Origin of the sequence: Bacillus gaemokensis (genome assembly GCF_001590835.1) — a bacterium.
GTDB classification, from domain to species: Bacteria; Bacillota; Bacilli; order Bacillales; family Bacillaceae_G; genus Bacillus_A; species Bacillus_A gaemokensis.
In genome coordinates, this window is sequence record NZ_LTAQ01000007.1 from 22,408 (window position 1) to 70,491 (window position 48,084).

Here is a 48,084-nt window from a genome sequence, read left to right on the forward strand (position 1 = left end):
CGCTGGTGCTAATTCATAACTCTCCCGTCGTGCCATCCCTTCATACCAATAAGCCCCTTGCACTGAGCCGTTTGCTCCAATCCACCATAATTCGAAAGTATTTGGCCTTCTCGACACCACTGCAATACCTCCATTGGTAGAAGCGCTTCCCGCTGGTGCTAATTCATAACTTTCTCGTCGTGTCATTCCCTCATACCAATAAGCCCCTTGCACTGAGCCGTTTGCTCCAATCCACCATAGTTCGAAAGTGTTTGGCCCTCTCGACACCGCTGCAATACCTCCATTGGTAGAAGTGCTTCCCGCTGGTGCTAATTCATAACTCTCCCGTCGTGCCATCCCTTCATACCAATAAGCCCCTTGCACTGAGCCGTTTGCTCCAATCCACCATAATTCGAAAGTGTTTGGCATTCTCGACACCGCCGCAATACCTCCATTGGTAGAAGCACTTCCCACTGGTGCTAATTCATAACTCTCTCGTCGTGCCATTCCCTCATACCAATAAGCCCCTTGCACTGAGCCGTTTGCTCCAATCCACCATAGTTCGAAAGTGTTTGGCCTTCTCGATACCGCTGCAATACCCCCATTGGTAGAAGCGCTTCCCGCTGGTGCTAATTCATAAGTTTCTCGTCCTCCACCCTCATACCAATACGCCCCTTGCACTGAGCCGTTTGCTCCAATCCACCATAGTTCGAAAGTGTTTGGCATTCTCGTTGTGGCTGCGATCCCTCCACTGGAAGCCCTACTCGATCGGGTTCTTTCCCAAGAAATCCACCAAAAATCTACGAGCCCATGAATTTTGTAAAACAGCGTGCTTTTTGGTGCATTAATAGGTCTCCCAACAATTGGTTCATTGTATACAATCGATGATGCCCTATGAAGAAATCGATTATGAATACCAAGTTCAATAAATAATCCAAGTTCGTCAGCTGAAGCAAATGGTGGATTATTAGTCAGAATTCGCCTTTCAGCGTCTTCCCATCCAGAGTTCCATCCTGCGCTGGCTACCTTTAGCTCTGATGGAATTGACGTCCACGGTGCAACTGCATTGTGATCGGCAAATGGTTGAGAATCGTACCACTGATGAAATCTAACTAGGAAATCTCGGTGAAATTGGAGAAATTCTAAACCTGCATCACGGTTTGGAGGTAAGATCCTTCGTGTCGGAAGAGTAGGATGAGCTTCTGGCTCATGCCAAGCGTGATGTTCATGATCGAGATTTTCTGGAAAATTGGGTATTATCGGCATTTTATCATCTCCTTTTAGGAAAAAATTCACACTTAAAATAATCACCTTTTAATATGCCAAATATATGAGTGTTTATCCTTGTAAATATGAGCTTTGGTATAAATTCATTTTCTTGTTCTACTAATGCATCTTTAGCTTAAAACCAATTATTCCAAATTTTATTTATTTGTACATTCACTTACTTAAGAATATGGCCCTTTAACGGAACAACTTATTGTCACTCAACAGTTCCTTAATCGACCTTTCAATTTCAGATGTTCTTTTCCTTTTCCCTATAAATACACCCCTTTAGATAATCTAAAGGGGTAAAACGGTGCAATTTTTTTATAAACGGTATAACTTTATTCAAAACGGTACATCTTTTTTATAAACGGTACGACTTTATTTCAAATCTACACAAAGGAGCTGGATTTTCATCACAGCTCACTTATTTATTGCTTCTGTATGTGTACATGTAGGATATTGAGAACATCCAAAAAATTTGTTTCCAGTTTTATTTGAGTTTCTGACGACCAATTGATTTTTACATGCTGGGCATTTCCGTTCTGCAGGATCTATCCCCTGATATACATCTTCTGCCGAATGCTCAGGGTTAATTTTGTTAATCAATTTTTGAAGTTCTACACGATCTATCAGCTTTATATTACATGCTTCTGCTAATTCTTTGGCTTGTTTTGTATATACACTGTTCGTCACAACCCATCCTTCCTGTGCCTTGTAATAGGCTTGAGCTGCATAAATCTCCTGTACCGCACTGATGCCAACTCTATTTTTCATCCCATATCGTTTTGCTTGAATGACAATACGATTTTTCCCTTTTAATACGAGGTCTGCCCCAAAATCATGGGACTGCTTTGTAACCATCGGGGAATACCCAAGTTCTCGAAAGAGAGCCTTCAGATATACTTCAAATTGATGACCATCCATTTTATCGATATATTGAATACCCGACTTTGCCATTCGCTTCAGTATTCTTCGCTCCTGGATCTTCCGGTACACAAATTTACAAATATGAAAGAGAACATAAAGGATAAAACCGCAAATCAAAACCTGTAGTATATTTGGCATTGCTGGTAGATTAGACACTTCGCTCCACCTCTTTTATCGGATTTACTTTTTTCGATTGAGCCGTTTCTTTCGGCTGCTTTTGGGCTACTTGTTTTTTTCGTACATCGTTCCAATCTTTCTCATGTGTTGGGATCTCTTCTTTCAGATCTACGAAGCATTTCATGGTTTGAATGAAGTCTTTTCCTGCCTTATCATTATCTACTGCCATGATGACCTCTTTGATATCATGCCCTTCCTTTTTCGCATCAATTAAAGCCTGGATTACTGTCTTGGATTTTAATCCATGCATGGATACCATGCGAGCGTTTTGTATTTGGTTTTGCTTGATGCTCCAGTGGGATAACATATCAATTGGATCTTCATAGAAATAAATCTTATTTGGCTTTCCTACATCGACTGTAAAACCTGCATTAATCTTTTCATAATTCGGGACAATTTGTTTAAAGCTCCCTCTCTTATTTTCCATTTTGACTGTACCTTGACGGCTCATTCCAATTACCTTACCTTTACCGCCTTCTTCTCTCCATTTGAACACAACATTATTTCGTTTGTCCTGGGCGATGAGATCCTTCTTGATAAGCCAATTTACTAAACGAGCATCTATTTTCCGCTCATCAATCAAGTACTGTTTGATCTCCGTTTGCTTCATCACTTCTAAGTTTTTAGGGTAAATAAAAGGCTGCTTTCTCTTTTGATGGTCACCATCTGCTTTTGAACGATCAAATTCTTTGTAATCACCTTTATTGATATCTAATACAGCTTGTGGAAAAGTCATTTTATAGTACATCATCGCAAAGCTAATCGCTCCATATCCTTTCTCGTTACGACTGTTCCAGGCGTATTGGTTTCCTTTAATGATGAGACTGTCATGTTCCGTATGCCGATAATAATTACCCTCTTTCTTAAACGTTTCTCCCTTTGCTTCCAGATATGAAATCAAATCTATTTTTCTGGCTTTCATCGTATCCTCCGTACTGACATGTGCCATTACGGAATCCCTCCTTTACTCTATAAAATGAAATAAAAAAGAGGACTATTCCATTTCATAGTCCTCTTTTGCCACTTTATGAATTTGATTTTTATTTGCCAAATAAGAATTTTAGTCGCTTCTCTTGTACGCTGTACGATAAACGAGCATCGAACTTTTTACCGCTTTTATTTGATACAAACCCTTTGATCTGATCTGTCACATTCTTTTCTAACAATTTTTTCACATGATTACTGCTTAAATTTTTTCCAGAAAACGTACCAAAAATAATAAAATCGCATCCCTTTTTATATTTTTCACATAAGTAATTACTTTTCCCTACAATGACTCGACTCTTACACAATGGACATTTACCTATTGTTCGATCTTCTGTCGTTGGAAACCGGAATTTGAGACCCAAATCCTCCTCCATATATATGGCTGCCGTGAATTCCCCTTTTTCTCCTTGGAAACCGTTTATGAAATCCGTTGTTTTATACTGAATCAGCTTTTTAATTTGATTACCAGGAATTGCTTTTCCTTTCATTTTTGCTGGTAACATGAAATTACAGCCGTTTTTATGCTCGGTGCATCCATAGAATGTTTTACGGTGAAGAATCTCGCCCTTCTTGCATTTTGGACATTTACCGAATGAAAGCTCTTCTTCTGTCGGGAACTGAAACTTAATTTGCCCTTCATGTAATACTAAGTAAGCTGAAAACTCCTTCTCATTAGATTTAAATCCCTTTAGAAGATCAGTTTTCTTATCCTCAAACAACTTTTTCACCTGTACTTCAGGAATCGCTTTTTCCTTAATCTTTTTCGGTAATGAAATTTCACATTCAGGATAGTTGCTGCACCCATAAAAATTACCTTTATGAAGGATCTTTCCTTTTCTACAAGGGCATTTGCACACCTCAATTTGTTGATTCCAGGTATTTATAATGTTGTCCGATACTTTATCATCCATTGCGCCTAATTTCTCTACTGTACCCTTTACAAATGTATTCGTCTTCTCTACAAACACATCATAATTCATCTCATTCTTTTCAATCATGTAGATCATTCCTTCCATTTCAGCCGTATAAGCTGGATTTTTGATTTCATCTACCGGAAAAGCATCTATAAACGCACGACCAATATCAGTTGTTCGAATTTGATTGTTTGTAATAGCGATATAGCTTCGCTCTAAGAGCTTGGGAATAAAGGTTTCTTCTGTTGCGACTGTTCCGATCCGTTTCCCTTTCATGAGTTCTTTCAAATGTTCATCGTCTAGTTTCCGTCCCGCCGTTTCCATAAAAGTTAAAATGGAACTTTCCGTATGAAACGCTGGTTTCTTTGTCCTGGACTCCACTAGGTCATACTGAACGATTCTGAAAGAATCTCCTTCCTGTAAAACAGGGATCTGAAACGCCTCAACAGATCCTTCTTCAATATCCTCCTGAAACACACTTAAAAACCCTTTCTCTTGTAGGATCTTTTCTTTTGTGATGTATGTGTTGCCTTCTTGATCTATAAAATGGACTTCTCGTACAAGGTAGATTGCTGGTTTCATAAAGTTCCAAATAAACCGTTTTACAATCAAGTCATATAACTGTTTTTCTAATGAATTTCGGTTGGTCCCGACATATAATTTCGTTGTTGGGATAATGGCAAAGTGGCTACTCACCAGATCATCATTAAAAGTAGTGTGTTTTTTAGTAATAGAAGTGTGATCCACTTGTTGTACTAGGTTTACATAAGAGCTATTTTCTAATGCTCCCATTACTTCTTTTACTCGTTCCACTTGTTCTGTAGGTAAATGTCGGGATGAGGAACGAGGATAGGTAATAAATCCTTCTTCATATAAACTCTGAATATGTTTTTTGGCTGTCTCTGCATTCACCTTCAGTCTGGCATGAGCATCTTTATATATGTCCGTTAAGTTATATAGCAATTTAGGTTTCTTTTTTCTCGTACTCTCTTTAAATTCCGTTACGATTAGATTCGTGTCTTTTAGGCTATCCCCAAGCTTTTGTAAAGGAGCTGGATCTACAAGTTGATCTTCTGTTTTCATTACTGGTGTCAAAGCATTCTCCGTTAAAAGTTTCAAATTATAGTAGGTTTGTTCTTTATAATTTTGAATCGCAATCTCCCTCTGACGGATCTCATGTAAAATACACATTTGAACACGACCTGAAGCCAATAAGAACTGATTTCTCGCCAATTTTGACGTACAACCTCTGGTAACATTAATGCCAAGAATATAGTCCAGGTACTGCCTTGCTTTAGCTGATTGTGCAAGCCCTTCATAGTCTGCACCTGGCTCCAATCGGTTCAACGCTCCTTCTAATTCTGCGGCCTCATAAGAAGAGATAAAAAGGCGTGATTCCTGTTTATGCACGCATGCATGTTCATATATTTCACGATAGATAAGTTCGCCTTCCCTATCTGCATCACAGGCATTGACCACATGATCCACATCGGGACGGTTTAACAACTTTATCAATGTTTGAATTTGTTCTAGACTATCTGATTTCTCCTTGTATTCTGGCTTTAAAATAATAGGCAAGTGTTCAAAATTGAATTCCTTGTACCTTTCGTCTATTTCTTCAGGATGTTTTAGTTCTAATAAATGACCACGGCACCAGCTAATAATGTAATTTTCATTTTCGTAATAGCCATAATACGGCTTACTTCCCGGATGTTTTTGTGAGTTTCTGAATCTAGGTGATTTTAATAATTCAACCGCTACCTTCGGTTTTTCCGCAATAAATAATGTCTTTCCCATAAATAACCCTCCTATTAATCTACAATTTGATTTTGACGCTTCCATTTCTTAGTTCTCAGCTTTTTAATGATTCGCTGACTGAATAGCAATAAAACATTCAAAAAGACCGCTATGAGGAACATACAACTTGCGAAAAGCCATACATTCATGACATGACCCTCCATTTCAATTCCTTTTGCAAAAATACATACAATGTTTTTTGTTGCGACAACATTTCACGCACAGTTTGAATTTCATTTTTAGATAATGAAATAAAAATCAGTTCTTTTGAATCTTCCCTTTCAGCCCAAACACCTTTGTAATCAATATCTACAATCTCCGCAATACTTCCCATTCTCTTTCACTCCTTTCGCTCTAAAAACAAGAAAGAGGGCGTTACAAATCGCCCTCTTTCTACTTTCTATTCATAAAAAAATCATTTTTCGTTTCCTCAATTGAGTAACAAAAAATGATTCTTTATCGTTCCATTTCCATTTCTTTTTTATTCGATTTTTTTGTAATTTTTGGCTTCTCCTCTTTCCCTACTGAAACAGGTTCCAGCTTTTTATCAGTTTCTTGCTTACTATTCTTCTCAATTAATGGCGGCTTGATCTTATCCATATCTAGTTCACTTGAAGTCGTCGATTGATGAAACGTAATCCCTTCTTTCCCTAATTTCTCATCTACCTGACTTTCTAATTTCATGACATGTTCCTGGCTTACTAACTCATTATCAATTGAGACATACTTTGTTGTATAATACCGTTCTTCCGCCTTTACACGAGTTACGATGCTATCAATATCTTCTGGTGATTCTTCATGTTGTAATCGTCTGTACGCTTCATATTTCATACTTAAATCTTTATCTAATGGAGATGGTTCCTTTTCCATTTGTTTTTCACTTAATTTATCATTCCTAAGCTTTTCATCAACCCTATTTTCTAAATTCACAACATGTTCTTGGCTTACTAACTCATTATCAATAGATACATCTTTTAATGTACTATACTTTCCTTCAGCCATTACACGAGCTACTACGCTATTAACCTCACCTGGATTTTCTTCATATTGTGACCGTCTGTACGTTTCGTATTTTTCGCTTAAATCTTTATCTAATTCTAGAGAGAAAATTGATTCATACCCGTCTTTCCTTGCTTCTTTATAAAACTCTAATTCTTTCTCACTAAAGATTGGTTTGTCTTGTTTCTTTTCCTTATCAACTAAAGTTCGATAGCGCTCATTTCTTACAATTTCATGTAAGTTCATATTTGCATCTTTCTGGTGTACGACGAAAGATTGATTTCCCTTCTTATCCCAAATAGATTCTTGGACTTTTTCGTATAATTTTTCACTCAGTATGATATCTAACCGAGTATTACCTCTATCCCCATTTTTACGCATCAGAGGCGCATATAACTGGCGGCTTGATGGTTCAAGTTGCAACACTGGCACATGGTATATATCTTTCGCATCAGAATCCATCATATGCATCATTCCTACTGTTTTATCTTTCGCATTTGGCAATGCTTCAATTGTCACAAGCGGTGTTATTTCCTTACCGTTTTCTTTATTTTCCATATTTTCCACCTCTTTTTTATTTGTTTGTTCCTTCTCTTTTTCTAATTTGTTTTCAATGGTTTCAATAAACTCAATGGAGGTTTCATGTACCTCTTTTAGTAATTTGGTTTTATCTTTCATTTCTTTTCCTTTTGTCCAGTTCGCTAAGTATCCGAGCGAATACTCACTTGTATCAATTCCAAAATAAGAAGAAACCGTATAAGCTGTCATTTCCGCTTGAAATTCTTTTTCCGGTGCCGTGTAATTCATATGTGTTTCCACTGTATGAAGTTTGGCATGGGCAAATTCATGCAGTAACGTTTTTACATTTTGCAATTCACTGTTTCTTGGATTTAAGGCAACCTCTTTTGTTAAGGTGTAGCTCACCCCCTTTGCGACTCCAAGCTCTTCTTTCGGCTCAATAATTTTCACACCGTTTTTATCCGCAATGGCTTCCATTCCTTTATACAAACTCTTATAATCTTGCACGCTTCCTTCTAGCCAACGATTCGGAAAAATACGAGGTAGATCTTCCGCTTTTACATTCGTTTGTGAGGCATCGAATACATGACCGACAGAAAAATATAAGCGACCTGGTTTCACCTCTACACTTTTAGAATCAATTTGTTTTTTCTCTTCTTCACTTGCCTTTGTAACGGTTTTCCATGTGCCTTCTTTGTCTTTAAATTTTGCTGTTGTTCGGTTAGGAACAAGGATCTGAATTCCTTTCTCCCCCTTATTAACTGAGAAACCTTTTTCTTTCCAAAAAGAAAAGGAACCAACTGCCCTGGCTCCCTCGAATTGACTCTGTATTAATGCAATATTAGATGGTGAATAGTGATAAAACTTAGCCATAAATGATAAATATTCTTTTAGATCTTCTGGTGAACGAAAATACCCTTCTATGCTTTTTTCCATCTTTTTTGTTAGAGTTTGCACCGCTTCTTTTTTCTCTTCTGGTGATTTTGTTTTATACTTTTTCTTATATTTTTGACTCATAATCTTTTTCTACTCCTTCACTTGCTTGCTGCAATTCCTCCATTTCTTCCTCATTCCATCTCTCGTTTGTATCGAAGAAAAGTTCATGTGTTTTTACGTTAATGGGAACCAACATATTTTCTTGATTCATCACATGTATTGCGAGTTCTTCCTCTTGCTCTCTTGTAATCTGAACGGTTAATTCTTCATCCCTTACAAGTAAGATTAGTTCACCTTCTCCAACTGCTTTTATAACCCCTAATGCCATATCTTCATGAAATAACAACATCATAATAACCTCCTATTTTTTTATAAAAAAGAGCAATGTAATTTACGTTACATTGCTCTTTGATGCCTCATGATCTAAACGTTTTTGCCTTAAGTGATTAATTCGTTCTTCCACAGCTTTTTTTGCCATTGTTACACCACCTACTTCCATCTTATCAGTAGTAATAATGCTTTCTAAATCTAAGTCGTTTGCCATAAAGTAACCATTCATTAATTCAATTAAAACTTGTGTATTTCTATCCGCACTATTTGCACCAAGACGAATTTTTGTTAGCTCACTTTTTAATATGTCATGAAGATTTTTTGAAACAACTTCAGTAACATAATTGAGTGACCATTCCATACTTTTGGCTGCTTGATGTTCCTTACAAATTCTTGCCATCGCTTCCCCTGTATATCGTATTCCCTGTTCCTCCATGTAGTCTTTTATATAATCCTCTGTTTCTTGACTCATTGTTACTTGCCTTCTAATTGTACTCATTTAATATCCCCTTTCATTTTGATACTGGATTTCTTTTTGCATGCGCTCATAGTACTTTTGGTTCTTCCAACTGTCATATTCACTTTTAAAAGCACGTTCCATTTTTTTCATGGAATACTGAATAGATACATTCTGTTGAAATTTTTGATATGGCTTTGATTTTTTCATATGCTGAATTCTTTTTTGTTCTTTATCATATGCCTTCATTTCTTGTAAAAAGGCATTCCCCATTCTTTTGTATAGGTCATTGATTTTATTCGCCTTATAATTTTCATACAGCTTCTTGTCATACTTTCCTTCCCCATATGCTTCTTTAAAAACTTGCACTTCCTTATCAAGTTTTTGAAGAAACCGGTCGTAATCTTTTTTATGATGATGTTGAATGTATCTACTACTTAATTCATCTATTTGAGGCTTTAATTGCTGAATTGTATTGTAACTATATTGCCACTGCCTTTTATCATCTGGTAACTGTTTATAGATTTGGAGAAACAATGGTTTCAAGTGACTGTTGCGCCAATTAAAAACAGAATCCTCTTTTTTACTTCCTACCATATTGTTTCGAATGAGATCATTTATTTGTTTCTGTTCCAACTTCCGATCTAACAAATTATTAACAACTTTCCCTTTCATGGCATCCAATGTTTTTGGTTTTCTTTTTCCACGTTCTCTTGTTGGATATGGCTCAACAGTTGCCACATGAATATGAACGTTATCCGTATTAAAATGTATAGCCGCTGACCAAATAGAACTTTTTTCTAACCCCTCTCTTTTTTGCATTTCCTTCATCGCAAGTCGTGTCACATCCTTTAGTTTTTTTTCATCTAATGTTTTTGTCTTTGCATCATAAATACCTTGTTCCTCAAGCCAAGGATTATGAAATGAAATGACATCTTGCCACATGATACTTTCATTTTCATGAGCGGTTTTAAACATTTCCTTTAAGGCTTTTTTCTCACTTTCTGTTAAACGGTTTGAGTGTTCGGTGAACAGTGCTGATGTTTTTTCTGGATTCCCCATATATTCTTGATACAATTCAAACATTTTTGGATTGAGCTTCACTTCACTTTTCGCTTCTTCTCGATCTACATATTCGATATAGTCCTGAAATGCATCAGAATTCGGTAAAACAAATCTCGTTTTTAAAACAACACCTGGTGTTACAGAAGATGGAATAGAAACTGTATTACTCATTTTCATCACCCTGCATCATCATTTGAATAAACTCATTCATTTTGTGCATTTCGTTATAACACTCTTTCATGACATAAATGTTCTTTTCAATTAGATTTTCTAATTCCATTTCTCTTTTATTTTGTTGCTGAAAAAATGCTAGCATTTCAATTTGGTTTTTCAAAAATTTCTGCCTTGATATTCCTTTTCTCTTTGCAATTTCATCTATTTTTTTCACGGCAATTGGATCTACTTCTCTAATTCTAATTTCCACTTTTCCCTCTCCTTTCTGCAAATTCGGGTAGAGCACTAAAAATTGTGAGAAGAGCATAAGGGGTTTTTGTTCCCACCTAGGGTGTGAAGCTAGGCGGAGCCTAGCAAAACGATGGGAACAAGAAAATCCTCTAGGTGAGTACTCACTGATGACACGAAATTAACAACTGAGTACTCAGTGAGGATACAAAAACGACTACCTAAGTACTCAAAGAGTATTCAAATTCTACTGGTGAGTACTCAGTGGTGACATGACTTTTTTCATTTTTTATGAATTTCTTTTGCCTTTTCCTCTAATTTTTTGATCTTATCTCTTGCGGTTTTTTGTTCCGATTTAAACAGTTCCACGTTCTTTTCTGAGAATTTAATTTTGGATTCTAAAGCTGAGATTTTAGATTGGGTTTCCATCTTTTCCGCTTCTGTTTGGTACTTCATTTCCTCTTTCATCTCTTTTACTTTTTGGTCAACTGTCTTCGCATTTTCTTCTTCCATCTTGATTGCTTTTCCGTAGTTTTCAATCTTTGTTTCCCAATCTTTTTTATCTCTTTCGATGAAATCTAATTCATAATACTGCTTATCTTTTGCTAACAACTCATCATCCGTTTTTGTTTTTCTTTGATCGGTATAAATGGTATGAACAAGTTTATTTGGACTTTTCGCATTTGTATTTTCCTCTTCAAATTCAGAAGCATCTTGTGTAAATTTCCGAATATCCATTTGTTCCTTTTCACTGTTTTTATTGTAAATATCTAAGGCTAACGCTCCCCAATTTGGAGATAAATTTTGTACTTCCAGTACATAATTCCCATTCTCTTCATACAACACTTTGACAGGTAATTTTGCACCTGGATTTGTTTTTTCTTGCGCTTTAAATGTAAAACCTGTTTCTTCATATCCTTCTAATTTGAATCGAATTTCGATGAAATTTTTATGCGGATTGTATTCTCTCTTTTCTACAATCAACTTCCCCATACCAGACAATTTAATTACTTTATTGGTTTCGGTATGAAATAACTTTTCATTGTTGGGCATGTAAATTTCAGATGTCAGGAAAGCAAAAAAAACAAGAAATATAAAGCTGATAATTGCCATATACACCCACGACTTATTTCTTCTTAAATTGATTCTTTCACTCTTTTTACTAATTGCTCCAAGCACGCTCCCACCTCACCTTTTTGAGTTATAATACTTTCATATTGAGTTCTTCTACACTCGTTACTCGCCATGAATCCTTTTCTTTTTTTAAGATCATACGCAACACATTTTTCACTTTCTCTTCTCGATTCTGAGATGAATCTGTTGTCACGTTTATGAATTCAGCTAACACATGTACTTCTGGTTGATCGGGTTCATTTTCTTGTAAATAAAACTTCATTTCAGTTGGTTTTGTTTTATAAGTATCACCTAATTCGTATTTATCCGTAGGATAAAATTGTTGTAAAAGCTCCTCACCCATAATGGATTTTGCTTTTTCTTTTCGCTCATTGTAGCCTTCTTTTTCCCGATGAAAAGATAATTGAATAAATGTTTCGGCGGTTGATAAATACGCTCTTCTTTGCTGTTCTTGTGCGGAAGGAAGCACCTGATCCAATCGTTTTTTTAACTCTTCATTCTGTTTTGTTAACAGTTCATTTGAAAGTTTGAATTGTTTTTCTTTCCCATCACTCATTGATTTTTTACTAAGATAGATATTAAAAACCGTCACACCTGCTACTAAAATAGCAAGCACAATAAACAACACTTTCCGTTTATCTTTCATATCAATTCCCCCTTTACTTCGCAATTTTGTTTAGCTGTTCAATCGCATTCCAGTATGATTGTATTTCTGTTTTAGCCCCTTCTTCTGAAGGGAAATTTGCTATCACCCATAAATAAGTTTTCCCTTCATAGTAAAATGTTTTGTGTTCTATAAAATGTGATATCTCGTTTTCTTTCAATTCTCGATGTAAAAGAAAATTTGAATCATCAACATTTTGGATCAAATAATTTGATGGTTTAATAACTACATTTTTAAATTCCTCAATCGGTGCTTCTATCAATTTCATTTTAATTTCCCCTTTACTTTTTCATTTTTTTAGAACCTTCTTACATGCCCTGAAAATACTTTTTTCCAGTATGGATTATTTAAATCTTCAATGAACACACCTTTATTTGTTTGGCAACCAATGAAGGTATTTTTATCAATGACAATCCCAACATGCCCATCACCTTTATACGTATCAAAGAAAATGACATCTCCAGCTTTCATATCATTTGGAGAGATCTTTGTACCGATTTTATTTAATGTTTCTGTACTCGTACTTCCCAAATCTCCGACATTCATTCCTACTTGTTCGAACGCCCACCGGACAAAACTACTACAATCAAAAATGCCTCTAGCAATATCAGATTGTGTTCGACCACCACCAAAAACATAGGTAGAACGACCAATCCATTGACGACCAACATCCGCAACTTTTGACCCACTTGAACCGCCACTTCCTGACCCACCAGATACTACAGAACCCGGCTGATAGTACTTCAAAACGGCGTCAACGTACATAAAATCGCCATAGCAAGCCTGGAATGGAACTGCTTCTGGTCTTAGGCAATGATACATTCCTGTGTGCTTCAATTTTTGATACATTTGTTGTGAAAATTTAATTGCTAGTTCCTTTGTATACTTACCTCCATTTGCAAAAATAAAATCAAAAAAACCAGTGCCATAATTGTAGGCTTGAAGTGATGTTTTAATATGATCCATATCTCCTGGACTTGTTACACCAGCTCTTTCTATCGCATGTTTAAATTCTTGTACACCAGCCCAAATGGAGTAATCGGGATCTGTAATACAGTTCGGTGATTTACAATATTTTGTGTTATACGCTCCTTCAGAACTTTGCATCGGATCATTGCCACGCCCTCCGCTTTCTTGCATCATTTGTGCTAACATCAAGGCAACAAAAGGTTCTACACCAAACTCTTTCGCATACTTCCGAACCGTAGGTTCCCACTTCAAAACTTCAGGGGAAACATTCATAACTTGCCCTTCACCTGTATACGTAATATCACCTGTATCTGTGCCACTATCACTTCCCATTGCTGCAATAAAAATACTAACAACTCCAAGTAAAAGAAAAGAAAAAAGACTCATCACGATTAACCCTAAAGTGATGAGCCATTTCTTTGGTATTACTTTTAAAACAAGATGCATTTCATTAAGCACCTCCACCAAATAACATTAATTCTTCCTCTGTTACTTCTACATGAAAGTGAATATTTTTTACCGCCCCAATACTTAAAATGACATCCCCAGTTGGTAAATGTGGAATAGCTGCAATCTCACTTTCACTTAGCTGTCCAGCGAATACTTTTCGTAACATATCTAAACTATTATTATCTTGCTGCATAATAAATTTGTACTGTGTTAACTCAAATAACACTTTAATTTCATCCACCATTTCTTGAGATGATCCATCCGGTACAAAATCTCGTATACTATGACTTGCATATAAAAGACCTGCAAAATATTTTCGATCTTCCCGGCTAAACTTGATTAAAAATCGTAATGCATGAGCACTTTCTTTTTTTGTATTAACTATATGATGTGCCTCATCGATAATAATGAAATATCGTACAACATCTTCGAAAGCAATTTGCTTCTTGTTAAAAGCTTTTAGTTGAGGTGCACCATTTGAAATCATTTCATCCCAAAGGAGATTTAATACATTAAAAATTTGTGCTTGAAACACTTCTGGTTTAAAACTTGAAATATTCCGTAAAGAAAAAGATACAACCTGTTCTTTTTTAAAGTCTTCAATCGTAGAATGACCATCAAATAACTGTGCGTATGCCTCAACTAGATTCATTATATTTAATTCAATAAGTTCTAAGCGTTTTTTTCTACTCTCACCTAAATTCGCATGATGTTTCTTTGTTGCAAAGTCTTCATACAATTCATCACGAACAAAATTTAAGTAATTAGTAAATATCGGATATTCATGAGGTTTTTTCATTGTAATTCCATTTTCAGCCCCCTTTTTCTCATCCCATAGTTTCATACGAATATATAGTTTTCGAATTAAGTTTTCATATTCTTTAATCTCATCATCCTTTGCTTCTGGCGCGATAAACCGATAGAAAGTTGTAAGTTTTGATAAATGTTGAATGAAACTGACTTCTTCACTTTCCGCTGTCTTATATACCTGAAGTGGATTAATTTGTCCTTGCGAACCATCTAATGCAATTGTTTTTCCACCTAACTCATCTACCGTATCTGTAAACTCTTCCACAACATCAAAAATGCGAATAAAATGTCCCTTACTTGCATTATCAACAGCTTTCTTTTTCAGTAAAGTTGATTTTCCAGCCCCTGGCTTTCCAATCATTACTCCATTGTAACTTTTCCTTTGATTATCTTTGTGGAAAATATCGAAAATGACATTCCCTTTTGTTTTTGTTGTTCCATAATACGTACCGTATGGATCATGTAAGTAAGAAAAATGAAAAGGACAGCCACCAGCTAAACTAACAGCCGGAATTTCTTTCCCTTTTCTCCGGTTTACATAATTTTTTTGTACATCAAAGCTCGTTACAAGTGCATCCCATTCATACTCTTGTTCATTTAAAAAAACAGCTCCCCTGAAGTTGTATGACTCTAATGTTTCCATGATTTCTTTCACCTGTTTTTCTAACTCATCTATCGTTCTAGAGGATACATAAATACGAATGTGAATACGTTTCATGACTTCGCCTTGTTTTAAATCTGTATAAAGAGCTTCCAGCTCTAAAAACTCGTTTTTCGCATCAATCCGATCTATATTATCTTTCGCTGTATCATGCCGAACACTTTGTTCACTCATGGATTTATTAATAGAGTCCACAACCTCTTTCCGGTCATCACTCATTACATCCAACGTTGTAATGACGTTTGGCATGTTCATAATCTGTTCTAACCAAAAATCGTTTACTTCAGTTGGATACTCATAAATGTGAAGGCATGTTGCACAGCCATCACCAGTCTGAATAAAATTATCTTTAAAACTTATGCCCCCTTGGGGCTGGATTTTAGCCAACAAATACGGATTGTAACCTTTTTTCTTTTTCAGTTCTTTTTGTTTTTCTTTCTCTGATTTTTTCTTTTTGAGTCTAAACATATTACCATCCTCCTCAAGACCATATATTTTTTGTACCCAATTTTGCATTTTGATTAAACAGTTTAAAAAGAAGCTCTAACTTTTTCTCTTCATCTACTTCTACTAGTTCCGTAGAACGTTTTATATATCGTTTAGCCGCATCTACACGCTCTTTTACAATTAATTCGGTATCACCATAGATAAACAAGAAAGATTCACGATTCGTTCTTCCCCATTCTAAAAATTTAAGCTCTTTTAATTTTTGAGCTAAAACCCTTTCATACAATGGGTTATTACATTTTTTGATTTTCTTCTCTACATACTTTTGTTGTTCTATTGTTTGGCATGGAAAGTTTAAAAATACAAGTTTAAGTGCGTGCTTATAGGCTTGATAAAAATAAGCATGTGAGAAGATGACAAATGCTTGTTCTTCACTATTTTTAGAGAACATATCATCACCTTCAACTTGTAGAATCTCTAAAAACTCTTCATTTCTTAGCTCAAATATTCCATTCTCCGTCATATCTACAACTTGCATGATTTCCGCAATACTTTTTTTCACTTTTGGTGGTGCTTCTTTCTTTTTTCTAGAAAAGAATCCTAGAAATTTAGGATTCTTCTTTTTTGAAAGCTCCTTTTCTGTTGATGATTTTTTCTTCTCTTTTTTCTTCTCTTTTTTCTTAGTTTTTGTTGCTACTTTCGGTTTCTCTTCCTTTTTTTCTTGAACCACTTTGACCATCTCTTTTGGCTGAGATGGTACTTGTTCTAATTCCTTCTCATTAAATAAGACTGCCTTTTTAACAGCTTTTTCCGCTTCTTTATGATTCTGCCTTGGTTTCTCTTGTTCTAGCTCTTTTTCATTGAATAACGCCATATATGACCCCTCCCTTACTGATCGTTGTCAATGGCACAGTACGTGCCTTTTCTTCTAAACAATGTGATAATCAAGACTTCATACATTCGTTTTTGTGGATTTGTACCCGGTCTCCAAATCATGATAATAGCGATGATCCCCATAAAAATGCAAAAGTGAAGTTGTACAGAATCATGTACAAAATTTCTAAGAATCATTGTCATAACCAGCAAACCTATTAGTAAAAAGAAATCTATTAAATACAGCACTTTATTAATCCGTAATTCTGTACTGATTTCCTTCGGAATTCGATAACTTCTCATCGGTAATCCCTTCCTTTCCCACATAAAAAATAAGCGTAATGGTTACGCTTATTTTTCATCATTCTTATTTTTACTTACAATATCTCTCCAACTTCTACCTGTATTCTGACCCATTTGGTAAAAACGTTTTGTATTTTTAACTGTTTGTGAATTATTGAGTTTCTCTGTTATTGATGTTGTTGTAGAAGTGACCCCTTGTTTAATCTTATCTTTTGTATATTGTCCTAATGTACGAGTTTCTCGATTACTACTAGCTGCCACTTCTTTATCACTTATATATGAATCACTTGGACTACCATGTGTTACAGTCACTCTTTCGACTGGTGCTGGACTACTTTCACTTGTTACAGGTCTGTAGCTTTCTACTGGCGATGAGCTTCCCTCACTTGTGACGATTCTTGGCGACTCCATTGGTGCCGGGCTACTTCCGCTTTCTACTGGTCTGTAGTTTTCCACTGGTGCGGAATGACTTTCACTTCTTACTGGACTTGGTGATTCCATTGGTGTTGAATGACTTTCATTTGCTATCGGTCTATATCTTTCTACTGGCGATGCATTCCCTTCACTTTTTACTGGACTTAGCGATTCCATCGGTGCCGGGCTATTTCCACTTTCTATTGGTCTGTAACCTTCCACTGATGACGTCCCTTCATTTCTTACTGAGCCTGGTGATTCCATTGGTGTTGAATGACTTTCATTTGCTATCGGTCTATATCTTTCTACTGGTGATGCATTCCCTTCACTTCTTACTGAACTTGGCGATTCCATCGGTGCCGGGCTATTTCCACTTTCTACTGATCTGTAACCTTCCACTGATGACGTCCCTTCATTTCTTACTGAACCTGGTGATTCCATTGGTGTTGAATGACTTTCATTTGCTATTGGTCTATAACTTTCTACTGGCGATGCATTCCCTTCACTTCTTACTGAACTTGGCGATTCCATCGGTGCCGGGCTATTTCCATTTTCTACTGATCTGTAACCTTCCACTGATGACGTCTCTTCATTTCTTACTGAACCTGGTGATTCCATTGGTGTTGAATGACTTCCATTCGCTATTGGTCTATAACTTTCTACTGGTGATGTATTCCCTTCACTTCTTACTGGACTTGACAATTCCATCGGTGCTGGGCTATTTCCATCTCTAATTGCTTCTGTTGGAACTGAACCTCCCTTACTTAATCCTTGTCTTTCTGTTCCCACTGAAACTGCATTTCCTTCACTTATTCCTTGTCTTTCTGTTCCTACTGGAACTGCACTTCCTTCACCCATTCYTTGTCTTTCTGTTCCTACTGRAACTGCAYTTCCTTCACCCATTCYTTGTCTTTCTGTTCCTACTGAAACTGCATTTCCTTCACCCATTCTTTGTCTTTCTGTTCCTACTGGAACTGCACTTCCTTCACCTATTCCTTGTTTTCCTATTCCTTCTGAAACTGATTTCCCTCCATTTGCTACCCCGGCACTCTTCATTTCATCTTGAAGACTTGTTGTACCTGTTTCTTTTCCACTCGCTACTTCTGGATTTACATTACCTTCCCTTGTCATATCTTCTTGTAGAGATGGATTTGCACCATTCTTTTTATCTGCTTCATTTTGAGCATTTAATTTATCTTTATTTTGATTTTCAGTTCCATTGCCTTGCCCTTTCTTTGCTTCAGCTTTTTTCATTTGTTCTTGCAATGACTCTTTATTTTCAGCACCATTTCCCTTTTTCAAGCCGTTCATAATACCAGCCATACCTCCTGTTGCCAAAGCTGCTGCATTTGCGGTTTTCGCTGCTGCCATTCCTGCTCCTTGTGCCGTTTCTTTTGCTCCTTTTCCTAGCATATTCGCAAGACCTTTCATTGGTTTAGAGGTTGCTGCACTACTTAATCCTTTACCAAGAGCGTATCCCCCAGCTAACATGCCCCAACTGCTCTTAAGACCAATATCTATCCCAAATAACCTTTCAACTACATTTGGCCCATCTATTACCGCCATACTAAAGGCTGCTAATGCGATGAGATACGGTACACCATTTAATTTGTCGTGAAGAAAAGTTGTACCCATGATATATAGTTTCAAAGAAAGAAATATCATGATGGTTGCTATAAATATATTACGGATATTGTTTAACACCGCTTTTAATTTTTGACCATTTGCGATATCTGCTGGTGCCAAAATATTTGCTAAAAGAGAGTTAAACGCTAATTCATAAAATAATCTCGCAAGCTTAATACTTACCAATACCAAGGTTGCACCTGTTATCAGTAACGTAAAGAATATATTCCAAAAGTTCCAATCCCACCGATAATACTTTTCGGGAAAGAAATCAAACCACCCATCTTTTAATTCTGCTAAATGTGCTACTCCCATTCCATCCATCACTCTTTTATTTTTAAGGATATCTTGACCGCCCTCTGATAAACCCTTATCTTTTGTAAATTTAAATTCCTTATCAATTTTTTCTGTAATATCAATCTGTCTAATATTCTTTTCAGGGATATTATTTTTCGGATTCAAATCCTCTTTCTTTTTCCATTTATTTTGGTCAATCACCGCAATATCCGTAATATTTTTCTTAATGATTTCATCACTTAATGAACCTTTTTGCTCTGATTTCACAACCGCAATGGCATCATCTGTAAACTTATCAACTTTTGTCATCCCTGTACCTAACAAGCATAGTACACACATGGTAATGAAAATATTAATAACAATTTGAGATCGGTTCATTTTTTTATTCATAATGAACATGTAACCAATATATATAAACGAAATGGCTAACAATACGATAAACACTGGGTACAACATGTCAATAAACTCTTGTACTTGCGGAGAATTAAAGAACCCTTTAATCCCTAATATCGCATCCGTAACACCCTCTAACGCATCTACAACTAAAGAAAGCCCTACAATTAAAAACCATCCTATCCATCGAAATACATAATTCACGATATCCCCAACTTGAAGATAATCCGAAAACTCTTCTAAAATCTTTAAAATCTCTTCATCTTTCACCATTTACCCTCCCCTCTGGTTTGCTACTGTCCAAGTACATCTTTTATTGTCCAGTTCACCCTTTCATTAAATTTATCAATCCGAATGATTAGCTTCCCCTTTTGTTCCCGATCAACTGAAAGGAAAAGAACCGCATCATCTAAGCCAATAATGACCTCATTTTCTTCTGTTACATATGGTGAATAACTATCTAAAATCAACTGCATTTCATCCGATATTGTTGTCATACACATTCTCTCTTCCTCCTTTATGCCTGGTTTCATACTAAATAAAAAAGTACCCAAATGATTTGAGTACTTTTCTAGCTCGTGACTGTTGCTTTTTCTTCTAAATCTCGTAAAATCCGGCTCATCTTCTGTTCAAGTTGCCCATAAACCACTCGGTCAATATGGTCATTGTGAGCTAACATTTGGAACTCATTATAAAACTCATCCATCTCTTGATGTTTCACCTCATCCATTGTTTTTCCTAAATGAGATAAAAAGAACTTTTCAACCAGTTTCAGCATATTTGTATCAGATTCAAAAAACTCGGCGACCGTTTTCTCTTTCCAATTATCAATGGAAAGTGGAACAAATGGACTGTCTTCCTGCTCAGTTGCTTCATCGGGAATATCTTCATTAATTCCCATCATGTTTGGTGATTCTGTTGGCTGCTTTGTTTCTACTGTTGAAGAAGCTTGCTGTTCTGACTGCGGTGTTCCTCCTTCAACTTGTTCTGCCTTTCTTTCCCCTAGAAAGTCAACAATGAGTTTTTTCGGATCTACATCATCATGCAAGGAATCAATATCTATATCTAAAATGGATTTATCTGTATCAAACTCTTCCCCCAAGTATTCCCATCTGTATTTTAATGCGGTTGCACCTGTATTATAGATAGGTCTTGGTCTAATGCGCTGCCGGTCATTATCTTGACGTTTTATCACACGAATAACAGTACTTTCTCCTTCTTTAAAACTCATAAGCTCATTTGCGGTTAAAAGTGGTCGTTGATCTACACTTTCTGTTTTATTTTTATCTGTAGAAAGACTTTTTCCATTTCGAGAAATCGTATTAATCGTCTTATTCCCTAATTTTTTCGATACTTTTTCGGCTGTATCTTGATCGTTTGTCAAAATGTAAATGGTATTCCCACAGTTTCCATCAATTGTTTCTGCATCATTTGCATACTTATTTTTTAATTGTGCATATGCCTGGATTACAAGATTAAATCGAATATTTCTACCAAGACAAACTGTAATAATATTCGCCATACCTTCAATACTCGGCATATTTCCAAACTCGTCTAAACAAAACACTACCTCACGGTGACATTTTCCACCACGAGCAAGCGATGCCCCCTTTGCTAATATGAAATAGAGCTGTCTCACAAAAATAGAAGCAATCACATGATTCGAAGAATCATAGTCTGGCGTAATCATAAAGATGGCAACAGGTTGTTCAAAGTAACTAATCCGCTCAATCTGTACATCTTCATTTTGCTGTAACACTGTGAATTCTGTATGACCTGTCTTTTCATTTATTTTTGTAACAGAAATTTTTTCTACCTTCTTCTTATCACCTTTTTCATTAATTTGAATTGTATCTGCTACTTTTATTTTCTGTTTAAAATCTAATTCAAAACGCCCTGTCACATCTGCCTTTAGAGATTCTATTGAACCATCTGGGAATGTAATCTCTACTCGTTTTCTAGGCTGCGCCTTTCCTTTTAGCGTTTTCCCAAACCCTACACGTTTTAAGTCCACACTATTTTTCGAAGTCATTTTTGCAATTTCATCAAATGTGAAAATAGAGAGTCCGTTCATTGTTTGAGTAAAAATTCCACCCCGTGTAGTTCCTTTCGAGAAGTTGGAAGTTGCATATTGCATTTTTGCGACACTATCGGCTGGTAAACCTTCAAAATAAAAATCTAATGCATTTTGTGGCTCTGATTCTGGATCTACAATTACTTCTTTCGAACCAAGTTCTGATAGCATATTCGCCACTGCATACATGGTTATTTTCTCTTCTGTTCCTTCCGCAATACATTTATCTGTAACTGCTAATATCATGGCATTACACAGGCTCATCGCACACTGTTGCCAAAAGGGATCTTTTACATTTGCGTTGTAATACAAAGTGTGAGAAAGTGTTTTACACAATGCCTGAGCTGTTGAATAATCCCCATCTTTATAAGCATCTTTGACAAGCTGCAATAAGTTATAACTCATAGAATCAAGTGGATTTAACAAATTCAACACTTCAATGTGATACCCTCGTTTCTCCAATGTTTCCTTAGATGCACTAAAAATTTCGCCTTTAGGATCGTTGATTATTAAAGATGGCTTATGTTCCGCTCTAGAATAGACATCAATCGTTGGAAACACAAAAGTTTCCCCTTTACCAGAGCGAGTTGTACCTATAATTAAATTATTTACGGGACTATCATCAATGAATACTTTGTCACCTAACCGGGAGATAACAACACCGCCGCCACCCTCAAAAGATTTCTCACGATCTGGTACTGCCCGATATTGCTTTTTTAGCTCTTCTACTTCTGTAAATCGACTAGATCCTTTTTGATGATTATTTAAGTCTTTAAATGATGATTTGAGTTTGTATGCGGTTCTTGCGATAGTTCCAATCACTACAAGGAAAACAACCAAGTAATAAATGGGATGCTCTGAAATTGGCATCCGAAAAAGAAATCCTATTTCCATATGAAATGGTTCCGGATGTAATAAATCATTGAATGTGGTTCGAATCAGCTCTAACACCAAATTCAATAAAAAATTGGCGATTAAAAACATCCCAATAAACAAACAAGCACTCAATGGAATGAGTACTTGTTTTTCAGCTAATTTATATTTGATTGATACTTTTTCATCATACATAGGACATTACTACCTCCCTTTTGAAACAGCTATAAATTGAGGGAACTTCATATCTATTTCAAAGGGAGGAATCTCAATAAAACTAGCAATAACTTTTGTATTAGATTTTCTCATTTCACCTAAAAAATATAAGAAATCATGTATTCCCTCTGTATAGAGAATAGCTGTTTCATCAATAATTACATAATCATATTGTTTAGCTGATTCAATAATTCCCTGTGTCAATCTAGGCTTTTCAACCTTCTTAGGTTCATACAAAGAGACAACCTTCACTTGTTTATTTGTCTCTTTCGAAAAATAAGTATATTCACCATGAGGATCCAAAATCATTACGTTACTTAATTTTAAAGCAAGACCTTTTAAAAATGTTGTTTTCCCTGTACCAATATCCCCTATAACTTTCACATTAGTTACTATATTTTCAATCAAACTAGGTATTTCATTATTGAATTGAATCAATGTCGAATTCCCCTTTCACTTAAAAAGGTACTTTTTTAATGAGTACCTTTTTATACCGTTTTATTTTCCTTTCCCGGATCCGTTGGCGGCTCCACTGGYGGTTTTGTATCTCCTGGATCTGTTGGCGGTTCCACTGGTGGTTTTGTATCTCCCGGATCTGTTGGCGGYTCCACTGGTGGTTTTGTATCTCCCGGATCTGTTGGCGGCTCCACTGGYGGTTTTGTATCTCCTGGATCTGTTGGYGGKTCYACTGGTGGTTTTGTAYCTCCCGGATCTGTTGCTGGGTCTACTGGTGGTTTTGTATCTCCTGGATCTGTTGGTGGGTCTACTGGTGGTTTTGTATCTCCTGGATCYGTTGGCGGTTCCACTGGTGGTTTTGTATCTCCTGGATCCGTTGGCGGTTTCACTGGCGGTTTTGTACCTCCCAGATCTGTTGCTGGGTCTACTGGTGGTTTTGGCTTCTCTGGTTCTATTGGAACCACATCTACAATACTAGCTAAAGACAAGTCTGTATTTTGATCACCAAATGCAAATTGGTCACCTTTTACTGTCACTTGCGGATTTCCATCTGTAATAACTGCAATCACATTATCCTTCGCTGTATCATGAATCGTTTTGTCAGAAGTTTCTTTATCATAAAGAGTTAAAACACGAGAAGTAGTTTCATCTCCATTTTGGAGATTACTCGCAATGGATTTTTCTTTTAAGGTCACCTTTGATTTATCAAGTTCATCTAATACATAAGCAATATCTTTATCCTTACTTTGGATTGCGTTTTCTGTAATGTTCTCAAAGTCTTTTTTATTTAGATTCTCTTTCTTCTCCTCCGGTTTGCCCTTCTCTACTTTTTTAGTAATTGCTGACTTACTTTTCGATGATTCTTTAGTTCCAAACCAACTGCAACCAGCACTACCTAATAATAACGAGCCACCCACAGCGACAATTCCCATCTGTCTGAATAATTTATTGTAATTTAAAGGCATTTTACGTTTCTCCCTCCTACAACTCTTTTAAATCCTTATCAATTCCTTCAATTTTTTTCTTCTTTTCTTCTTCGCTAAGAGTGGATTGCTCCACATCTTTCTTTTGTAACTCTTTCACCTCTTTCATAAGGGTTTTATTCCCTTGAGTCTTCGCAAAAGTAAAGCAATCATCAAATTTTTTCTGATTCACAAATGCTTCAGCAACAAGCTTTTCACGTCTACCATCCATATTGACCTTTCCTTTTAAACGAATCACATCCTTATATTTTTTATTGAGTGCTGCCTTTTCAAAATCAATCACATCATTTTTAACATCAATTTCATTTATTTTTTTCATATTGTCGATACCGATATAGTAAGCTACGACACTCTCAGCAAATTTCGGCTCATATTTCAGTGCCTTATTTGCTTTCCCATTCAATAAGTAGGTAAATAAAACAGCTTTTTGACTGTCCTTATCTAAATCTGCATAATTGATTTTATCGAATTGTTGGGCTGCATCACCATATTGCTGAATGGCTGCTTTTTGTAATCCTTTAACTACATAATTTTCAGAACCAGCATTTACACTTGAAACAGGCTTAGAAGAGAATAATTGAAAAGCAAATATGGCTCCTGCCCCAATTAACACCACACTTCCTATGACACTAGCGACAATCTTTAACCCTTTCCTATTTCCCTTTTCAGGCTTTATTGTTTTTTTTACTTCTTGTGGTGGATGATGAAAGGATTCTTCTCTTTTTTCTGGCGGTTCTACTTCAACCTTTTCTTCTTCATCAAAAGGAGAATCATTGATTTCCCTTTCTAGAGTTGCTAACAGCTCTTTCTTTTGCTCCTCTTGTTCTGGAGCTAATTCCATCACATTCATTTTTTTAGAAATGTGATCAAAAATATGATCTGCATATCCTAAACCAAGTGATAATGTACCATTGTAGATCTCATTAGAGTCTCGATCTAACAAAGTAAAATCAACCTGTTCTTTACGACCAATTTCTCTAAAGTTTCGCTCTAACTGTTTTGTTAGGGTATACGCTTCTTGAAACGGATATTGCCTACCTGACTCCATTTCTGTTCCATTACTCTTAAAAATGACAAACATGACTTCTCCTTTCTTCCATTTACTTCAAATTTCATGAAAAAAGGGCAAGAAAAAAAGCCATACTCTTGCATAGCCTCTTCATTGCCCTATTTGTATTTTTTAACTACTTCAATCACTGAAAAGGTAATAATAAAATTTGACCAAATTTGATCTGACTATTTACGCTTTCCGCTAAATATTGGCATCCCATTACAATAATAAGTCCAGCTGCTCCGCCAATAAACCACCAAACGCATTTATGTCTTCCTTGCTGACCACCCCAAATTAATAGATAAGCACCAAAACAAAAAACAATAGCTGTACTGACCATTGCCCCTCTTTGCATCCAAGTAATTAGTGAGTTCCCGGTATTTACCAAACCATCCATCGCATCACCTAACACTAACATTTGAGCTACTGTTTCAAACATATTCATTCACTCCCTTTTTATTTTTAGATTTCTACACTTCGTTGAGGCTGACTTGGTTCATTCGGCTTACTTTCTTCCTTTACTTCTGTTGGTCCTGCCTTATAAGCTTGTAAAGCTTTCATCACTAAATCTTGATGTTCGTCAATACATTTCTGATGATGCAAATGAAGCCAATGGTTATAATCTTCACCATTGGCTCTTAAGAGATTTGCTACCATTTCTCTTTCCTTTTTGAGTTCCTTTTGCGTAATCGCCACTGTATCACCCCCTTTAAATGATTATGTGATTACTTCTGATATTGTTCTTTACTGCTTTTAATAAAAAAGCCTACTTCTTTCTCAAATTCAGATGGTTTAATTTTTGTAAACGAAATATCTTTTTTTAGTTTTCCTTTTTCATAATATGCAAGAGAATCACGTCTTTGCGACAACCCAAAATCAAAAGGGTTACTTGATCTTGGTACATCCTCTCTACCACCAAACAACTCTTTTACGATGATCTTATTTTGTTGAGCTAATTTTTTAACATTAAAAAGGACATCTTCTCTTGTTTTTTTATCATTATTCAACATAACAAATCCTGTGCCATCCTCACTCATAAACTTCTTCATTTCTAACGGACTTAGTTCCATTACTTCCCCTTTTCCTGAACTAAAGACAAATGTTGAACCAATACCAATTGCAATTAACAGTCCAACAACAGCGGAAATGATCCACCCTTTACGACTCATGCATGTTCCTCCCTTTATCATATTTTTATAAGCGATTTTGAAGTGTGATGAGACACATTTAAACTTCAACATCTGTCTTTATTTTATAACAATAAAAGGAAAGTAGGAGAGAAAATGGAAATATCATTTATGGCTGGAATGACGAACCCTGTATTGGCATGCGTATAGAAGCGAATCCCGACTTCGTTTCTATATGCCCAATACCGCACTACGTATTTTGGCATAAACGTAGAACCTTATGTATCTACTGTTTGTGATGTTCACCGCTTCTTCAGAATGTCAGTATGGGATATTCCTCACGGTTACTGTTACACACAGATCTTTGATACAACGTATTTTCTATTGGTCACAGATATGAGTTTTACGTACCCACTCTTCTAACGATAATCGTATACCTAACCCCTCTAGTGACCGTTTCAAGGGAGGCACGCAATATTTACTTTTCAAGGAACCATTTACTTTGTGCCATGTTCTCAGCACACTTCAAAATCGCTTAGGTTATCTACATTTTTGCTTTACAGCTACTAATTCAGCTTGCTTATGTTTCCGTTTTGCAATTAAATTTTGATGCTCATCTCTTACCGAGCGAACACGATAATAAATTTGTGCTACCTTTTCGATGCTTCCTGTGCCATTTTCAATGGCAATTGCACCTTTTAATTCGTATGTTTTCCCATCAAAGGTTTTGACACTATGAGCTTGTGATGCTGCAATATCATAAAATGTGAGTCTTTGTTCTTTCCCCATATGATCGCCTCCTATTTTTGAAAAGAAGGGAGAAAAATTAACATCTCCCTCGTCTAGTTTTCTAGCCATCTAGATAGGATGAAATAGTAAATGAGAACTTTATATCATGCTAGGATCGTTGTGTTGTACGAGGTTATAATGCGTTGTGCCGCTTCTTTACCGTATATGTGTTGTAATGCGGATTGAGATTCGACTACGATTGAATGCTGTATGTGGTATGTTGCGCTTTCTTTCAAAAACTGCTCCATATGAGGGATGGGGTACAAATCATATTGATAAAATACCAAATGAATCGGTCTTATATTCTTACATTCTGTTAGATATTGAAGAAAACCCGATAATGCTTCTCCTCTATCTTGATATGTGCTTCTTTCTGTTTCTACACTGATATACACAACTGCTTTTTGATTCACATCTAGCTGAAGAGATTCATAACCAGCTAATAAATCATGTTTTAGTATGTGATACCCTTGTTCACGCTTTTCTTTATACGTATCTTCATAAAAGATGCCCTTTGGATCAAATATGAAGATGATATCATCTTTAGTCTCCTTTATCCCCTCTATGACAGACTTATAAGCTCCAAAACGAGCTTTTATGACACCTGCCACCCTTTCCCCTTCATTCATCTCCCTCAACGCTCTAATCACCTTTGTATACTTCTTAGCTACACCTAACATGTATTGCGCTCCTTCCTATTTCATTTTTATCTAATGGCTATTTCTGAAACCAAAAATATTCTTTCTGTTCTTCGAGATTTTCACGTTGATGTTTATCTAGAATCCATAACAATGTGATGATTATCGCTTCCCTCGTTTCTTTTGACGATAAACCTAGCTCATGGAATATTGGATACGATGGATAATCTCTCTCTAGACTATCTAATACCTCTACCAAGTACGCCTCACTGTCATATATTTTTTGTATAAACTCGCTGACCTTTTTTACATCTAAGTAATACAAATTCTTATGTCGCTGATCCAGATACAAAATACTGCCTGCTAATAACTTGGTAGCGGATTCTATCCAAAAATCATGACGTTCTCTTGGCTTAATTACTGTTTGAGCAATTGAAACTGCTTGCATGAGTTCTTCAGGAAGCCATGCACTTTTGTTATACGCTTTTCCTCTTCCAACTACTCCTTTTGTACAGGTACTTAATGATTGATTTGTTGTACCACTGTAGACTCCTGACATCTCATTTCATCTCCCTTTCGGTTTCTTACATCTTGCTCCATATCCAAAACAAGATAACCCAAATTGGAATTACAAGAATGAATGCATTTCTGCATCCTACAAAAAATGCTATTGGATTTTTTGTAGGATGCATGATGCGCATTTAAATGTTCCTTTACATTCTCAGGTTTCAAGATTTTACTTAATCCTTTCATTTATTCCGCTTTTTTACGATTTCTCATTGCAAATACAGCTCCGATTAAAGCTAGTGCAATACATGTTAGCCCGATCCATTTTATGTATGGATTTTCAGCTTTACCGCCTGTTGTTGGAAGTTTCATTTCTACATTCTTTGGTGTTTGTTCTAGTTGTGGTTTCGTAATAATTTGTTGTGGTTGTTCTAGTTGTGGAGTGACAGGCTTTTCAGTTACTTTTGGTTGTTCTGGTACCTGTGGTTGTGGTGTTTCTGGCTGCTCTGGTTTTTGTGGTTGTTCCGGTTGATGTGGTGTCTCTGGTGTTGGCCTCTTCTGATCCTTCACCGTATGCTTAATAATTTGACCATCTTCCTTAATTTGAAAAGAAAATGTTTCTTCGCTAAGTAAATATCCAGCTGGTGCAAATGTTTCCTTATATGTGTATTTTCCATACGGTAATTTAGCGAATTTCGCAATTCCTTGTTCGTTCGTTTTACCTTTGACTACTTCTTTGCCTTTTTCGTTAAAGATAGTAAATTCAGCATTCGAAAGTTTGTTATTTCCATCAGCTAGATCTACCTTAGTTATTTCAAGATCACCTTTGATATGTTTATTCTTCGCTGTTAGCATGATTGTTTTTCCTTGCTCTGTGATACTAAAAGGAATAGAGTCTTTTGTTAACACATATCCAGTTGGTGCCTCTTTTTCAACAAATGAGTATGCCCCAAATGGTAGGTCTTTTACTTCAATCAAGCCGTTTTTATTTGTTTTATGTTCACTAATCTTTTTACCTTTACTGTCTTGTAAAATGAATGTTACTCCTTCTAATTTCTTATCTGGATTTTCTCCATCTACTTTTAGTAGTTGCACATTCCCTTTTACCTCTTTGTTTTCAACAGTAAATATGAGCGTTTTTCCTTGCTCTTTGATCTCGAATGGATATTTTGTTTTATTAAGAAGGTATCCTTCTACTCCCTTTGTCTCAAGAAAATAATACTTCCCATACGGTAGATCCTTCACTTGAGCAATTCCTTGCTCGTTTGTTACAGCTTTTGTTACTTCTTTTCCCTCCGCTGTATACACTATGAACTCTACTTTTGGAAGAGTTTTTCCGTTGTCACTTAACTTCTTAATTTCGATATTTCCTTTTACTTTCACGTTTTGTACTTTAATCGTTGCAACCTCACCTGTTTTGACTTCAATCTTTTGTGGCTGCTCATTCAGTACATAACCAGTAGGAGATTTTACCTCTTTAAGAGTATAATTCCCGATTTCTAAACCAGAAAGACTTGCTGTGCCTTGCTCATTTGTAGTCATTATGCCTACTTTTTCGTTTTCACTGTTAACGACTTCAAATACAGCACCTTGTAGCAATTCTTTTTGCTCTCCTACTTTTACAACTTTCAATCCACCAAGGGACTTCCAGTTTACTTGTAGATCGGCACTTACTTTTTCCTCATTCTTTTCTAATAATACTGTTGCATCTTGCACACTATCAGTTCCCTTGTAGGCTACTGCTTGCAACTTAGAAAGGTTAGAAGTTACTTTTAAGGAAAAATTACCAGTCTGAGAGGATTTCGGTATTAGAATACGGAATTGTTCTCCTAAATTGAATTGTTGTTTCGCTTCTCCATTTGTTGAAACAACTTTTGTTCCAGTTGGTGTATTGGCTAGTTGAACTGTAAATACACCATTCTTAACGTTACTTTCAATTTGGTACACTGTCGTTTCAAAGTACTCACCGTTTAGCTTCGCTTCTTGATTGTCTGTTGGTGTTACGTTCATGTACATTTCTTGTGTTTCTTGGCTTGCGTTTGCCCCGTTAATAATCGCTTTTACAGCTTTCGCAACATTCGCATTCTTATGCTGAACCTCGCTAATGTCGATTTGACCTAATGATGCCCAAACACTAAGTTGTGTCGCATAATGTGCCTCTTTCCAGTTAGAAACCCCTAATTCTTCTGGACTCTTTTGTGGATATCCATTTAGGAGAACACGGTACACAACATTATCTGTGCGCCCTTTCTCTGGAAGGTCGTTACCATCGGGACTTAACTTTCCATAGGTTAAGCAATACGCAATTTGCCCATTCGCATTCTTCAGTAATTCTGTCCGTAGGTCTTTCCCGTACATGGGACTAAAACTCCAATTCATTTCGTACTTCTCACGATTAATGACTTCAGCACTTGCTTTCGTAAGTGGAAATACAAAATTCAAGACAATTAGAAGCATACTCATGACAATGAGTAACGTTTGATACGATCGTTTCAACATACTAACAGCTCCCTCAAATGATATGCAGTTTTCAAAGATCAGTTTAAAAAAACTAATTTTTCAGACTTATAGGCTTGAAAAATAGTGATAAAGTTGTATCTTTTCTGTATTGTTCATTTACAATATAGATGTATAATTATTGTTTATTGAAAAATGTTTTATTCTAACTTTGCTCGATAATACGTTGCAAAAAAAAGGTTTTCAACAGGTTCTCCAAAAAAATCCGAAATGCTTTTTGCCCGACTAGAAATTAAACCCTTTCTACCCGATTCTACATCATACAAAGTACTAGCTGGGATTTTGGAACCGTTTGAAACCTCATTAATTGTATAACCCTTTGATTCACGAAATTCTTTTAAAACTGTCAAGTGCCTCACCCCCTTATTTACAGTTTATTCGTCTTTTAGCCTAAAGTCAACACGTATCGAATAAAAAATTATTCATTAACGCAATTCTATTCAAAATCGCAATTAAAGGAGTTTTTTTATGAAAAACCTATACCTAGGTAACAATCTTAAATATCTTCGAAGTATGCAAAAATTAACCCAAAAAGAGTTAGCTTCTAAACTAGATATATCTTATTACGCCTATAACAATTGGGAGAACAATTTAAGAGAGCCAGATATACTATCATTAAAAAAATTTTCAATATATTACGACCTTGTTATTGATGAATTGGTAGATACTGAAATCCACTTACCGAACCTAACAGAAATAGAAGATCAAAAATTAGATATTATAAAACAGTTAGTTAAATCGGACGTTACAGAACCACTTCAAGAAAATTTAAAGAAACTACGATCTATAAAGGGACAAAGTCGTAAGAAAACTGCTGAAGAACTAAATGTCCCCTATAGTACTTATGCCGGCTGGGAAAACGGATTTAGAGAACCTGACATTTCTACGCTTAAAAATTTAGCTTCATATTACCAAATGAGCATTAATGATCTATTAAGTACAGAGGTAATTGCACGGGAAGAAGATAAACTAAAACTTCTTTCACGCTTATCTAAAAATTTATTTGAAACATACATGAGTGTTCCAGATGAACATAAACCCGAATTAGAAAAACAATTGATTCAATACATGAATGATTTCAAATCAAAACGTGAAAATAAATAGCCAAATATTTTAAAAACACATTTTAATTATAAGGTTTTTTCTACGCCTTCTTGTTTGCATATTTTAATCATATCTTTATATAAATTTAAAATAGTGTACATATCATATTCTATATATTCCTGTATAATTTTATGTTCTAGCCAATGAACGTCTAATCCCATATAAATTCACGTCCTTAGTTTCATATTTGAGGAATTATTACCCAGGTGGTGCATTTTTTTATTGTAAATTAAAACTGCACCATCCCTTAAAAATAGCGAAAGACGCTACATTCGTAGCGTCTAGTTCATTTTCAAAATTAAATTTTCATATATCTTTGCACTCATCCTGTCCCAGGATCAACCATCATATACGTTTTAACCACTGAAGGATCGTTCTGCGCTTTAACTACTTCTTCAATCTTCCTACTTTCTTGAAATGGTATTGTAACCCCCAAAAAAATCAGCAAACAAATTAAAAATTTATTCAACTAGGTTCACCTCATCTTTCATTAAAGATCGTTTAACGCCTCTAGCATAAAAGATATTACCAGACCTTTCAAAAGCAATTAAAGCTTTTCTTAAACCAAGAACATCACCAGTTACTTTAGAATATGAATATAATTGATGAGCACTAAAACCAGACTTTTCTAATTTCTCGTACAGTTTGAGCCCCACATTCTTATCTCCATATAAACATTCATAATGAGCCCGTTCCCCATCATGCATGTACTTAAAATCAATTTTATCAAGATTAAAGTTATTTTCAATATACAAATGAGCTAATGTAGTTTTAAACGCAAAGTATTTTTGAGATTTTTTAGGGACGTCAATCTCTTCAAGAAGCGCTAGAGCCGATTCGATATATTCTTCCGCTACGAGCGGATTTTCATAGATATAACTTTCCCCCTTACAACCCGTTACAACAGCTTTTATCATAGGCACGTTCATATCCGAATCTAGAATTGACTGACACACTTTTCTACATTTTTCAACCTCATCACTCAATAAATGTTTATATGCAATCCTTTCTTTATATTGCATATGTAAACAATCTCTTATATATTTTTGGTCAATCTCTATTATAAATTTCTCAGCTTGTTTAGCAAACGGAGCGACCGCATTTGACTCGTCTTCATCATACATTGCAACCATATAAAGCAAATTTAATAATGCCTGGCATTCTGGATTAGAAGGTATTTTTGACTCATCAATTTTATTAATTATTTTTTCACCTTTTATTTCATTTTTATTCCGTTGATTGAACACATCATAAACAGTTAAATACTGATTTACGCTCTCGTTTTTACAGTGTTTTTCTATTAGTGCATCAATGATATTGTACTCACCCGAAACGTGAGAATAACATAGAGCCTTTCGGATATTTAATGGACTTTTAACTAGCAGAATAAACATATTTATCTTTTGGCGCCTTATTTCTGAATTTTCATAAAGAATTTGAACGAGTTTTAAAAAATTGTCTAGTTTCATTTCGTATTTATTTTTGCATTCAAGAGCATTTGATATTGATTTTCTATCTACTCCTGTTAATTTAGCTATCTTTCGCAATGTATATTTTGAATTTATGATTCTTGATAATTCATCCATAATCTCTTTCATAGTAAGATCTTTCATAATATATCCCCTCCTCACAAAAACAGATAACAAACATGCTTTTTTATGAAAATTTTACCACGACTCGTTATTTTGGAATATTGAGAAATTTTTTAATAGTCGTTTTGAATAGTATTTATTCAACTTTTGTTGATATTTTTGGAGGAAAGTCTTACAATTAAAATGTAAATAAAAAAATAAAACCCCACCGCCCAGTTTTTAATTGGCTTCTAGTTTGGCGACCGGAACCAATTAAAAACTCCTAAGATAGGGTTTTAATTCACACTATAAATATATGTGTTTTTCTTTAGTATCATACTTGATATTAAAATTATATCATAATGCATATACAATGTGAACATAAAACCTCTGTTTTTCCTTTTTATTTGCGGTGGAAAAAATAGGAGGTTTTTTTGTGATATTACAGAACTTTTTACTTAGTCGAGCAAAAACGGAACTAAGTCCCCGAATTAAACACTTATCCAAAACACCTGGAGCTATAAATCAATCCATTAAGAAAGTTACTACTTATATTGATAATATTGTCCTTGAACATGAAGGTGTTACCACTCAAGATTATCTTACCAAAAGAAAATATGAAGCTTTAGAGACTGTTTTATCTTATTTGGTCCAAGAAGGATATAGCCAAGTTAAACAAGATCACATCAGCAAAAAATCTGGCATTTCAAAGCCTGTTATTAACTACGTGTTTAATTGGTTGCAAGATTTAGGAGTATGCCAACAAATAAAGGTAAGACGGCACGGAAAGATCGCCCCTTCTGTTTACATCTTAACAATACATGATAATTATTTAAAAATCATTGAATACTTCAAAGTAAAATGGGCTGTAACAATTGATGTTTGTTCTACTTTCACTAGATTTTTAAAGAACAAGATTAGTAAAAAAACTGTTGTAACAGATCATGATGATATGCAAAAAAACAATTTAGAAACTCCATCTTCCCTAGATCTTTTCAACATTGAAGAACCATCAAAACCTGCTGCGGATCATGAAACAAAAGAAAAAAATAATAGATTACAAGACTTAAACGATTACTTGAGTGACGATCAGCAAAAAGCGTATTACTACATTTTAAGTCAAGGGGTAACATATCTATCTGAAAATGATGCATATACAATTGCTTTAAGGTTGCCACCAGATATGGATAGTATGGGTACATCTGCGAAGTGGGCTTTTAAGGACTGTGTCGAATGGTTTGACCGTAATAAAGCTGATAATAGCGCTCCTGCTCACTTTATAAAAATGTTTGGTCAAAAACTCAAAAATTATCAAGATCGTAGAAAACGTGATACTCAAAAGAAAATTTCACTCTTTGGTACAAATAATGATAGTAAATTTGTTTTTTATAATTTTTTAGAAGAGAACAATTGATTTAAAAAACACAATATAAAATAGCCTTGCTCAAAAAAAAACATATATAGCAAGGCTATTTGTCATGTCCTCTTATAGTTTTCCATTGTCTTATTATTTTTCAACACACAAACCTTCAAAAACCTTACTCGTTTCCTATGAATTGTCATCATTTTCTTTTTAGTTCTACTATTTAAATCACAACCGTTATATATTGAACATTCACTCATTTACTTACATATTAACTTTGAAATTTACTAAGAAGAAATCTTCAATAGCTTGTTATAGTAAGCTTACAGGAACAAAAATTAATTCTAATGTTTTTATTTACTTTAATTTTTAAAACAAGATTTATTAAATATAGTATTCTATTTTTTTGTGATTTTCTAGGGAAGCTTAGCATATTTTCAACATACAAAAGGAAACCTGTCCAAAATATACAGGCTTCCCTAGTTGCTTTATTTAATTTGGTATAAATTATTTTTTAAATAATTTAGCGAACCATGATTTTTCTTGTTGAGTAGATGCAACTAGCTTCTTAGTTTCTTGTATTTCACGAATTACTTCTAATAGCTGTTGGTCTCTATTATTTATTTTTCCATCAATACTCTTTTGTTGTTCATCAATCTTATTTAGTAGGATCTGATTAGATTGTTCTAAATGGTCTACACGCTTTAAAAGTTCCATGTTCATGGCTTTTTGCTCTTGAAAATATATAGAAGCTTCTTTCATACTTTCATACATTGTCTGAATAATTGGCTTCGTTATTTCGTCGTCTTCATCACTCTCCTCTACTACAATATAATCTACATTTTGTTTTAACATCTGTTCTATTATTTCTGGTGGTTCTTGTGCATCTTTCATATTAGCAATTAATTTAAAAAGCTCTAATGCTTCCCGTTCATATCTCAATGTTCGCCCCTTCGTCCCAGCGACGGTTGGTAAATATGGTTTGAATTGATCCCGCCAGGCCTGAAGAGTTGTCCGTGGCTTCCCAAGCATCCTTGCTATATCTGCAAGGGAATATGTTTTCTTATAAGGTCCTTCACTCTCCATTTCATCGTCCTCCCCTCATCGTCATTTGTTGTTATCGATGTCCGACATGTTGTCATTTCACTGTTATTGCTCATCATTTATGTCGGTCATGCTGTCATTACATTGTTATTGCTCATCATTTATGTCGGTCATGCTGTCACTACATTGTTATTGTTCATCATTTATGTCGGTCCTATTGTTGTTTTACTGTTATTCATCATCATTTATGTCCGACATGTCGGCATCTAATTGTTATGTGTTTAATTCGTTTGAAAGAAGGTATTTCCTTGTTTATTTTGAATTTTTTAAGTATATAAAAGAGCTAACTAATATGCGCGATTCAAGTCGCACTTATTATAAACAGCGCTTTATATTTTGATTTAATGTGCTAAAACATAATTAAAAGTATTACTTAAGTCGTACTTAATGTATGAAGGAGGAATTATTAATGAAAATCGGTAGAAAAGTAGCGGATTTCGGAAATAGTTTTAATAACTTCATGGTTGATGGTTATTATATTGAACTTGCAACGAATGTAGTTAAAATTTCAAAGAAAAAAGCTGAGGATTTGCTTGTTGATCGTATTTCTAGACCAGAAGAATTACTAGATAGATTACTAATTTCAACTGAAATTGAAGGTGAAGAATCTTTCTATTTAGTTGGCCGATTAGCTGAGGATAATCAATTAGCAAACTCTCATGTAAATAAGATGCACGACAAAATTAATAGTCCTATCCCGTACATAAGCTTTTTAGGAGCAATTGCATATTATCATGCTCTTAACGCTGAGCAAGAAGATAATGACGTTGAAATTGAAAACATGAGTATGATGCTTCCAATTTGGCTTTTAAAACGCGAAGAGAAATTTAGCATTGCTCATAAAAAAATGGAAGAAAGATTTGTCGGTGAACATAAAGTTAAAGTATTAACACCAGGAATGGAAAGAGAACTCACTATTACAGTTAATTCAGCAAAATGTAGAAATGAATCAGAAATTGCTAGACATTCTTTAAAATATAAAATGGTTTCAAAAGATAAGAATACAAATGTAATTAGTATTGAAAAGCGATATGAATCCGAGAGATTCGATGACTATGAAGTTGTTTTAACTGACATTGGTGGCGGTTCTACAGATGCTGTGCGGTTAGGTAAAGGACTCACTACACCTAAGCACAGAGATTCTTTCCAGGTTATCGATATTGAACCATTCTTAGGATACCTAGAACGCTTTAGAAAAGAAAAATTGATTCAATACTTTAAAGATCTAAGAATGTTAGAGAAATTTATTGTTCATAATTATAAGGAACAAAAGTATGTACTATCGAATGAAAATACTGGTGAAGAATATGATTTCACATCTGAAATTGTAGAAGTACTAAAAGAATATGCAAGAATTTTAGTTGCTAAAATTCTTGATGTATTCATCCCATCTAGTACGAATACAGTATTGAAATTCATCTATATCGGAGGCGAAGCACCAGTTTTAGAACCATACATCCGTTTAGCTTTATTAAATCATATGTCTAAAACGGCTGCTAAAAACAACCACTTCTTCTTGAACAACATTATTCAAAATAGTGAGAAAGAAATATTTGCTCCAACTTCACGTACAATTAACCTAGCTGCATTAGAATTAAAAGCAATTGATGAAATGAAGGGACAGTTAGCTTAGAATAAAGGGACGTGCTGATAATGGCTAATAATAGAAAAATGGCATTACGTGCTGATAATATGCCTGAAGATGTATATAAGATCCTTAATGAAAAAGCTAATAGTAGGCAATTAACAGCATTTGTTGTTGAACTAGTACAAAATGAAAATCGTTATGAGCAACTACTGCAGAAATTAGATCATGTAGAACAGAGATTAAATCTTTTAGATACAGTTGAAAATAAATTGGACCTTCTACTTACTAATGGATTTGTTCCCGCACAGAAACAAGAAGATTTAAAAATGGAAGAACCCGTACTTCAAGAAGGTAAAATTATTGACGCTAGGAAAGTACTTGGTGGGATTTCTGAAGAAGATAATGAGGAAATCGATTTTTAATTACTACGAGTATGGAGTGACAATAATGTGATTCACTCTATATCTTGTAACCTGCATTACTACATTATAAAATTAGATTAAAATAAGAATAAAGCCGTCTAAAAGTAATGAAATAAAAACAACTAGACGTATTATAACATGAGGGAGTGCTTACTTATTAGAGAAAGCACTCCCTTTTTGCATTTTACATACAAATTTTTTCGTGAAAACCTTGCAATTGTAAACTAAAAAATACAAGAGGTGAGATGATGGAAGCACCAGTAAGCAAGGGAAAACAGAATCCTAAAATTTCAAAATATTTTCTATTTTGGATATTTCTTCTAAGCAAACTGTTTCCCTTAAAATCATTATTTAGCAAATAATTGGATTTTTTTGTTAGTAGCTATTGGATGCCTAGGTTTTTATTTTCTTTGGCATTTACTATTTACGGTTTTGCTTTGATTATAGTTGTAGATAGTGTTATATGGTGATTAGTTCAAGTCTTCATGCAAACCTTGAATAATAAGCTTCGGCATTTCGTCGTCATGTTCGTTATTCTCTTCTACAACAATATAATGTACAGTTTTGCTTCAATACACTTTCTATTACATCTGGTGGTTCTTATTCATCTTTAATATTAGCAATTATTTTAAGGGTTTCTAATACCTCTCCTTCAAATTTTTCCCTTTTGTTCCTGGTAGGAAAATTAGGTTTAAATTGATCTTGCCAGGGTTGAAGTGTATTGCGGGGTTTCCAAGTTTCCTTGCTATATCTGTCAGAGAATATGCTTTTTGGATGCTTCTTCCTTGCTACCTTGTCATGACTCTTTTTCCTTTCTTCTCCTTATTGTCACCAGTCATTACCACCTCGTTACACGTCGTATATTCGTCAGTATAAGTAGAGAGATTAACGTTATTGGTTACAATCTATATTCGTCATGTTGTCATCTATTTGTTATTGAACTTATCCGTTAATTCAATTACATTTTCCTCTTGTGAATTAGAAGGTAATTCAAAATAAGAACACTTATAGTACTTCTCATGCAAAAACTTCAAAATGTTTGTAATTAATCTCTAAAAATTGGACATACTGATACTATTACCCTTAGAACAGTGTGAAATCAGTATAAGAAATTAAAATCTATTCAAATGATAACATTACCAACCCGATATTGTTCTTGTAATTATAAAATGTTATCTATATTATAGATTTCCTGAGTAAGCAATCTCTTTCTTTCAGAGGTAGAATAGTAGCGAAGTCACAAGTTATGTAGTGTTGAAAAATATTTTCAAGTAAAACAAACTTTTCTAGATGATACTCCAAAGGGCTATCCGAATATTAAAGAACTATACTTATTTATAACTATCTCATACTCTCAGATTAACACAATTACTCTTGTGTAATTGTGTTTTAAATTATGTCATTGGCAAACAGAAATGTATTTTAGATGATAATCCAAAGGATTATCTGAATATTAAAGAACTATACTTATGTATAGCCCCTAAAAGACTATCTCACACTCTCAGATTAACACAATTACTCTTGTGTAATTGTGTTATAAATTAAATCGCTAGCAAGCAGAAATGTATTTTAGATGATAATCCAAGGGACAATTTGAATATAAGGTGTCTGTCTTCTTATAAGCCATATTTATTTTTGCATCCATTTGAGGAATTTCTTTAACAGAAATCACTTCATATGTTTGAACTACTCACTACTTATCAATCTTACGGTTCGATTGAAGTGGGAGACTCCTCAGAACTCCGTTCTACCAAATAAATATTGATTAGGCTATCCCTATTGTTCACACAGTTAGACGCTATATCACTTCGTTTTTTAGTTTCATTCAATTATGACCATGTTGATGAATAAGGAGTTTTGTCTTTATATGAGTAATCGTGAATTCCTAAGTGACACTCTGAGTAGTGAACTACTCACCCGCTTGAAGTGGGAACTTCTTGGGAAATAAGTGCTTTTACTAGCCACTTATGTTTACCAAGCTAACAGGGTAGTCCCTACCCCTAAAAATATTATGTGTACGTTGGACTCATCTACGCTACTTACTTCGCTTGGTTTTCGCATATTTCAGTAGCGCAGGGCGATAGAACGTTGAAGATTTTACGTTACAGACGAATTTCCTACAACAACCTTATATCTTCAGTTTTCAAAGAGCAATCTGTACAAGTATATGATAGCAAACATGTTGGCTTACGCCAACCGAAATCATCTCCCATCTATCGTTGGGCTATCGCCCTGCACACGCTTGAGGAAGGAGAATTCTTTCGGATAATTCGTTAAAAGTCTACAATTATATTATAGTCATAAATTCTATATCACATACCTTAAAATAACACAATTACAATTGTATAATTGTGTTATTAGTTTGAGTCTGAAATACCAAATTCTTCTTTCTACTGAAAGCATGAAAACCACGATATTATCGGTATTGAAAACTTAAACCTGAAAGACATGTTGCATAACCATAAACTAGTGAAAAATAATTCTGATGTGTCATGTTACAGTTTTGTAATAAAATTACAGAACGAAGTGTCGGCAACGCTAGATGGGGAATAAATTCGTTTCCTGCATAAAGTTTCAACCGTAAAAAAGAACATACAAAAGAAGGGTTCTGTTGCAAAGATTTCTAAACTAAGATAACCTGTAGAAAAAGTGTGAGCAGGAGAATAATATATGGGGTATTTTAAAGGAAAACAGTTTAAAAAGGATATTATTTTAGTAGCCGTAGGCTACTAGTCGTTTTTCTTTAAGCTATCGTGATGTATCTGAAATCTTGAAAGAGCGTGGTGTTTCGGTTCACCCAACAACCATCATGCGCTGGGTTCATGAATATGGAAACCTTATCTATCAAATTTGGAAGAAGAAAAATAAAAACGTTCAGAAGAAAAATAAAAACGTTCAATTATCTTGGAAACTAGATGAAACCTATATAAAAGTAAAAGGAAAATGGTGTTATTTATATCGTGCAATTGATAAAGAGGTTCTGGTGCAAAAAATCTATAAAACTTGGACATACTGATACTATTACTCTAAAAAGGTGTGTGATCGGTATGGAAAAGAAAAATTTGTTCAAATGGAAGCACTATCAGCCTGATATTATCTTATTAACGGTAAGATGGTACCTACGGTACCATCTAAGTTTTCGTGATTTAGTGGAAATGATGGAGGAACGGGGTTTATCCATTGCTCATACAACGATTATGCGTTGGGTTCATCAGTATGGTCCTGAATTGGATAAACGGATCCGACGTTACCTCAAACAAACAAATGACTCTTGGAGAGTCGATGAAACATATATCAAAGTAAAAGGTCAATGGATGTACCTGTATCGTGCTGTTGATTCGAAAGGAAGCACAATCGATTTTTGCCTAAGCAAAACAAGAGATCAGAAGGCTGCAAAGCGCTTTTTCAAGAAAGCTTTGCGGTCTTTTCATGTTTCAAAGCCTCGTGTTATAACAGTCGACAAGAATCCAGCTTATCCTATAGCAATTGAACAGTTGAAAAAAGAAAAAAGCATACCTAACGGTATGCGACTTAGACAAAAAAAGTACTTGAATAACATAGTAGAACAAGATCATCGCTTTATAAAGAAACGAATCCGTTCTATGCTAGGGTTCAAATGCTTTGACACAGCTACATCCATTCTTTCTGGAGTAGAAGCTATGCATATGATTAAAAAAGAACAGATTGCTTTACGGGACCAGTCTGTCCAAAATCAGAAAGAATTCATCCATCAATTGTTTGAACTTGTAGCATAAAATACAATTCTGTTAGGAATATATGCGTTTTACTGGTTTTCATCTTATCTTTGCACCAGAACCTAAATCTTATAGTTTTTGCACCAGAACCTTGTGATTCTCCTCGCTCTGTTTTGCAAAAGTTTAGCTTACTTTTAAAAACTTTGCACCAGAACCTATAGTTGCATAATAAGTACTCCCCAATCGCTTATCTAGTTTGATGTTAATCAACTTTGCAACAGAATTCTAAAAAGTTATATTGATAAAAAATAAGAAAATTATATTTATATTTTATTCTAAAGGTATTGTTTTATATGGATTTTGCAAATCATTACAATGATTCTTTTAGAGGAAACTAGTCTTTGCTTATAATATTTAGCTTAATATGATCATTTTTTAATGATAATTATCTGTTTTTTATTGATAAAATTCTAAAATATAGTTTTATTTTCAAAAAATTGTTATTATTTATTTGAAATAAATTATATCGACTTAAAGACATTTGAAGTTTTAAAAAAACAAAATTATGAAAATATGCATAATTTTGTTTTTTGTTTGGTTTTATTATATTTTCCCGATATAATAAAAAACAATAATTTAACAATTTTCCTTAATTTTTATGAAAAAATATCAAACTGGATGAACTGTAAACTATAACTATACTTGGAGGAAAAGTCATGTATGCAAAAATTATTGAAAATAAGCTCGAATCTTTGAAAGAAAGCGGACAATATCGAGAATTTGTTACAATTAATCGGATGCGTGGCCAATATCCTTTAGCACAATTGAATGGCCAGAAAGATGGGCAACCAGTTGTCGTTTGGTGCAGCAATGACTATCTAGGAATGTCTCAGCACCCAATAGTTACCGAAGCAATGCATGATGCAATTCGAGCATTTGGTGCTGGTTCAGGCGGATCTCGAAATATAGGTGGTACACATTATCATTACGCTGCACTTGAATCTTCACTTGCGGAATGGCATGGTAAAGAAGCCGCATTAGTTTTTCCTACAGGATATGGCTCGAATGATGCAACATTACAATGTTTACTTCGTCTATTTCCAAATTGTATAGTATTTTCTGACGAACGAAATCACGCTTCAATTATTAATGGTATTCGTAGCACTCAAGTCGAACGAGCGATATTTAGACATAATGATGTTGACCATTTGGAAGAGTTACTTGCAGCTCAACCACATGATCGAGCAAAAATTATTGTGTTTGAATCAGTATACTCAATGGATGGCGATATCTCACCGATTCAGAAAATTGCGGATCTTGCAGATAAATATAACGCTTTAACATTTCTTGATGAAGTACATGCAATCGGTATGTACGGTCCTCGCGGAGCAGGAATAGCTGCTGAACTAGGTCTTGTGGATCGATTGGACTTTATTCAAGGAACAATGGCAAAAGGTATTGGAGTAATCGGGGGATACATTGCAGCTTCATCATTACTAATTGACGCTGTTCGTTCTTTTGCATCTGGTTTTATTTTTACAACATCCTTACCACCAGCTGTTGTCGCGGCCTGTCATGCTAGTGTGGAACACTTAAAATCTTCAGATAAAGAGCGGAACGCTCTACACCAAAAAACTAGCATGTTAAGAGAAGCACTTGCTCAAGCAAATATTCCGATAATGGACTCAAGTGAAACGCATATTCTCCCTGTACTGATTGGTGATGCAAAAAAATGTAAAGCTGCTGCCCAACGTCTACTTGAACAACATCACGTCTATCTGCAACCTATTAATTCACCAACGGTTCCTGTCGGCACAGAACGATTCCGAGTTAATGTTACACCAAATCACACTGAGGAACAGATAGCACAACTGGCCGTTGCATTAACAGAAGTTTTTAATTATTTCGATATTCCTTTCGCACAGCAGAACGAAGTGTTACACGTATGACAATTTTTATGTACATCTTCTGCTTAATAGTTTGGGGATTGAACTTTATTGCAGTAAAAATACAAGGTACTCCTGTAAGCCTTGAATTGTCATTAACCTATCGCTTGGTAGGGGCTGCACTAATGTTTATTGTCCTAATGTGCGTGGTACGTCCAAATGGTAGGCCTTCTCGTAAAGATGTTTTCCCCCTTGTTACTTTTGGGGTATGTAACTTAGCTCTAAGTTACTTGTGTTTATACTACGCGACAATTTGGATTTCTGCTGCACTAGTAACGCTGCTGTTTTCACTGAAGACAGTTCTGACACCAATTGCACTTCGTATATTTCTAGGTGAGCGTCTTCATCCTCGAATTCTAATAGGGGGAATAGTTGGTATTGCAGGTGTTTCTATATTAGTTTATCCATTACTAACACAGGGCTCTAGTACAAGTGATCTAAAAGGAATAGGCCTCGCATTGTTTGGAACTATACTTACAGCTATTGGTGACGCAGCTTCCGCTCGAAATGCACGACGTGGTATTAATGCTGTTTATTCGAATAGTGTTGGCTTTGTTGTGGCTTCGATACTTTTACTTGCTGTTTGTACCTTTCAGGAACAGAACTTTACACTACCAACGTCCGTTTCTTATCTTGGAGCTTTGGCATTTTTAACTGTATTTGCTTCCTTTGGGGCATGGATGTTCTACCTCAAGCTAGTAGAACGAATCGGTGCATCAGTTAGTAGTTATATGGTGGCACTTTTTCCGGCAATAGGTGGGGTTGCCTCTGTTGCGATTGGAGATTCTACACCTACTCTCTATTTACTGTTCGGATGTTTATTTAGTTGCATTGGAGCAGCAATTGCACTAGGATTTCGCTTACCATACAGGAGTCGGAATGTTATGAGAAATGAAAGCCCAGGGAATTAAAAAATTCCCATGGGCTTTATTTATAAAATATAATACTGTTTCCTTATAGTATGAACAGATCTACAGGATTTCTAGTGTAATTGTAAATAAGGCATAACTACCTAACAAATTGCATTCTCTATTTACTGATTTTTTAAATAAACATGATCGTTCACCTTCAATAATGATAAATAAATCAATACATCTTTTTATTAAAAATTATTGTTAAAAATATTAAAAAACTCTTTATATTGAATAGATATCTTAATAAACGGATGGCTCGCTTATTATAATCCGTATTTTCATTACCTTTCAGTTAAGAAATATTTTCTTAATACAAAAACATTTTATTAATGCATCCCTACTACTAATATTAAGGAGAAAGGATAATCATGAAATATAAATCAGTATTTGATATTATTGGTCCTATTACTATTGGAACACCTAGTGCTTATGGAGTAGAAGCAACAAAGATAGGACATATTGTTCGTCAGCTATTTTTAAAGCCTCCAGAAAAAATCGAAATTTCTTTATATGGGGAATTCAAAAAAACTGATTGCACTTTTGGGTCAGACGTAGCACTTGTTGGTGGTATTTTAGGCTTTGAAATGGATGACTCACTATTCTCTAAAGCACTTACAATTGCAGCAGAAAGAGGAATTACAGTTAATTGTATAGAAGAGATTGCAAAACCGTCTTATCCCAATACAGTAAAGATTACTTTATACAAAGGTGAAGATAAAATTGAGATGATTGCTTGTTCGATTGGTTGGGGAAAAATCAAAGTTATTGAGATTAATGGTTTTGATTTGAATTTAAATGAAACAAGATCAGCTCTTCTTATTATAAACAATGATCATTTTGGTACCATTTCGTCTGTAACTTCTATATTAGCAACACGTAAAATTAATATTAATATGATACGTGTATCGCAAAAGGAAAAAGGAAAAATATCTCTATTGGTAATTGAAACTGAGGAACTATTAAATCATGAAGTAATTGAGGAAATTAAAGGATTACCAAAGATTTATCAAACACTAGTCTTAAGTTAGACAGTTCTATCAGCATGTCCAGGTTTTAGAGATTAGTTACATAAGGCATATAGTTTTTGCATCAGAACCCTTTTTAGAGTACTAGTATCAGTATGTCCAAGTTTTCTAGATTTCTTGCACCAGAACCAAAAGTAATCATTTGAGTGCTTTTTTCTCTGTCTTACATACACAAAAGGGGATTTCAGCATGAATATTATCGACTTCGAACTAGTACGAAAGCGAAAAATAAAGGAAAATAAAATGATTACAATACCAATTATTGAACGGGTCTTTGAAGTAAATGGAGAAATTCTGTTTGAAGTAACTGGTGAAAAAGAAATTCCTATTGCTTGGCTAGAAAAGAGTAGATATCTCTGTCCTTTATCTAAACAAGAACCTGTAGTATTCCTACAAGTTCTTGTTTATTTTTTTAGAAAACCGAAAGTAAACTTTTAGATATTAGTTTACATTCATATTCCCGAGAACATTGACTTTATCCCGAATCCTCTGATATCCTCCAAACCCGAAAGAAAAGTATATATTCAAAACACTGCAAATTGAGACTTTATAATATAGATGAAAAAACAAATAAATCTTATTATATAATTAAATTAATGACTTGTTATTCATCTTTACGACACTATAAATAGGTCATGTACTGAAAACTTACAACTCATAATTCTGCAGAAAGGAAGTATATCTTTTTGAATAAAAATAAACAAAGTGATGCAAAAACGGTAATTGGAATATCAGGAATGTGTTTGGGGACAACTTTCGGGTTGCTTATTAATAACCTTGCTCTTGGTATGATGATTGGTGTTGCTATTGGATTTGGAGTTTCTAAAATAAAACAAAAGAAATAGCTTCATTTATACTATACAACAGCAGTAGAATAACCCCTTACCTTTGAAATGGTAAGGGATTATTCTTATAAATTTTAGTTACTATAATCCTATTTATTAGCAGGTGTTTAGTATATTGTTTGTTAATGTTTAGTTTAACTCTTTTGGAAATTAATTCTTTAAGTTATTTTGTGTACTTGCTATTATGGGGGTAAAAATAAAGGGGGATAAAATATATGATAAACATACGAAAAGCAAAAGTAAAAGATGCAAGAGAAATAGTTGCGATAAAAAAAGAGATTGTTGAAACTACAGAATTTTTTCTTCGATCACCTGAAGAGCCGCAAGAAAAGGCAGAGGAGTATCAGAAAAAGATACAAACCAGACAAAAAAATGGAGGTTTGACATTAGTAGTAGAATTTAATGATCAAGTCATCGGTTTTCTATCTTTTTCTAGATCTTCCTATATACGTTTACACCATGCTGGTTCATTTGGAATGGGGATTAAACAAGAATTTAGTAATATAGGAATCGGAACAAAATTTCTTTCTTATTTTATAGAATGGGCAAAAGAACAAGAAGGGTTAGAAAAGATATGTCTGGATGTATTTTCAAACAACGAACGAGCTATAAATTTATACAAAAGATTAGGGTTTAGAGAAGAAGGTAGGCAAATAAACCAAATTAGGTTCAAAGATGGTTCTTATGCTGACATTGTTTTTATGGCACTTTATATAAAAATACCAAGCACCCCCTCATTCTAAGGATAAGGGGGTGCTTGCAGTTTATGTAATCCCCGAAAGCGGAAGTAAACATATTTCGTTTATTTAACTTTATTTAGCACTCGTTAGTAACATTTAATTTTTAGAGTTCATAAAAACGTACTTCCCCGTTTGCCTTTCCGCCAGTAAATAAAACTTCAATACTTCTAATTTCTTCATCCGTTTCAAAAAAACCATGTGACTCGCAACCGATTATATTATTGTGACCATCTGCAAAAACTGAAAATCCGCTTCCGGAAATTTTTTGAGCACTTGGGAGTATTCCCAAAGTATAATTCAAAGTGAAATTTGCATCCAAACTCCACCCATTACGACCCAGATAGAATCCGGTTGTATCCCATTCACCTATTAACTCTGGTACATTACCTTTCATCCAAATGAAACTCTTATAAGATTCACTCTTGCCATTAAGTCGAATTAATAACCGAAAATCCTTTTCTTCAGCAGATAATATTCCAGTAGCAACGATTTTAATCATCTTGCTTATAGGAGATGCACTAAGGGTTACACTTGGGCTATCACTAAAATTCATCTCACTAAGTAGATTCATTTCTACACACCTTTCAATTGTTTTAATGGTAAGCAATATGGTTCTGTTGCAAAGATTTCTAAACTGAGATAACCTGTAGAAAAAGTGTGAGCAGGAGAATAATATATGGGGTATTTTAAAGGAAAACAGTTTAAAAAGGATATTATTTTAGTAGCCGTAGGCTACT

The 48,084-nt window shown here is 34.8% G+C and carries 46 protein-coding genes and 1 pseudogene; 12 read left to right on the forward strand and 35 right to left on the reverse strand.

Annotation, left to right across the window (positions count from 1 at the left end; genetic code table 11):
• From AZF08_RS30730 to AZF08_RS09325, 32 genes are all read right to left on the reverse strand, one after another.
• The coding region (locus AZF08_RS30730; protein ID WP_063177267.1) for a hypothetical protein at positions 1-1,245 on the reverse strand (1,245 nt) is incomplete at its 3' end.
• Positions 1,246-1,668: 423 nt separating this feature from the next.
• Entirely contained in the window at positions 1,669-2,331 is a 663-nt protein-coding gene (locus AZF08_RS09180) for a restriction endonuclease (protein WP_033678246.1), read from the reverse strand.
• Positions 2,324-3,301, reverse strand: coding sequence for a DUF3991 and TOPRIM domain-containing protein (locus AZF08_RS09185; protein WP_033678245.1), 978 nt, complete (start codon positions 3,299-3,301; stop codon positions 2,324-2,326). Before AZF08_RS09185 ends, AZF08_RS09180 begins: the two co-directional genes overlap by 8 nt.
• Before the next feature lie 91 nt (positions 3,302-3,392).
• Positions 3,393-6,050 (reverse strand): type IA DNA topoisomerase, encoded by a 2,658-nt coding sequence (locus AZF08_RS09190; protein ID WP_033678243.1) that lies wholly within the window; start codon positions 6,048-6,050, stop codon positions 3,393-3,395.
• Between the two features lie 14 nt (positions 6,051-6,064).
• A complete protein-coding gene (locus AZF08_RS31745; protein ID WP_265182930.1) occupies positions 6,065-6,199 on the reverse strand; it encodes a hypothetical protein in 135 nt (44 codons plus the stop codon).
• Positions 6,196-6,384, reverse strand: coding sequence for a hypothetical protein (locus AZF08_RS09195; protein ID WP_033678241.1), 189 nt, complete (start codon positions 6,382-6,384; stop codon positions 6,196-6,198). The genes AZF08_RS31745 and AZF08_RS09195 overlap by 4 nt, the downstream gene beginning before the upstream one ends.
• A gap of 122 nt (positions 6,385-6,506) precedes the next feature.
• Positions 6,507-8,585: an ArdC-like ssDNA-binding domain-containing protein gene (locus AZF08_RS09200; RefSeq protein WP_033678238.1), complete on the reverse strand. Its 2,079-nt coding sequence runs from the start codon at positions 8,583-8,585 to the stop codon at positions 6,507-6,509.
• A complete protein-coding gene (locus AZF08_RS09205) occupies positions 8,569-8,853 on the reverse strand; it encodes a hypothetical protein (RefSeq protein WP_033678236.1) in 285 nt (94 codons plus the stop codon). Before AZF08_RS09205 ends, AZF08_RS09200 begins: the two co-directional genes overlap by 17 nt.
• 42 nt (positions 8,854-8,895) lie before the next feature.
• Positions 8,896-9,333, reverse strand: a complete 438-nt coding sequence (locus tag AZF08_RS09210; RefSeq protein ID WP_033678234.1) for a hypothetical protein — start codon at positions 9,331-9,333, stop codon at positions 8,896-8,898.
• Positions 9,334-10,527, reverse strand: a complete 1,194-nt coding sequence (mobP2, locus tag AZF08_RS09215; protein ID WP_033678232.1) for a MobP2 family relaxase — start codon at positions 10,525-10,527, stop codon at positions 9,334-9,336. It abuts the gene before it with no gap.
• Positions 10,520-10,780: a hypothetical protein gene (locus tag AZF08_RS09220; RefSeq protein ID WP_033678230.1), complete on the reverse strand. Its 261-nt coding sequence runs from the start codon at positions 10,778-10,780 to the stop codon at positions 10,520-10,522. The genes mobP2 and AZF08_RS09220 overlap by 8 nt, the downstream gene beginning before the upstream one ends.
• A gap of 260 nt (positions 10,781-11,040) precedes the next feature.
• Positions 11,041-11,937, reverse strand: a complete 897-nt coding sequence (locus AZF08_RS09225) for a hypothetical protein (protein ID WP_033678228.1) — start codon at positions 11,935-11,937, stop codon at positions 11,041-11,043.
• Between the two features lie 22 nt (positions 11,938-11,959).
• Positions 11,960-12,538, reverse strand: coding sequence for a hypothetical protein (locus AZF08_RS09230; RefSeq protein ID WP_033678227.1), 579 nt, complete (start codon positions 12,536-12,538; stop codon positions 11,960-11,962).
• 13 nt (positions 12,539-12,551) lie between these two features.
• Positions 12,552-12,824 carry a hypothetical protein gene (locus AZF08_RS09235; RefSeq protein WP_033678225.1) on the reverse strand — a complete coding sequence of 91 codons (273 nt, stop codon included), beginning with the start codon at positions 12,822-12,824 and terminating at the stop codon, positions 12,552-12,554.
• A 29-nt stretch (positions 12,825-12,853) separates the two neighbouring features.
• Complete coding sequence (locus AZF08_RS09240; protein ID WP_033678223.1) at positions 12,854-13,972, reverse strand: bifunctional lytic transglycosylase/C40 family peptidase; 1,119 nt, start codon at positions 13,970-13,972, stop codon at positions 12,854-12,856.
• Between the two features lie 4 nt (positions 13,973-13,976).
• Positions 13,977-15,914 (reverse strand): VirB4 family type IV secretion system protein, encoded by a 1,938-nt coding sequence (locus AZF08_RS09245; protein ID WP_033678221.1) that lies wholly within the window; start codon positions 15,912-15,914, stop codon positions 13,977-13,979.
• A 13-nt stretch (positions 15,915-15,927) separates the two neighbouring features.
• Positions 15,928-16,767 (reverse strand): hypothetical protein, encoded by an 840-nt coding sequence (locus AZF08_RS09250; RefSeq protein WP_033678217.1) that lies wholly within the window; start codon positions 16,765-16,767, stop codon positions 15,928-15,930.
• Positions 16,768-16,781: 14 nt separating this feature from the next.
• Positions 16,782-17,069 carry a DUF5592 family protein gene (locus AZF08_RS09255; protein ID WP_033678215.1) on the reverse strand — a complete coding sequence of 96 codons (288 nt, stop codon included), beginning with the start codon at positions 17,067-17,069 and terminating at the stop codon, positions 16,782-16,784.
• Positions 17,070-17,117: 48 nt separating this feature from the next.
• On the reverse strand, positions 17,118-20,069 hold the full coding sequence (locus AZF08_RS09260; RefSeq protein WP_063177272.1) for a pLS20_p028 family conjugation system transmembrane protein: 2,952 nt from the start codon (positions 20,067-20,069) through the stop codon (positions 17,118-17,120).
• 23 nt (positions 20,070-20,092) lie between these two features.
• The gene (locus tag AZF08_RS09265; RefSeq protein WP_033678213.1) at positions 20,093-20,302 is read right to left on the reverse strand and encodes a hypothetical protein; all 210 of its coding nucleotides are present in this window, start codon (positions 20,300-20,302) and stop codon (positions 20,093-20,095) included.
• A gap of 68 nt (positions 20,303-20,370) precedes the next feature.
• A complete protein-coding gene (locus AZF08_RS09270; RefSeq protein WP_033678211.1) occupies positions 20,371-22,941 on the reverse strand; it encodes a VirD4-like conjugal transfer protein, CD1115 family in 2,571 nt (856 codons plus the stop codon).
• A 9-nt stretch (positions 22,942-22,950) separates the two neighbouring features.
• The gene (locus AZF08_RS09275) at positions 22,951-23,400 is read right to left on the reverse strand and encodes a helicase HerA domain-containing protein (protein WP_051725932.1); all 450 of its coding nucleotides are present in this window, start codon (positions 23,398-23,400) and stop codon (positions 22,951-22,953) included.
• Positions 23,401-23,450: 50 nt separating this feature from the next.
• Positions 23,451-24,383, reverse strand: a complete 933-nt coding sequence (locus tag AZF08_RS31175; protein ID WP_063177268.1) for a hypothetical protein — start codon at positions 24,381-24,383, stop codon at positions 23,451-23,453.
• A 16-nt stretch (positions 24,384-24,399) separates the two neighbouring features.
• Entirely contained in the window at positions 24,400-25,482 is a 1,083-nt protein-coding gene (locus tag AZF08_RS09285; RefSeq protein ID WP_033678790.1) for a hypothetical protein, read from the reverse strand.
• 112 nt (positions 25,483-25,594) lie between these two features.
• Positions 25,595-25,897 carry a hypothetical protein gene (locus AZF08_RS09290; RefSeq protein WP_033678788.1) on the reverse strand — a complete coding sequence of 101 codons (303 nt, stop codon included), beginning with the start codon at positions 25,895-25,897 and terminating at the stop codon, positions 25,595-25,597.
• Positions 25,898-25,914: 17 nt separating this feature from the next.
• Complete coding sequence (locus AZF08_RS09295; RefSeq protein ID WP_033678786.1) at positions 25,915-26,148, reverse strand: hypothetical protein; 234 nt, start codon at positions 26,146-26,148, stop codon at positions 25,915-25,917.
• 29 nt (positions 26,149-26,177) lie between these two features.
• Positions 26,178-26,621: a hypothetical protein gene (locus AZF08_RS09300; protein WP_033678784.1), complete on the reverse strand. Its 444-nt coding sequence runs from the start codon at positions 26,619-26,621 to the stop codon at positions 26,178-26,180.
• 498 nt (positions 26,622-27,119) lie between these two features.
• A complete protein-coding gene (locus AZF08_RS09305) occupies positions 27,120-27,368 on the reverse strand; it encodes a hypothetical protein (protein ID WP_033678782.1) in 249 nt (82 codons plus the stop codon).
• 104 nt (positions 27,369-27,472) lie between these two features.
• Positions 27,473-28,048, reverse strand: coding sequence for a P-loop NTPase family protein (locus AZF08_RS09310; protein WP_033678780.1), 576 nt, complete (start codon positions 28,046-28,048; stop codon positions 27,473-27,475).
• Between the two features lie 37 nt (positions 28,049-28,085).
• A complete protein-coding gene (locus AZF08_RS09315) occupies positions 28,086-28,565 on the reverse strand; it encodes a type IV secretory system conjugative DNA transfer family protein (RefSeq protein WP_033678778.1) in 480 nt (159 codons plus the stop codon).
• A 194-nt stretch (positions 28,566-28,759) separates the two neighbouring features.
• Positions 28,760-31,012 (reverse strand): SpaA isopeptide-forming pilin-related protein, encoded by a 2,253-nt coding sequence (locus AZF08_RS09320; RefSeq protein WP_033678776.1) that lies wholly within the window; start codon positions 31,010-31,012, stop codon positions 28,760-28,762.
• A gap of 158 nt (positions 31,013-31,170) precedes the next feature.
• Positions 31,171-31,380 carry a helix-turn-helix domain-containing protein gene (locus AZF08_RS09325; RefSeq protein WP_033678774.1) on the reverse strand — a complete coding sequence of 70 codons (210 nt, stop codon included), beginning with the start codon at positions 31,378-31,380 and terminating at the stop codon, positions 31,171-31,173.
• A 118-nt stretch (positions 31,381-31,498) separates the two neighbouring features.
• Here AZF08_RS09325 and AZF08_RS09330 point away from each other — a divergent pair, with 118 nt between their 5' ends.
• Entirely contained in the window at positions 31,499-32,134 is a 636-nt protein-coding gene (locus AZF08_RS09330) for a helix-turn-helix domain-containing protein (RefSeq protein ID WP_033678772.1), read from the forward strand.
• 461 nt (positions 32,135-32,595) lie between these two features.
• On the opposite strand, the gene AZF08_RS09335 is transcribed toward AZF08_RS09330, so the two are convergent.
• On the reverse strand, positions 32,596-33,747 hold the full coding sequence (locus AZF08_RS09335; protein WP_033678770.1) for an AimR family lysis-lysogeny pheromone receptor: 1,152 nt from the start codon (positions 33,745-33,747) through the stop codon (positions 32,596-32,598).
• A gap of 394 nt (positions 33,748-34,141) precedes the next feature.
• Here AZF08_RS09335 and AZF08_RS09340 point away from each other — a divergent pair, with 394 nt between their 5' ends.
• Positions 34,142-35,119 (forward strand): hypothetical protein, encoded by a 978-nt coding sequence (locus AZF08_RS09340; protein ID WP_033678768.1) that lies wholly within the window; start codon positions 34,142-34,144, stop codon positions 35,117-35,119.
• 456 nt (positions 35,120-35,575) lie between these two features.
• Here the strand turns inward: AZF08_RS09340 and AZF08_RS09345 are convergent, their stop codons facing one another.
• Positions 35,576-36,154: a DUF3967 domain-containing protein gene (locus AZF08_RS09345; RefSeq protein ID WP_033678766.1), complete on the reverse strand. Its 579-nt coding sequence runs from the start codon at positions 36,152-36,154 to the stop codon at positions 35,576-35,578.
• Positions 36,155-36,581: 427 nt separating this feature from the next.
• Between AZF08_RS09345 and AZF08_RS09350 the strand changes: the two genes are divergently transcribed.
• From AZF08_RS09350 to AZF08_RS09390, 10 genes and pseudogenes are all read left to right on the forward strand, one after another.
• Positions 36,582-37,805: a ParM/StbA family protein gene (locus AZF08_RS09350; protein ID WP_033678764.1), complete on the forward strand. Its 1,224-nt coding sequence runs from the start codon at positions 36,582-36,584 to the stop codon at positions 37,803-37,805.
• 20 nt (positions 37,806-37,825) lie between these two features.
• Positions 37,826-38,182 (forward strand): hypothetical protein, encoded by a 357-nt coding sequence (locus tag AZF08_RS09355; RefSeq protein WP_033678762.1) that lies wholly within the window; start codon positions 37,826-37,828, stop codon positions 38,180-38,182.
• A 2,670-nt stretch (positions 38,183-40,852) separates the two neighbouring features.
• Positions 40,853-41,180 (forward strand): annotated as a pseudogene (locus tag AZF08_RS09360) (DDE-type integrase/transposase/recombinase); the annotation flags it as partial.
• A gap of 49 nt (positions 41,181-41,229) precedes the next feature.
• Positions 41,230-41,937 (forward strand): IS6 family transposase, encoded by a 708-nt coding sequence (locus AZF08_RS09365; protein WP_063177269.1) that lies wholly within the window; start codon positions 41,230-41,232, stop codon positions 41,935-41,937.
• A gap of 656 nt (positions 41,938-42,593) precedes the next feature.
• On the forward strand, positions 42,594-43,826 hold the full coding sequence (gene hemA, locus AZF08_RS09370; protein WP_033679154.1) for a 5-aminolevulinate synthase: 1,233 nt from the start codon (positions 42,594-42,596) through the stop codon (positions 43,824-43,826).
• The gene (locus AZF08_RS09375; protein ID WP_018767850.1) at positions 43,823-44,734 is read left to right on the forward strand and encodes a DMT family transporter; all 912 of its coding nucleotides are present in this window, start codon (positions 43,823-43,825) and stop codon (positions 44,732-44,734) included. Before hemA ends, AZF08_RS09375 begins: the two co-directional genes overlap by 4 nt.
• A gap of 371 nt (positions 44,735-45,105) precedes the next feature.
• Entirely contained in the window at positions 45,106-45,765 is a 660-nt protein-coding gene (gene sdaAB, locus AZF08_RS09380; protein WP_033679153.1) for an L-serine ammonia-lyase, iron-sulfur-dependent subunit beta, read from the forward strand.
• A gap of 186 nt (positions 45,766-45,951) precedes the next feature.
• Entirely contained in the window at positions 45,952-46,200 is a 249-nt protein-coding gene (locus AZF08_RS28175) for a hypothetical protein (RefSeq protein ID WP_064504753.1), read from the forward strand.
• A 248-nt stretch (positions 46,201-46,448) separates the two neighbouring features.
• Positions 46,449-46,607 (forward strand): hypothetical protein, encoded by a 159-nt coding sequence (locus tag AZF08_RS30735; RefSeq protein ID WP_201030639.1) that lies wholly within the window; start codon positions 46,449-46,451, stop codon positions 46,605-46,607.
• A gap of 215 nt (positions 46,608-46,822) precedes the next feature.
• Positions 46,823-47,350, forward strand: a complete 528-nt coding sequence (locus tag AZF08_RS09390; RefSeq protein WP_033679151.1) for a GNAT family N-acetyltransferase — start codon at positions 46,823-46,825, stop codon at positions 47,348-47,350.
• Positions 47,351-47,450: 100 nt separating this feature from the next.
• Here AZF08_RS09390 and AZF08_RS09395 read toward each other — a convergent pair whose 3' ends face one another.
• Positions 47,451-47,918, reverse strand: a complete 468-nt coding sequence (locus tag AZF08_RS09395; protein ID WP_033679155.1) for a hypothetical protein — start codon at positions 47,916-47,918, stop codon at positions 47,451-47,453.
• Positions 47,919-48,084 lie beyond the last annotated feature (166 nt).

Coding starts and splice junctions, on each gene's coding strand:
- AZF08_RS09200 (WP_033678238.1), bottom strand. CDS start 8,585: ATGAGTCAAAAATATAAGAAAAAGTATAAAACAAAATCACCAGAAGAG.
- AZF08_RS09330 (WP_033678772.1), top strand. CDS start 31,499: ATGAAAAACCTATACCTAGGTAACAATCTTAAATATCTTCGAAGTATG.
- AZF08_RS09305 (WP_033678782.1), bottom strand. CDS start 27,368: ATGGGGAAAGAACAAAGACTCACATTTTATGATATTGCAGCATCACAA.
- AZF08_RS31745 (WP_265182930.1), bottom strand. CDS start 6,199: ATGAATGTATGGCTTTTCGCAAGTTGTATGTTCCTCATAGCGGTCTTT.
- AZF08_RS09270 (WP_033678211.1), bottom strand. CDS start 22,941: ATGTATGATGAAAAAGTATCAATCAAATATAAATTAGCTGAAAAACAA.
- AZF08_RS09365 (WP_063177269.1), top strand. CDS start 41,230: ATGGAAAAGAAAAATTTGTTCAAATGGAAGCACTATCAGCCTGATATT.
- AZF08_RS28175 (WP_064504753.1), top strand. CDS start 45,952: ATGAATATTATCGACTTCGAACTAGTACGAAAGCGAAAAATAAAGGAA.
- hemA (WP_033679154.1), top strand. CDS start 42,594: ATGTATGCAAAAATTATTGAAAATAAGCTCGAATCTTTGAAAGAAAGC.
- AZF08_RS09205 (WP_033678236.1), bottom strand. CDS start 8,853: ATGTTGTTATTTCATGAAGATATGGCATTAGGGGTTATAAAAGCAGTT.
- AZF08_RS09350 (WP_033678764.1), top strand. CDS start 36,582: ATGAAAATCGGTAGAAAAGTAGCGGATTTCGGAAATAGTTTTAATAAC.
- AZF08_RS09265 (WP_033678213.1), bottom strand. CDS start 20,302: ATGTGTATGACAACAATATCGGATGAAATGCAGTTGATTTTAGATAGT.
- AZF08_RS09250 (WP_033678217.1), bottom strand. CDS start 16,767: ATGGCGTTATTCAATGAAAAAGAGCTAGAACAAGAGAAACCAAGGCAG.
- AZF08_RS09395 (WP_033679155.1), bottom strand. CDS start 47,918: ATGAATCTACTTAGTGAGATGAATTTTAGTGATAGCCCAAGTGTAACC.
- AZF08_RS09235 (WP_033678225.1), bottom strand. CDS start 12,824: ATGAAATTGATAGAAGCACCGATTGAGGAATTTAAAAATGTAGTTATT.
- AZF08_RS09375 (WP_018767850.1), top strand. CDS start 43,823: ATGACAATTTTTATGTACATCTTCTGCTTAATAGTTTGGGGATTGAAC.
- AZF08_RS09390 (WP_033679151.1), top strand. CDS start 46,823: ATGATAAACATACGAAAAGCAAAAGTAAAAGATGCAAGAGAAATAGTT.
- AZF08_RS09210 (WP_033678234.1), bottom strand. CDS start 9,333: ATGAGTACAATTAGAAGGCAAGTAACAATGAGTCAAGAAACAGAGGAT.
- mobP2 (WP_033678232.1), bottom strand. CDS start 10,527: ATGAGTAATACAGTTTCTATTCCATCTTCTGTAACACCAGGTGTTGTT.
- AZF08_RS09255 (WP_033678215.1), bottom strand. CDS start 17,069: ATGAGAAGTTATCGAATTCCGAAGGAAATCAGTACAGAATTACGGATT.
- AZF08_RS09290 (WP_033678788.1), bottom strand. CDS start 25,897: ATGAATATGTTTGAAACAGTAGCTCAAATGTTAGTGTTAGGTGATGCG.
- AZF08_RS09310 (WP_033678780.1), bottom strand. CDS start 28,048: ATGTTAGGTGTAGCTAAGAAGTATACAAAGGTGATTAGAGCGTTGAGG.
- AZF08_RS09230 (WP_033678227.1), bottom strand. CDS start 12,538: ATGAAAGATAAACGGAAAGTGTTGTTTATTGTGCTTGCTATTTTAGTA.
- AZF08_RS09285 (WP_033678790.1), bottom strand. CDS start 25,482: ATGTTTGTCATTTTTAAGAGTAATGGAACAGAAATGGAGTCAGGTAGG.
- AZF08_RS09335 (WP_033678770.1), bottom strand. CDS start 33,747: ATGAAAGATCTTACTATGAAAGAGATTATGGATGAATTATCAAGAATC.
- AZF08_RS09240 (WP_033678223.1), bottom strand. CDS start 13,972: ATGCATCTTGTTTTAAAAGTAATACCAAAGAAATGGCTCATCACTTTA.
- sdaAB (WP_033679153.1), top strand. CDS start 45,106: ATGAAATATAAATCAGTATTTGATATTATTGGTCCTATTACTATTGGA.
- AZF08_RS09315 (WP_033678778.1), bottom strand. CDS start 28,565: ATGTCAGGAGTCTACAGTGGTACAACAAATCAATCATTAAGTACCTGT.
- AZF08_RS09300 (WP_033678784.1), bottom strand. CDS start 26,621: ATGAGTCGTAAAGGGTGGATCATTTCCGCTGTTGTTGGACTGTTAATT.
- AZF08_RS09345 (WP_033678766.1), bottom strand. CDS start 36,154: ATGGAGAGTGAAGGACCTTATAAGAAAACATATTCCCTTGCAGATATA.
- AZF08_RS09190 (WP_033678243.1), bottom strand. CDS start 6,050: ATGGGAAAGACATTATTTATTGCGGAAAAACCGAAGGTAGCGGTTGAA.
- AZF08_RS09195 (WP_033678241.1), bottom strand. CDS start 6,384: ATGGGAAGTATTGCGGAGATTGTAGATATTGATTACAAAGGTGTTTGG.
- AZF08_RS09320 (WP_033678776.1), bottom strand. CDS start 31,012: ATGTTGAAACGATCGTATCAAACGTTACTCATTGTCATGAGTATGCTT.
- AZF08_RS09355 (WP_033678762.1), top strand. CDS start 37,826: ATGGCTAATAATAGAAAAATGGCATTACGTGCTGATAATATGCCTGAA.
- AZF08_RS09185 (WP_033678245.1), bottom strand. CDS start 3,301: ATGGCACATGTCAGTACGGAGGATACGATGAAAGCCAGAAAAATAGAT.
- AZF08_RS09245 (WP_033678221.1), bottom strand. CDS start 15,914: ATGTTTAGACTCAAAAAGAAAAAATCAGAGAAAGAAAAACAAAAAGAA.